Annotated in this window: 53 protein-coding genes and 1 pseudogene (1 of these 54 only partly in view); 30 read left to right on the top strand and 24 right to left on the bottom strand. The window is 71.6% G+C overall.

Translation table 11 applies throughout. The features are described 5' to 3' along the window. On the top strand, positions 1-846 hold the 3' portion of the coding sequence (locus tag ACFO0C_RS27955) for a hypothetical protein (protein WP_378069670.1). The gene continues 303 nt to the left of window position 1, outside the view; the window shows 846 of its 1,149 coding nt (coding positions 304-1,149); its start codon lies beyond the left edge, outside the window; the stop codon is at positions 844-846. 44 nt (positions 847-890) lie between these two features. Here ACFO0C_RS27955 and ACFO0C_RS27950 read toward each other — a convergent pair whose 3' ends face one another. Next, entirely contained in the window at positions 891-2,504 is a 1,614-nt protein-coding gene (locus ACFO0C_RS27950; protein ID WP_378069669.1) for a xylulokinase, read from the bottom strand. Positions 2,505-2,656: 152 nt separating this feature from the next. Then, positions 2,657-3,529, bottom strand: a complete 873-nt coding sequence (locus ACFO0C_RS27945) for an aldo/keto reductase (protein ID WP_378069668.1) — start codon at positions 3,527-3,529, stop codon at positions 2,657-2,659. A gap of 55 nt (positions 3,530-3,584) precedes the next feature. Here ACFO0C_RS27945 and ACFO0C_RS27940 point away from each other — a divergent pair, with 55 nt between their 5' ends. Continuing rightward, positions 3,585-4,400: an SAM-dependent methyltransferase gene (locus ACFO0C_RS27940; RefSeq protein ID WP_378069667.1), complete on the top strand. Its 816-nt coding sequence runs from the start codon at positions 3,585-3,587 to the stop codon at positions 4,398-4,400. Positions 4,401-4,486: 86 nt separating this feature from the next. Here ACFO0C_RS27940 and ACFO0C_RS27935 read toward each other — a convergent pair whose 3' ends face one another. Both ACFO0C_RS27935 and ACFO0C_RS27930 read right to left on the bottom strand, forming a co-directional pair. After that, the gene (locus tag ACFO0C_RS27935; protein WP_378069666.1) at positions 4,487-5,821 is read right to left on the bottom strand and encodes an FUSC family protein; all 1,335 of its coding nucleotides are present in this window, start codon (positions 5,819-5,821) and stop codon (positions 4,487-4,489) included. Positions 5,822-5,978: 157 nt separating this feature from the next. After that, positions 5,979-6,272 carry a chorismate mutase gene (locus ACFO0C_RS27930; RefSeq protein ID WP_378069665.1) on the bottom strand — a complete coding sequence of 98 codons (294 nt, stop codon included), beginning with the start codon at positions 6,270-6,272 and terminating at the stop codon, positions 5,979-5,981. 57 nt (positions 6,273-6,329) lie between these two features. Between ACFO0C_RS27930 and ACFO0C_RS27925 the strand changes: the two genes are divergently transcribed. Continuing rightward, positions 6,330-7,025, top strand: a complete 696-nt coding sequence (locus tag ACFO0C_RS27925; protein ID WP_378069664.1) for a hypothetical protein — start codon at positions 6,330-6,332, stop codon at positions 7,023-7,025. Here ACFO0C_RS27925 and malQ read toward each other — a convergent pair. The 4 genes from malQ to ACFO0C_RS27905 all read right to left on the bottom strand — a co-directional run bounded on the left by malQ (position 7,017) and on the right by ACFO0C_RS27905 (position 13,167). Further along, on the bottom strand, positions 7,017-8,867 hold the full coding sequence (gene malQ / locus ACFO0C_RS27920) for a 4-alpha-glucanotransferase (RefSeq protein ID WP_378069663.1): 1,851 nt from the start codon (positions 8,865-8,867) through the stop codon (positions 7,017-7,019). The genes ACFO0C_RS27925 and malQ overlap by 9 nt on opposite strands. 115 nt (positions 8,868-8,982) lie before the next feature. After that, the gene (locus ACFO0C_RS27915; RefSeq protein ID WP_378069662.1) at positions 8,983-10,560 is read right to left on the bottom strand and encodes a diguanylate cyclase; all 1,578 of its coding nucleotides are present in this window, start codon (positions 10,558-10,560) and stop codon (positions 8,983-8,985) included. Between the two features lie 39 nt (positions 10,561-10,599). Then, complete coding sequence (locus ACFO0C_RS27910; protein WP_378069661.1) at positions 10,600-11,706, bottom strand: hypothetical protein; 1,107 nt, start codon at positions 11,704-11,706, stop codon at positions 10,600-10,602. 117 nt (positions 11,707-11,823) lie between these two features. Continuing rightward, entirely contained in the window at positions 11,824-13,167 is a 1,344-nt protein-coding gene (locus ACFO0C_RS27905; protein WP_378069660.1) for a hypothetical protein, read from the bottom strand. Positions 13,168-13,390: 223 nt separating this feature from the next. On the opposite strand from ACFO0C_RS27905, the gene ACFO0C_RS27900 reads away from it, so the two are divergent. The 6 genes from ACFO0C_RS27900 to ACFO0C_RS27875 all read left to right on the top strand — a co-directional run bounded on the left by ACFO0C_RS27900 (position 13,391) and on the right by ACFO0C_RS27875 (position 21,109). Continuing rightward, positions 13,391-13,687, top strand: a complete 297-nt coding sequence (locus ACFO0C_RS27900) for a WXG100 family type VII secretion target (protein ID WP_317793442.1) — start codon at positions 13,391-13,393, stop codon at positions 13,685-13,687. Between the two features lie 74 nt (positions 13,688-13,761). Then, a complete protein-coding gene (locus ACFO0C_RS27895) occupies positions 13,762-18,147 on the top strand; it encodes an FtsK/SpoIIIE domain-containing protein (protein ID WP_378069659.1) in 4,386 nt (1,461 codons plus the stop codon). After that, the gene (locus ACFO0C_RS27890; RefSeq protein ID WP_378069658.1) at positions 18,147-18,428 is read left to right on the top strand and encodes a hypothetical protein; all 282 of its coding nucleotides are present in this window, start codon (positions 18,147-18,149) and stop codon (positions 18,426-18,428) included. The genes ACFO0C_RS27895 and ACFO0C_RS27890 overlap by 1 nt, the downstream gene beginning before the upstream one ends. Further along, the gene (locus tag ACFO0C_RS27885; RefSeq protein WP_378069657.1) at positions 18,425-19,810 is read left to right on the top strand and encodes a hypothetical protein; all 1,386 of its coding nucleotides are present in this window, start codon (positions 18,425-18,427) and stop codon (positions 19,808-19,810) included. The genes ACFO0C_RS27890 and ACFO0C_RS27885 overlap by 4 nt, the downstream gene beginning before the upstream one ends. Then, positions 19,800-20,459, top strand: coding sequence for a hypothetical protein (locus tag ACFO0C_RS27880; protein WP_378069656.1), 660 nt, complete (start codon positions 19,800-19,802; stop codon positions 20,457-20,459). Before ACFO0C_RS27885 ends, ACFO0C_RS27880 begins: the two co-directional genes overlap by 11 nt. Then, complete coding sequence (locus ACFO0C_RS27875; protein ID WP_378069655.1) at positions 20,456-21,109, top strand: hypothetical protein; 654 nt, start codon at positions 20,456-20,458, stop codon at positions 21,107-21,109. The genes ACFO0C_RS27880 and ACFO0C_RS27875 overlap by 4 nt, the downstream gene beginning before the upstream one ends. On the opposite strand, the gene ACFO0C_RS27870 is transcribed toward ACFO0C_RS27875, so the two are convergent. After that, positions 21,106-22,167, bottom strand: coding sequence for an alanine racemase (locus ACFO0C_RS27870; RefSeq protein ID WP_378069654.1), 1,062 nt, complete (start codon positions 22,165-22,167; stop codon positions 21,106-21,108). The genes ACFO0C_RS27875 and ACFO0C_RS27870 overlap by 4 nt on opposite strands. 49 nt (positions 22,168-22,216) lie before the next feature. Continuing rightward, positions 22,217-23,119, bottom strand: a complete 903-nt coding sequence (locus ACFO0C_RS27865; protein ID WP_378069653.1) for a M56 family metallopeptidase — start codon at positions 23,117-23,119, stop codon at positions 22,217-22,219. Positions 23,120-23,260: 141 nt separating this feature from the next. On the opposite strand from ACFO0C_RS27865, the gene ACFO0C_RS27860 reads away from it, so the two are divergent. Beyond that, the gene (locus ACFO0C_RS27860) at positions 23,261-23,593 is read left to right on the top strand and encodes a hypothetical protein (protein ID WP_378069918.1); all 333 of its coding nucleotides are present in this window, start codon (positions 23,261-23,263) and stop codon (positions 23,591-23,593) included. Between the two features lie 4 nt (positions 23,594-23,597). Here ACFO0C_RS27860 and ACFO0C_RS27855 read toward each other — a convergent pair whose 3' ends face one another. Then, positions 23,598-24,365, bottom strand: coding sequence for a SigB/SigF/SigG family RNA polymerase sigma factor (locus tag ACFO0C_RS27855; protein WP_378069652.1), 768 nt, complete (start codon positions 24,363-24,365; stop codon positions 23,598-23,600). Between the two features lie 96 nt (positions 24,366-24,461). Continuing rightward, positions 24,462-26,492: a GAF domain-containing sensor histidine kinase gene (locus tag ACFO0C_RS27850; RefSeq protein WP_378069651.1), complete on the bottom strand. Its 2,031-nt coding sequence runs from the start codon at positions 26,490-26,492 to the stop codon at positions 24,462-24,464. 209 nt (positions 26,493-26,701) lie between these two features. On the opposite strand from ACFO0C_RS27850, the gene ACFO0C_RS27845 reads away from it, so the two are divergent. After that, complete coding sequence (locus ACFO0C_RS27845; protein ID WP_378069650.1) at positions 26,702-27,397, top strand: DsbA family protein; 696 nt, start codon at positions 26,702-26,704, stop codon at positions 27,395-27,397. Next, a complete protein-coding gene (locus tag ACFO0C_RS27840) occupies positions 27,394-28,014 on the top strand; it encodes a vitamin K epoxide reductase family protein (RefSeq protein WP_378069649.1) in 621 nt (206 codons plus the stop codon). The genes ACFO0C_RS27845 and ACFO0C_RS27840 overlap by 4 nt, the downstream gene beginning before the upstream one ends. Before the next feature lie 35 nt (positions 28,015-28,049). Here ACFO0C_RS27840 and ACFO0C_RS27835 read toward each other — a convergent pair whose 3' ends face one another. From ACFO0C_RS27835 to ACFO0C_RS27825, 3 genes are read right to left on the bottom strand one after another with little or no spacing between them, the layout of a single operon-like run. Continuing rightward, the gene (locus ACFO0C_RS27835) at positions 28,050-29,063 is read right to left on the bottom strand and encodes an NADPH:quinone reductase (protein WP_378069648.1); all 1,014 of its coding nucleotides are present in this window, start codon (positions 29,061-29,063) and stop codon (positions 28,050-28,052) included. 9 nt (positions 29,064-29,072) lie between these two features. Continuing rightward, entirely contained in the window at positions 29,073-29,519 is a 447-nt protein-coding gene (locus tag ACFO0C_RS27830; protein WP_378069647.1) for a hypothetical protein, read from the bottom strand. A gap of 19 nt (positions 29,520-29,538) precedes the next feature. Continuing rightward, complete coding sequence (locus ACFO0C_RS27825; protein WP_378069646.1) at positions 29,539-30,708, bottom strand: MFS transporter; 1,170 nt, start codon at positions 30,706-30,708, stop codon at positions 29,539-29,541. An 83-nt stretch (positions 30,709-30,791) separates the two neighbouring features. Here ACFO0C_RS27825 and ACFO0C_RS27820 point away from each other — a divergent pair, with 83 nt between their 5' ends. The 6 genes from ACFO0C_RS27820 to ACFO0C_RS27795 all read left to right on the top strand — a co-directional run bounded on the left by ACFO0C_RS27820 (position 30,792) and on the right by ACFO0C_RS27795 (position 36,183). Further along, complete coding sequence (locus ACFO0C_RS27820) at positions 30,792-31,667, top strand: LysR family transcriptional regulator (RefSeq protein ID WP_378069645.1); 876 nt, start codon at positions 30,792-30,794, stop codon at positions 31,665-31,667. Between the two features lie 196 nt (positions 31,668-31,863). Next, positions 31,864-32,754 carry an aminoglycoside phosphotransferase family protein gene (locus tag ACFO0C_RS27815; RefSeq protein ID WP_378069644.1) on the top strand — a complete coding sequence of 297 codons (891 nt, stop codon included), beginning with the start codon at positions 31,864-31,866 and terminating at the stop codon, positions 32,752-32,754. 57 nt (positions 32,755-32,811) lie between these two features. Continuing rightward, on the top strand, positions 32,812-33,351 hold the full coding sequence (locus tag ACFO0C_RS27810; RefSeq protein WP_378069643.1) for a hypothetical protein: 540 nt from the start codon (positions 32,812-32,814) through the stop codon (positions 33,349-33,351). Between the two features lie 62 nt (positions 33,352-33,413). Continuing rightward, positions 33,414-34,259, top strand: coding sequence for a DUF4097 family beta strand repeat-containing protein (locus ACFO0C_RS27805; RefSeq protein WP_378069642.1), 846 nt, complete (start codon positions 33,414-33,416; stop codon positions 34,257-34,259). Between the two features lie 179 nt (positions 34,260-34,438). Further along, positions 34,439-35,404, top strand: coding sequence for an ATP-binding cassette domain-containing protein (locus ACFO0C_RS27800; protein WP_378069641.1), 966 nt, complete (start codon positions 34,439-34,441; stop codon positions 35,402-35,404). Then, positions 35,401-36,183 carry an ABC transporter permease gene (locus tag ACFO0C_RS27795; protein ID WP_378069640.1) on the top strand — a complete coding sequence of 261 codons (783 nt, stop codon included), beginning with the start codon at positions 35,401-35,403 and terminating at the stop codon, positions 36,181-36,183. Before ACFO0C_RS27800 ends, ACFO0C_RS27795 begins: the two co-directional genes overlap by 4 nt. A gap of 161 nt (positions 36,184-36,344) precedes the next feature. On the opposite strand, the gene ACFO0C_RS27790 is transcribed toward ACFO0C_RS27795, so the two are convergent. Then, on the bottom strand, positions 36,345-36,707 hold the full coding sequence (locus ACFO0C_RS27790) for a MerR family transcriptional regulator (RefSeq protein WP_378069639.1): 363 nt from the start codon (positions 36,705-36,707) through the stop codon (positions 36,345-36,347). A 186-nt stretch (positions 36,708-36,893) separates the two neighbouring features. Here ACFO0C_RS27790 and ACFO0C_RS27785 point away from each other — a divergent pair, with 186 nt between their 5' ends. From ACFO0C_RS27785 to ACFO0C_RS27760, 6 genes are all read left to right on the top strand, one after another. Further along, positions 36,894-37,784: a hypothetical protein gene (locus tag ACFO0C_RS27785; RefSeq protein WP_378069638.1), complete on the top strand. Its 891-nt coding sequence runs from the start codon at positions 36,894-36,896 to the stop codon at positions 37,782-37,784. Positions 37,785-37,848: 64 nt separating this feature from the next. After that, positions 37,849-38,346 (top strand): DUF6069 family protein, encoded by a 498-nt coding sequence (locus ACFO0C_RS27780; protein WP_378069637.1) that lies wholly within the window; start codon positions 37,849-37,851, stop codon positions 38,344-38,346. A 9-nt stretch (positions 38,347-38,355) separates the two neighbouring features. Further along, on the top strand, positions 38,356-41,028 hold the full coding sequence (locus tag ACFO0C_RS27775) for a cation-translocating P-type ATPase (protein WP_378069636.1): 2,673 nt from the start codon (positions 38,356-38,358) through the stop codon (positions 41,026-41,028). After that, positions 41,025-41,399, top strand: a complete 375-nt coding sequence (locus tag ACFO0C_RS27770) for a hypothetical protein (protein ID WP_378069635.1) — start codon at positions 41,025-41,027, stop codon at positions 41,397-41,399. The genes ACFO0C_RS27775 and ACFO0C_RS27770 overlap by 4 nt, the downstream gene beginning before the upstream one ends. Beyond that, on the top strand, positions 41,396-41,899 hold the full coding sequence (locus tag ACFO0C_RS27765) for an RDD family protein (RefSeq protein ID WP_378069634.1): 504 nt from the start codon (positions 41,396-41,398) through the stop codon (positions 41,897-41,899). Before ACFO0C_RS27770 ends, ACFO0C_RS27765 begins: the two co-directional genes overlap by 4 nt. Further along, the gene (locus ACFO0C_RS27760) at positions 41,868-42,896 is read left to right on the top strand and encodes a carboxylate-amine ligase (RefSeq protein ID WP_378069633.1); all 1,029 of its coding nucleotides are present in this window, start codon (positions 41,868-41,870) and stop codon (positions 42,894-42,896) included. Before ACFO0C_RS27765 ends, ACFO0C_RS27760 begins: the two co-directional genes overlap by 32 nt. 73 nt (positions 42,897-42,969) lie before the next feature. On the opposite strand, the gene ACFO0C_RS27755 is transcribed toward ACFO0C_RS27760, so the two are convergent. Genes ACFO0C_RS27755 through ACFO0C_RS27745 form a run of 3 tightly spaced genes read right to left on the bottom strand, consistent with a single transcriptional unit; the run spans position 42,970 to position 44,154 of the window. Then, complete coding sequence (locus tag ACFO0C_RS27755) at positions 42,970-43,263, bottom strand: SHOCT domain-containing protein (protein ID WP_378069632.1); 294 nt, start codon at positions 43,261-43,263, stop codon at positions 42,970-42,972. A 6-nt stretch (positions 43,264-43,269) separates the two neighbouring features. Beyond that, complete coding sequence (locus ACFO0C_RS27750) at positions 43,270-43,725, bottom strand: DUF6325 family protein (protein ID WP_378069631.1); 456 nt, start codon at positions 43,723-43,725, stop codon at positions 43,270-43,272. 9 nt (positions 43,726-43,734) lie between these two features. Continuing rightward, the gene (locus ACFO0C_RS27745) at positions 43,735-44,154 is read right to left on the bottom strand and encodes a DUF6325 family protein (RefSeq protein WP_378069630.1); all 420 of its coding nucleotides are present in this window, start codon (positions 44,152-44,154) and stop codon (positions 43,735-43,737) included. Between the two features lie 151 nt (positions 44,155-44,305). On the opposite strand from ACFO0C_RS27745, the gene ACFO0C_RS27740 reads away from it, so the two are divergent. Continuing rightward, on the top strand, positions 44,306-45,736 hold the full coding sequence (locus ACFO0C_RS27740; RefSeq protein ID WP_378069629.1) for a hypothetical protein: 1,431 nt from the start codon (positions 44,306-44,308) through the stop codon (positions 45,734-45,736). On the opposite strand, the gene ACFO0C_RS27735 is transcribed toward ACFO0C_RS27740, so the two are convergent. From ACFO0C_RS27735 to ACFO0C_RS27715, 5 genes are read right to left on the bottom strand one after another with little or no spacing between them, the layout of a single operon-like run. After that, on the bottom strand, positions 45,676-47,073 hold the full coding sequence (locus ACFO0C_RS27735) for a DUF2252 domain-containing protein (protein WP_378069628.1): 1,398 nt from the start codon (positions 47,071-47,073) through the stop codon (positions 45,676-45,678). The two genes, ACFO0C_RS27740 and ACFO0C_RS27735, sit on opposite strands and share 61 nt — an antisense overlap. After that, entirely contained in the window at positions 47,070-47,564 is a 495-nt protein-coding gene (locus ACFO0C_RS27730; RefSeq protein WP_378069627.1) for a DUF1269 domain-containing protein, read from the bottom strand. Before ACFO0C_RS27730 ends, ACFO0C_RS27735 begins: the two co-directional genes overlap by 4 nt. Continuing rightward, positions 47,527-48,645, bottom strand: a complete 1,119-nt coding sequence (locus ACFO0C_RS27725) for an AI-2E family transporter (RefSeq protein WP_378069626.1) — start codon at positions 48,643-48,645, stop codon at positions 47,527-47,529. Before ACFO0C_RS27725 ends, ACFO0C_RS27730 begins: the two co-directional genes overlap by 38 nt. 19 nt (positions 48,646-48,664) lie before the next feature. Continuing rightward, positions 48,665-49,108, bottom strand: coding sequence for a DUF7144 family membrane protein (locus tag ACFO0C_RS27720; RefSeq protein ID WP_378069625.1), 444 nt, complete (start codon positions 49,106-49,108; stop codon positions 48,665-48,667). Between the two features lie 39 nt (positions 49,109-49,147). Continuing rightward, positions 49,148-49,375 (bottom strand): hypothetical protein, encoded by a 228-nt coding sequence (locus ACFO0C_RS27715; protein WP_378069624.1) that lies wholly within the window; start codon positions 49,373-49,375, stop codon positions 49,148-49,150. 135 nt (positions 49,376-49,510) lie between these two features. Here ACFO0C_RS27715 and ACFO0C_RS27710 point away from each other — a divergent pair, with 135 nt between their 5' ends. From ACFO0C_RS27710 to ACFO0C_RS27690, 5 genes and pseudogenes are all read left to right on the top strand, one after another. Then, positions 49,511-50,005 (top strand): DUF1269 domain-containing protein, encoded by a 495-nt coding sequence (locus tag ACFO0C_RS27710; RefSeq protein WP_378069623.1) that lies wholly within the window; start codon positions 49,511-49,513, stop codon positions 50,003-50,005. A 68-nt stretch (positions 50,006-50,073) separates the two neighbouring features. Next, the gene (locus ACFO0C_RS27705) at positions 50,074-51,762 is read left to right on the top strand and encodes a SulP family inorganic anion transporter (RefSeq protein ID WP_378069622.1); all 1,689 of its coding nucleotides are present in this window, start codon (positions 50,074-50,076) and stop codon (positions 51,760-51,762) included. 29 nt (positions 51,763-51,791) lie between these two features. Then, positions 51,792-54,467, top strand: a complete 2,676-nt coding sequence (locus ACFO0C_RS27700; protein ID WP_378069621.1) for an MGH1-like glycoside hydrolase domain-containing protein — start codon at positions 51,792-51,794, stop codon at positions 54,465-54,467. Further along, positions 54,464-55,933: an alpha-amylase gene (locus ACFO0C_RS27695; protein ID WP_378069620.1), complete on the top strand. Its 1,470-nt coding sequence runs from the start codon at positions 54,464-54,466 to the stop codon at positions 55,931-55,933. Before ACFO0C_RS27700 ends, ACFO0C_RS27695 begins: the two co-directional genes overlap by 4 nt. Before the next feature lie 124 nt (positions 55,934-56,057). Next, a pseudogene (locus ACFO0C_RS27690) lies at positions 56,058-56,425 on the top strand (LuxR C-terminal-related transcriptional regulator); the annotation flags it as partial.

Raw genomic sequence — 56,425 nt, 5'->3', positions numbered from 1 at the left:
GTGCGCCGGGCCTTCCGCGCCGAGGACGGCAGCACCCTCGCCTTCCAGCTGCTCGCCGTCGGCCCCGATGCGGTCGCCGGCTGGGTCGCCTACACCGCCGATCCGCCGACGAAATGCCCGGTGGTGACCGAGGACGGGTACACGATCCGGAACAGCCGGCTCCCGCTGCCCGGTGTCGCTGAGCCGGCGGCCGGCATGATCAGGATCGGTGGGACCGGACCGACGGCGACCCGGCGGCACTCGGCGTCGGTGGGCTGGGGCGCGGTGGTCCTGACCGTCGAGGAGACGAACACCAGCGAGAGCCGGCAGGACCGGTTCGTGGAGATCGTCGGATCGGCGGCCCGCCAGGTACGCGAGATCGCCGCCGGCCCCTCGGTCGAGGATCTGCGGCGCGGCCTGCTCACCCTCGCGGACCTTCCGGACGGGTTCCGGATCGTCGCCGACGACACCGTCGAGGGCCGCGAGGTCTTCACCGAGCGCGACTGCGACGGCAAGATCGAGGAGTACGGCGACGACCAGCTCGTGGCCCGCCGCACCTACGCCAAGGGGGACGCCACCGTCTCCTTGGCGGTCGGGCCGGGTACCGACGGGTACGGCCTCACCGGCGCGATGAGCCGCCGGGTCAGGGAGTGCGCGGACGGCGTCGCCGAGGCCCCGTCGATCTCCACCGACATGCACGTCGGCGGCATCGTCTACCAGGACCGCCCGCCACGGCTGCGAGGTGTCACCCTCTACCGCGAGGTGATCTCCGACATCCAGGTGACCATGGCCGGCGGCGTCGACCTGGCCGCGGCCGAGGAGATCCGTGAGGCCGCCCTGCGCGCCACCTGGAAGATCTACGACTGAGGGCGGGCGGGGGTGGCCCCCGGTGCGGAGGGCCACCCACCGGCTCAGCTGTTGTCGACCGCCGCCTGCTCGACCGGGAGCGCCGCCACGTACCGCTGCATGAACGCGTTGAAACCGGCCACGTCCTCGGCCTCCGGCTCCGCCGTGTCGAGCTGGGCGCCGGCGAACACCGACGTGTTGAGGAAGTCGGCGAGACTCTGACCCGGCTGCCGCGCGGTCACGAACCCGGCCAGCACCGCGATGCCCCACGCGCCGCCCTCGGCGGCCAGGTTGCCGACCGACACCGGCGTGTTGATCGCGGCTGCCAGCAGCTTCTGCGCCACACCCTCGGTCTTGAACAGGCCGCCGTGCGCGAACATGCTGTCCAGCTGCACCGACTCGGCCTTCTGCAGCACGTCCATGCCGATCCGCAGCGTGGCCAGGGCCGAGTAGAGCTGGGTCCGCATGAAACTGCCGAGCGTGAGCGCGCTGCCCGGCTCCCGCAGGAAGAGCGGGCGGCCCTCGTGCAGCTTGGTGATCGGCTCACCGGACAGGTAGTTGAACGCCATCAGCCCGCCGCCGTCGGGCGCGCCGGTCAGCGCCGCCTTGAACAGCGTCTCGAAGACCTGCCCACTGGAAGCGGGAGCACCGAGCGCCGCCGCGAACTCGGCGAACAGGCCCGCCCACGAGTTGAGCTCGCTGGCGCCGTTGTTGCAGTGCACCATCGCCACCAGGTCACCGGCCGGCGTGGTGACCAGGTCGATCTCGGGGTGCATCCGGCTCAGCGGACCGTCCAGCACGATCATCGCGAAGATGCTGGTGCCGGCGCTGATGTTGCCGGTGCGGCGGGCGATCGAGTTGGTCGCCACCATGCCCGTGCCGGCGTCGCCCTCCGGCGGGCACAGCGTCGCACCCGGCTGGAGCGTGCCACCCGGGTCGAGCAGACGCGCCCCGGCCTCGGTCAGCGTGCCCGCGGCCTCACCGGCCGGCAGCACCGCCGGCAGCAGGTCGGCGAGCTTCAGCGGCACCCGGCCGGCGGCCAGCTCGTCGAACTGGCTCAGCATCCGCGCGTCGTACCCACCGGTGGTCACGTCGATCGGGAACACGCCGCTCGCGTCGCCGACACCGAGGACCTGGCGGCCGCTGAGCTTCCAGTGCACGTAGCCGGCGAGCGTGGTCAGGTGTGCGAGCCGGCCCAGGTGTTCCTCGCCGTTGAGGACGGCCTGGAACAGGTGGGCGATGCTCCAGCGGTGCGGGATGTTGTACCCGAAAAGGTCGCTGAGCTGCTCGGACGCGTCGCCGGTGTTGGTGTTGCGCCAGGTGCGGAACGGGGTGAGCAGCTCGCCCTCGGCGTCGAAGGCGAGATAGCCGTGCATCATCGCGGAGACGCCGAGCGCGCCGACCGACCGCAGCTCCGTGCCGTACCGGCCGCGGACATCGGCGGCCAGGGCGGCGAAACAGCCCTGCAGGCCCTCCCACACCGCTTCGAGGGAGTAGGTCCAGGTCCGGTCGACGAACTGGTTCTCCCAGTCGTGGCTGCCGACCGCGATCGCCTCATGATCCGGTCCGGTCAGCACGGCCTTGATCCGCGTCGACCCCAACTCGATCCCGAGAGCCGTCCGGCCCTCGTCGATCGCTTCGCGCACCCCGGCCGGCGGCCGTGCATCCGTATCAGTCATGGTCATGTCATACCGCACGCCAACAGGTGGAACGTGACCGGCCCGGTGGTTTTTGCAGCGCTGCAAGGTCGGTTGGTCACCGCGGCTGCCGCGCCACCGGGTCCGGCGGCTGCGCAAACCCCGGATCTGATACGGCTACGTGCTCTCCGCCATCAGGTCCACGGCAGGCGCGACCGGGTCGTCCAATAGTCCTGGGCCGGCTCGGCGGCCAGCGGGCTGTCCCGCTCCGAGGCGGCCGCCCGCAGGTTCGACGCCAACTGCTCGCCGGTCGCCGCCCCGGACAGCACGATCGTCGCCCACGGCCGGCGCAGCGCGGTGGCCAGCGCCGCCTCGTCCCGGTCGGCGAGACGACCGTTGGCCAGCGCCTCCTTGACGATCACCACCCGGCCGGACGCGTGTGCCTCGGCCAGGGCCGGTCCGGCGCTCGGTTCGAGGAGGTTCCAGGTGGCCTGCACACTCCGGAACAGCGGCAGCCCGTCGACCTCGATCCCGCACGCGGCCCGGATCGCGTCGGCCTGGCGTGGACCGCTCGTCGACAGGCCGACCACGGCGCCCTGCCCGGCCAGCCGGCGGTGCAGCTCCCGGTCGGTCAGCACCGGACTGTCCGGGGTCACCGAGTGGACCTGGTAGAGCGCCAGCCGGTCGCCGAACAACGCCCTGGTCTCGGCGAGCTGGCGTTCGAACGTACCGACGCTGTGGTCCTTGACCTCGTGCACGTCCGCCGTGACCTGCCAGTCAGCGGTGTAGGTGTAGCCCCACTTGCTGCCCACGATCGCGTCGTCGTGCCCCGGGAGCCAGCCGGCCAGGAACTCCTCCGCCCGGCCGTACGACCTGGCCACGTCGAAATAGCGCACGCCCGCGGCGTACGCCTGATCGAGAAGTTGATGTGCCCTCTCCCGCATCGCCTCGACCGTCCGCAAGGGCAGGTCGCGCTCCCGGCCGAGAGTGATGTAACCGGGGCGGCCCACCGCGGCCAGCCCCAGCCCGATCCGGGCCACACCGCTGAATCCGTCGAACAGTTCCACGATCCCGACCATAGTGGATCTAGCGCGAGGTTCACTGTGCGTGTTGAATAGCGGCGTGGATGACAGGACCGCCGCCGCCCGCGGGATCGACCCCAACCAGCCGCACCCGGCCCGGCGTTACAACTACTGGCTCGGCGGCAAGGACAACTTCGCCGCCGACCGGGCCTCCGGCGACGAGCTGCAAAGGCATTTCCCCAAGGTACGGCTGGGTGCGCTCGCCAACCGGGCGTTGCTGCAGCGGGCCACCCGGTTCCTCGCCGAGGAGGCCGGCATCCGGCAGTTCCTCGACATCGGCACCGGCCTGCCGACCGCCGACAACACCCACGAGGTCGCGCAGCGCTACGCCCCGGACAGCCGGATCGTGTATGTCGACAACGACCCGCTGGTCATGGTGCACGCCCGGGCGCTGCTCAACAGCAGCCCGGCTGGCCGGACCGCCTACATCGAGGCCGACCTCAACGACCCCGACGCGATCCTCGCGAACCCGGTCCTGCACGACACCCTCGACCTGAAGCAGCCGGTCGGGCTGATGCTGATCGCCGTCCTGCACTTCATCCACGGGCACGGCGCCGCCAAGCCGATCGTCGGCCGGCTGCTCGACGCCCTGCCGTCCGGCAGCTTCCTGGTCGCCACGCACGCCACCTCCGATTTCGGCACGCCCGAGCAGCAGGCCCTCTACCAGCAGCTGGTCGAACAGGGGAGGTCCGACGTCTGGACCCGCCCGCACGACGAGTTCGCCGCCCTGTTCAGCGACCTCGACCTGGTCGACCCGGGTGTGGTTCCGGCGAGCGAGTGGCGTCCCGCCCCGGGCGCGGAGATCCCGGACCGCTCCGACATCAACGTGTGGACCGCCGTCGGCCGCAAGCCCTGACACAGCCGGATCTCGACCCGTCAGCCCACCGCTTCCGGTGGTCGATCGATCAAGATCGGCCGGAATCGGCGCCCGGGCCGGGCTGTTCAGCGGCTGAGAGCCTTCTCCCAGATCAGGCGGACGGCGGGCAGGACCTCGGACACCGCCGGGATACCGGGGCCGGGCTCGCGGACGCCGACGGCCAGGGCCGGGGCGGAACGCTCCAGGGAGCCCGCCATCCGGTCGATGTCGGTGATGATCGAACCGGTCAGGACCAGGACGCCGGTGTCGTCGACCTTCGTGCGGACCTCGCGCAGCGTGCGGCGGCGCTCCTCCCGCAGGCCGTTGAGCAGGTCGTGCAGGTTTCCGGTGTCGTGGACGGCATCGGCGCGCGAGTCGGCGACCAGTGCCGCGTGCACCGCGAACGCGTCGGCGGCGGTGGCCAGGACCTGGCCGATCTGTGCCGGGACGCCGGGGGCGCCCGGTGTGGCGGTGGCGTCGAACATCGACCGGGCCACCGAGTTGACCTGGTGCACGCCGTGTTCGAGGGCGCGCAACGTCTCGTCGAGCGGTGTCACCCGGGCCACCGATGTGGTCAGTGACCAGCGGGCCTGCTTCGTCAGCTCGGCGACGGCGGCGACCGCGTCCTGCAGGTCCTCGTCCAGCTCGCGGGACCGGGCCAGCCAGCCGGTGGCCTGGTCACGGTCGTAGCCGTCGCGGACCCCGGCACCCAGCCGCCCCAGCAGAGTGGCGATCTCGGTGGACAGGTGGGCCAGCTTGCGGCGCGCCCGCTCCAGCGGGGTCATGCCACTGACCAGTGGGGACAGGATCACGCCGACGACGATGCCGAGGACCGTGGCGGCCACCCGCTGCCAGACGAACGCCTCGGTGACGGCCGTGCCGCCGACCAGGATGCCCAGTGACGTGAGCGGCACCGTGGCCGAGCCCTCACCCAGCCGCAGCAGCCGGCCCAGTGCCAGACCACAGCCGGCGATGACCGCGATCGCCCACTCGCTCACGCCGAACGCGCCCCACACGACGACCGCCACCGCGATGCCGGCGAGCGTGCCGACCAGCCGCTGCGCGCCCTCACGGACCGAGGCGTGCGAGCTCATCTGCACCGACAGCGTCGCCGAGATCGCCGCCAGCACCGGGGCGACCAGGTGCAGGGTGTCCGCCGCCAGCCAGGCGATGCCCGCGGCCGCCGCAGTGACCAGGACCGCTCGTGCGGTCTCCCCCTCGATGCGGTTGCGGCAGCGGCGGGCGGATCGGCGCAGCGGCCCGGGCAGGTGCGGTACGAGCCGGGCGATCAGAGCACGGCAGGTGATCTCGACGGCGGGCTTGACCTTGCGGCGCAGAACCGCGGCGACGACCGCGCAGAGGGTCAGGCCGACAGCGACGACGGTGAGCGGATCGGTGGACTGGAGGAGCGACTGGAACAACGGGACGACTTTCTCTTTCCTGAACGGCTTCCGGACACCAAATCTATCGGCGGCTCTTGCTTCAAAATGGACCAAAAACGGCAAATGTGATCGCCGTCGCTCTCGTCCGAGTGAGACCCGCGCAAGGAGGTCCGGTGGCCGGGACGGGCCGCGGGGATCAGAGCGGCCCGGCGGTACGGCTGTGGTGCTCGGCCAGTTCCAGGTCGATGAAGGCGGCGATCATCGCCCGGTACACGCGCTCCACCACCTCCGGCGAGGCGTCGTGCTCGGCGGCCAGGGCGCGCACCTTGGCGATCACCTGTTCCACGCGCGCGGGTGCTCGTACCCCCTGGTCGTCCTTCTTGAAGGTCGCGGCCGTGCGGACGAGCCGCTCGCGGGCGGCGAGCAGGCCGACCACCTGGGCGTCGAGGGTGTCGATCTGGCGGCGGACGTCATCGAGGGAAGCGGCCATCGGCTCATCCTGCCAGGCCGGGGTGTGACGGCGCGTCCCAGCGGGCAGTGATCGGGCATGGAGAACAAATCGATACGGATCGCCGCAACCGCCGGCCTGCTGTGCGCCTCGCTGACCGCGTGCACGGCGGCTGACCCGGTGGTCACGACCAGCCCGGCCGCGGACACCGTGCCGGAGCCGGCGTCGAGCAGCGTGTCCACGTCGACTGCCGACGGCATCCCGGCGGCCGCGCTGCTGCAGCCGGCCGACGTCGGCGGCGTGCGGGCCGAACCGCTGGAGCAGGGCGACTTCGCGCACGTCCGCCCGTTGCGCCCGTGCGGTGACGAGCGGTATCCCAGTGACGCCTCCCGCACCGACGCGGTGGCCGTGCGGTTCGCGGTGCCCGGTGCCGAGCAGGGCAGCACGCCGAGCGTCGTGGTGCAGTTCGTCGGCCGGCACGAGGCCGGGGGAGCGGCGGAGCAGTTCAAGGATGTCGGAGCCGCGCTGGATCGCTGTCCGGGTGGTCTCGGTGAGGGGCAGCGTAAGTGGGAGGTCGTCGAGGAGGACGCGGATTCGGTGCTGGTCCGGATCGGTCAGCGGTTCGCCTACGCGGACGAGGAGCCGGCGACCGTCAACCACTACGCGGCGCTGTCGCGGGTGAACGACGCGGTCGTCGTGGTCGCGGACCTGGGCTGGGAGAACAGCGACGGTTCGGAGTCCCTGGTCCGCGACCTGATGACGAAGGCGGAGGAACGCGCCGCGACCCTAGGCTGACGGGCGGTCGGCGAGGGTGGCCAGCACGTCCCGGGCCAGCGGCGCGGCCAGCAGCTCCTCGACGGGTGCGGGCAGGCCGATGCGCCAGTTCGGGTATTCGTCGACGGTGCCGGGCATGTTGGGCCGCTCGCTGACGCCGGCCGCGTCGTCGAGCGTGGCCACCACGACCCGGGACGGGCTGGCGGCCAGTTCCCGGTATTCGGCGAGGACCGCGGCTCGCACCTGGCCGGGACCGACCGGCCCGGCCGGGTCGACGCCGGCCTGTTCGCACAGCTCGCGCCGGGTACCGGCGACGAACACCGCGTCGAACGCCTTGCCGATCCGCTGCATGTCGGACTCGTCGGAGCCGGTGACGATGCCGGCGATGGTGGCCTGGTCGTGGGTGCTCGCGGCGCCCATCGAGTTCTCCGGGTTGAGCCGGGACCGCACGCCCATCTCGGTGCGGTAGCCGAGCATCCCGATCGCGGCCATCGTCTCCCGGACCTCCGGCGCGACCGTCCCGATGTCCTCGCCGACGATCCACGCACCGGCCCGGCACGCCTCGATGCGGAGCACGGCCAGCAGGGCGTCGACGGGGTAGCGCACGTAGGCGCCGTCGGCCACGGTGCCGTCGACCGGGATCCAGAACAGCTGCCACAGCTGCATCACGTGGTCGATCCGCAGGGCGCCGGCGTGCCGCAGCCCGGCCCGGACCAGTGCCACGAACGGCGCGAAGCCGGCGCCGGTGAGACGGAACGGGTCGAACGGGGGCAGCGACCAGCGCTGGCCCTCCCGGTTCCACGGGTCGGCCGGGCAGCCCACCTCGAAGTCGAAGGCCAGCAGGTCCTGGTGCTGCCAGGCATCGGCGGACCCGAAGTCGAAGCCGACGGCGACGTCCACGCAGACGGTGACGCCGCTGCGGCAGGCGACAGCGAACTGCCGGTCGGCCACCCACTGGCACCACATGTGGAAGCGGATCCGGTCGGCGTGCGCGGCGGTGAAGACGGTGACCGCCTGGCTCTGCGGGTGCCGGTAGCGGTCCGGCCACTTGCGCCAGTCGCCGCCGTACAGTTCGGCCAGCACCGACCAGGTGGCGAAGGCGAGCAGGTCGGTGCCCTGCTCGTCGGCCCATGCCTGGAACTCGGCCGGCTCGTCGCGCCGGGTCACCGTCCAGACCCGCTCCAGCGCCGCGACCTTGATCCTGGCGACGGCGTCCCGGTCGATGTGGCGCTGTGCGTTCAGGGCCCGGCCGGCGGTGGCCAGGTCGGACAGGTCGATCCGCTCGGCGCCGGGCGCGTCACCCGGTGCCACGTGCAGGACGTTCAGCCACTGGCGGCTGGCCGGGCTGTAGGGCGAGTTCATCGCCGGGGTGACCGGGGCCATCGCGTGCACCGGGCTCACCATCAGCACACCGGCCTCCCGGGCGGCGGTGGTCCGGGCGATCAGCGCCAGATCGCGGAAGTCGCCGATGCCCCACGAGTCGCGGCTGCGGGCGGCGTAGAGCTGCACGGCCAGGCCACCGGTGCGGGCGGGCTGGGGGAGCTGCTCCGGCGCGGCCAGCAGCAGGTGCGTGGAGCCGTCGTCGGTGGTCAGGCGGTGGTAGCCGGGACGGTCGACGACACCGTCGGCGCGGATCACGCCGCCGTCCTCGAGTTCGACCTTGCCGTACAGCCGGGGATGCCATCGGCCGGGTGTCGCGATCACGACCTCGGTATCCGTGGCGTCGCGCCGGAAACGCTCGGCGAGCGCCTCACCGGTCCGGTCCGCGACCCCGCGGTCGATCCCGAAGGCGTCGGTCCAGCGCGGAACGACCCCCAGCGCGGCGTAGTCGCTGTCATTGCTGGCATGCGGCGTCACGGTCATACCGAAGACGGTCCCGACAACGCGGTGCGAGACGTTTCCGGCGGGGTTGCGGCCGCGTTGCTAGTTTTCGGCGGTACGGGCGAACGTGCCCTCCGGCAGCGGAAGAGGGGCTCTCTCAGCCGGCGAGGGTCGCCTCGGCCATCACCCGGTCGCGGCCGGCGTGCTTGGCCGCGTAGAGGCTCCGGTCGGCACGGGCGATCAACGTGTCCGGGGTGACCGTCCCGTCGACGTGGGTGGCGACACCCACGCTCACCGTCACCGGCAGCGTGCCGGTCAGCGGGCTCCAGTCCGTGGTCCGGACCATCGTCACCAGCGTCTCGCACCGATGCTGGGCCGCGGTCACCCCGACGCCCGGCAGGAGCAGCAGGAACTCCTCACCACCGAGCCGCGCGGCGATCTCCGACCCGGTGACGAACCGGTTGAGCAGCGCACCCAGCTCCCGCAGCACCGCGTCCCCGGCGGCGTGGGTGAGCTGGTCGTTGATCCGTTTGAAGTGGTCCGCGTCGATCACCGCCACGGACAGCGGCTCACCGCTGCGGCGGGCGGCGGCGACCGCGGCGGCCAGGCGCTCGTCGGCGTACCTGCGGTTGAAGAGGCCGGTCAGCGCGTCCTGGTAGGCGAGCGCCTCGAACCGTTCGGACTCCCGGCGCGCCTCCTCCGCCTCGAAGACGGCCTGCATGGCGTAGGCGCGGGCCTCCCGTTCCGCCGAGTGCAGAGCCTCGGACCGGGCGTGGAACAGCCGATACTCCTCGTACGCCTCCTGGAACCGCCCGGCCCCCGCGTACCACTCGGCGCGGGCCCGGTGCACCCGTGCCGCGATCCCGGCGAGGCCCCGCTGGTCGCAGACCTCACCGGCCCAGTCGAGGGTCTGCCCGGCCAGGTCGGGTCGGCCGGTGCCCTGATAGACCTCGACCAGCGTGAGCAGGCACTCGGGCAGACTGTCGCCCTCGCTCAGCAGCGGCCCCTCCGGGTCGTCGAGCACCGGCTGCAAGGTGGCCTCGGCGTCCGCGTACCGCTCCTGCATGATCGCGATCCGGGCCAGCGTGTCCAGGTAGAGGCCGTCCAGGCGGATGCCGTGGTCGGCGGCGATGGTCCGCATCTGCCGGGCCAGGTCGTTGGCGGTGCCGACGTCCTCGTTCTCGTAGGCGGTGAACGCCATGTTGTTGATGACCGTCAGTGCCTGGTCGGGGTCGTCGTTCTTCTCGGCGATCAGCAGCGCCTCACCGAACCGGCGTTCGGCCTCCTGGTACTGCCCGTTGAGGTCGAGCAGCAGCGCCAGCGTGATCAGCTGGCTGCACCGGAGCCGTTCGGGCAGGTGCTCGGCGTGCTGGAACCCGGTGACCGCGTGGGCGAGGGCCTGCGCGCCGTCACCCAGCCGGCGGTAGAAGATCGCCTGGAGCCGGTGACCGCGTGCCAGCAGGACGTCGTCGCCGTGCTGCTCGGCCCAGAGGGTGACCGCCTTGGCGACCCGGCCCTGCTCGGCGATGTCCCCGCGCCGTCCGGCCACGTCGGCGAGGATCAGCTGCGCCCGCTGGACCAGATCGTCGAACCCGTGGTGGCGGGCTTGCAGCTCCACGACCGCGGCCGGAGCCGACACCGCCTCGAAGTTCTTCGGTGTGAGCAGCTCCAGCTCCTGGAGATGCGTGATCAGTTGGTCACGTATCGCCGGCTGGCCCGGGGGTGTCGCGGTCACGGCTCTCGTTTCGGCCTGGGTTCCCAGCGGTTGAGATCTCTACCGCGATGTCCGCGGATACATCAACTTATCGCCAACCGCGACCATCCAGGCCATGACCGGGACCGGAACAGCCGGGTTGCGGACCGCATGGCCGGCACTCCCCGAGTCGAGAAGCAGTGTCACCAGGTCGTCGGCGTGGATCGAGGGGTTGGTGCAGGCGAGCCGGCGGATCCTCGGCCTGGGGTCGGCCGCCAGCCGCCGGATCGACGCGGGCGACAGCCGGGGGTCCCCGGCGGCGGCCTGACGCACGTGCCAGTGCGGGTCGAGGCCGAGCTGCTCGGCGATCGCGGCGGTGGCGGCCGGGTCGTCGAGGGCGAGGGCCCGCAGCAGCGGGTTCGGGTCCGTCGCGTACCGCACGAGTCCGTCGCGGGGAAAGTTCGGGTGGTTCCGGGGCCGGCCAGGGAAGGAGAGACTCCCGTGCCACCAGGAGGCCACCTCGAGCAGCATCTCGGGCGGGGCGTCGTCGCAGGACTCGGCGAGGAAGAGGCGTACGACGCGGTCCGGGGCGCCGGCGAGTACCGCGACCACGTCGGCGGGCAGGTGCTGTGCGCGGGCGACGCTGCGCCGGATCAGTAGGTTCGATGAGGTGGCCAACAGGCGCATGGCCTCGGCGTCGTCGTGCAGGGCGCCGATCCACCAGAGCGCCGTCGTCCGGTCGCGCGGGTCGATGTCCGGTGCCGCGGCTGCCATCGCCGCGATCTCCTCCGGCGTTGCGGGCGGTGTCGCGCCGGGGTGCGGGGGCCTGCCGACGCCCCGGCGACCGGGGACCCGTTGGCGGGTGTCCCGCTGTTCTTCCGTGAAGAGTTCCCGGTGTCGGCTATCCGACGTGGCGGCGATGAGCCTGTCCCACTGTGCGTCGGTGAGGAGGCCGGACTCGGCGGCGGCGGCGCGGACCTCGCTGTCCTCGTGGACGACCGCGGTGTCCAGGATCGCGGGCGGCAGGTCACCGCGCGCGAGGAAGCCGGTCTGGCCGATGTCCAGGAGGCTGAGCAGGACGTTCGCTGGCGCCGCCCGGTTGAACCCGAGGCCGGCGAGCCAGGAGGAGGCCGCCTTCGGGTCGAGATCATTCGCGGTCAGCCGGTCCCAGGGCGGGGTGTCGATCACCCGACACAGGGTATCGGTCAGACGGGCCGGGGCCGGGCGCGGTCAGGGCCCGGGGCCGGGCGCGGTCAGGGGCCGGGACCGGGCGCCCGGAGGGTTCCTCCGGGCGCCCGGAGGGGGTCAGACCCGCAGGCTGGCCCGCTCGGGGAGCAGGCCGGTCTGGACGGCGCCCTTCGCGTCGACGGTGATCCGCCACTGGGCGTCGTCGGCCTTTACCACGACCGCCGACCACAGCCGCCGCGGCTCGTTGAGCAGCACGTTGACGTAGACGAGGTCGTGCCCGCGCGGCGGCGTGGCCAGGAACAGCACACCGCCCGGTGCGGCCTCGGCGATCCGGGCCACGTCGGTGACGGCCGGGGCGTCCACCCCGGCGAACCGCTCGGCCGGTTCGTGGTCGAAACCGACCCGGATGACCTGCAGGCCGGACGCCCACGGGCTGCGCAGCAGCCGGACCGACCAGGCGCGGGCCAGTTCGGCGGCCCGGTCGGCGTCGCCGTCGAGGCTGATCACGCCACCGGACTGGGCCAGGTTGAGCAGCACCTGACCGGAGGCGGTCAGACCGACCGGCACGAGCCGCGGGTACGGCGCCGGCAGGCTGTTGTCGACGACCGACCGCTGGACCTGGGCCACCGTCGACGACCAGGTACGCCCGGCGTCACCGACGGACCAGCCGGCCGGGGCCGCCTCGTCGGGGGTGGACAGCCGGACCGTGACGATCTCCGGGCCGAGGACCACGGCGATCGCGTCCGGCACCCCGCGGCCCTGCTCGGCGCAGGCCGTGGCCAGGGCGCGCACGGCCCGGTCGACGGCCCACGCGTCGGAGTCACCCATCACCGCGAGCGCGGCCGGGGCCGGCTTCCGCGCCTTGCGCCGCTTGAGCAGGAACAGCACCAGCCAGACGAGACCGGCCACGACGAGCACCCCGGCCACCCCGAGGAGCACCGGGACCAGCCAGGTCGTGCCCTCGCCGGTGGGTGCGGCCTGCTGGGCCGGCTGCGGGGCCGGCGCCGCCGAGGTGACGGCCGGCTTCTCCGGAGCCGGGGTCGGGGCGGCCGCCGACGGGACCACGGCGCCGGGGGCGTCGTAGAACGGCAGGACACCGACCTTGATCTCCTTGCCCTTGGCGTCGGCCGGCAGGCGCAGCACCCACCCGGGCGACAGCACCTCGGGCTTGGTGACCTGGAGGCCGCCGGGCTGCCAGCGGCCCTTGTTCAGTGTGAAGATCTCCATTGCACGGTCGCCGGTTCCGAGGAAGCGCTCGGCGATCTCGTACAGATATTCAGGTTCGCCTTGGTAACCGTCAGTGACAATGTAATACGGCGCGGACTGACCTTTGTCGGTCGGCGCCGGCAATGGCTCCGCGAGGGCGGGCCCGGTCAGAAGGACGGCCGCGGCTGCGGCCGCGGTGAGCCCGGTCATCGCGTAGCGCAGGGCGGCGCGAGCCGATCGGCCCAGCCAGTTCATCGTTTCTCCTCGAGCCTAGGCGCGTCATTCATCGATGAGAGCCACTTTATTCGCCATGACGGTGGCCCATGATCGCCGAATCTTAGGGCGTCGAGGTAAAGGGGGTACGTCCGGAGTGTCCAAACCTACATAGACATGAAAGCCTTATCGCCCTACTTTGGTCGCGTTACTGATCGTCGGGATGGTGCGCGCCATCACCCGGCACCACTCGAAGGGACCTCCGATGGCGAACCTCAACATCACGTACACCGAGATGTCGGACAGCGCGACCCGCATGCGCAACAACAAGAACGACATCGACGCGCGGCTGACCGAGTGCAAGTCCATCGTCGACAACCTGACCGCGTCCGGTTTCGTCACCGACCAGGCGTCCGGCAAGTTCGACGAAGTGCACACCGAGTTCGTCACCTCGGCCAACCAGGTGATGGAGACCCTCGAGCAGCTCTCCTCCTGGCTGGACAAGGCCGTCGACGCGATGCGCGACATGGACACCCAGCTCGCGCAGTCGCTCAACAAGTGATCCCGCGCCGCGCCGGCCCGCCCGGGCCGGCGCGGCCGTGTGTCGTCCCCTCTGTCGAAAGGTGAGCGAGAAACGTGCGGGCGCTGATCACCCTGGTGTATCCGTCGGCGTGGTCAGTCGACGTGCTGGTGGACGCCGAACCCACCACACCGGTGCGCGACGTCGTCAAGGCGCTGCTGGACGGGCTCGATCCGTCCTATCTGGCCCAGACCCCGGCCCTGGACAACGACCGGGTCTACCGCGACGGCAGTCAGCTGGACCTCGACCTGCCGCTGGCGCAGAGCGGGATCCACGACGGCACCGTCCTCTCGCTGCACCGCCCGGCCCCCGGCCCGGCCGTCATCGGCGGCCTCGTCACCCTCCGGGCGGTCGCCGGCTCCGGCGCGGGCCGCATCTGGAGCCTCGGCGCCGGTGAGCATCGCATCGGTTCCGCGCCCGGCTGCACCGTCGGGCTGGGCCCCGACCAGCCACCGGTGGTCGCCACAGTCTGGATCGCCTTCGACGCGACGGTCCGCATCCGCGGCGCCGCCGACGGGGTGCGCCTGGACGGCGAGCCGCTGCCCGACGGCGAGTCGGCGTGGCGCGAGACCGTCCAGCTCTTCGTGGGTGACACCGTCTTCGAGGCGCACCCGGTGCTGCGCCCCGACGCCATGGTCGAGCCGTCCCCGGACAGCGAGTACCTGGACTACAACCGCCCGCCCCGCCTGCTGCCCCCGCAGCGGCCCGGCAAGTTCCGGATCCCGGCCGAGCCGAAGACCCCGGACGTCAACCCGATGCCGTGGCTGGCTGCCGCACTGCCCGCCGTCTTCGGCGTGGTCATGGCCGTCGCGATGAGCAACGCGCTGTACCTGATGATGGCCGCGATGTCGCCGGTGATGGTCGTCGCCAACTGGTTCACCGGCCGCCGCCAGGGCAAACGCAGCCACCGCAGCAAGGTCGGCGACTACAAGGTGATCCGCGACCGGATCGACGCCGACATCGAGGCCGCCCTGGAGCTGGAGCGCCGGGACCGCCGCGTGGCCAGCCCCGACCCGGCCGAACTGCTGGTCATCGCGGCCGGCCCCCGCTCGCGTCTGTGGGAACGCCGCCGGACCGACCCCGACCACCTGATGGTCCGCGTCGGCACCGCCGACCTGCGCAGCGACATCCAGATCGAACTCGACGGCGAGGCCACCCCGCGCCTGGACGTCCGCACCGTCACCGACGTACCCGTCGCCTTCTCGATCGCGCAGGCCGGTGTCGTCGGCGTCGCCGGCCGCGACGACTGGCCCCGCCGGATCGCCCGCTGGATGACCGGCCAGCTCGCCGTCCTGCAGAGCCCCCGCGACGTGCAGCTCTACATCCTCACCGACCCGGCCGGCGGCAAACTCTGGGACTGGGCGGCCTGGCTCCCGCACACCCGCCCGCTGCTCGGCCAGAGCACCCTGACCCTGCTCGGTACCGACGCGGAGACCATCGCCCGCCGCGTCGCCGAGCTGATCGAGCTGATCGAGGGCCGCCGCCAGGCCCGCCTCAACGCCGGCTCCAACGCGGTGATCACCGACCCGGACATCGTCGTCGTCCTCGACGGCGCCCGCCGGCTGCGCTCGCTGCCCGGCGTGGTGAACATCCTGCTCACCGGCCCGGCCGTCGGCGTCTACAGCATCTGTGTGGACAGTGATCAGCGCACCCTGCCCGAGGAGTGCACCACGGTCGTGGCCGGCGGCGCGGGCCTGCCGACCACGCTGGACCAGCAGCGCGCCGCCCGGATCGAGGGCGTCCGCGTCGACGAGGTCGTCGACGACTGGTTCAGCACCACCGGCCGCCGGCTCGCCCCGATCCGCGACGTCAGCGACAACCAGAGCGAGTCGGCACTGCCCGCCTCGGCGCGGCTGCTCGAGGTCATCAAGCTGGAGGACCCGTCGCCGGCCGCGATCAACGCCCGTTGGACGGCGTCCGGCCGCAACACCCGCGCGATCATCGGCTACACCCTGGACGGGCCGTTCGCGCTGGACCTGGTGCACCACGGACCGCACGGCCTGGTCGCCGGCACCACCGGCTCCGGCAAGTCCGAGTTCCTGCAGACCGTGGTCGCGTCGCTCGCCGTGGCCAACACCCCGGACGCGATGAACTTCGTGCTCGTCGACTACAAGGGCGGCGCGGCCTTCAAGGACTGCGTGGACCTGCCGCACACCGTCGGCATGGTCACCGACCTCGACACCCACCTGGTCGAGCGGGCCCTCACGTCGCTCGGCGCCGAACTGACCCACCGGGAGCACCAGCTCGCCGCGGCCGGCGCCAAGGACATCGAGGACTACATCGACTACGCCGAGCGGCGCGGCGGGCTGCCCCCGATCCCGCGGCTGCTCATCGTCATCGACGAGTTCGCGTCGATGGCCCGGGAACTGCCCGACTTCGTCACCGGCCTGGTCAACATCGCCCAGCGGGGCCGGTCGCTCGGCATCCACCTGATCCTGGCCACCCAGCGCCCGTCCGGTGTGGTGTCGGCCGAGATCCGCGCCAACACCAACCTGCGGGTCGCGCTGCGCGTCACCGACGCCGGGGAGAGCACCGACGTCATCGACGCCCGGGAGGCGGCCACCATCGCCGCGTCCAGTCCGGGGCGCGGCTACGCCCGGCTCGGCCACAGCTCGCTCATCCCGTTCCAGACCGGACGCGTCGGCGGACGCCGCCCCGGCCGGCAGAGCCAGGCCACCGTGGTCGCCCCGTTCCTCTACCCGGTCGACTGGCAGCACCTGGGCCGCCCGGTCCCGCAGCGGCCGCGCGGCGTGACCGAGTCCGAGGAGGCGACCGACCTGTCGGTGCTGGTCTCGGCGATCCGGCTGGCCAACGACATGGCAGGCTTCCCCGAGCAGCGCCGTCCGTGGCTGCCCGCCCTGCCGACCCTGCACGTCGCGGACCTGCCCCACCAGCCCGAACGCGACGAGCGCGGCGAGCCCACGTTCGCCTGGGCGCTCCAGGACCTGCCCCGCAACCAGCAGCAGAAACCGATGCGGATCGACCTGTCGACCTTCGGGCACCTGCACCTCGCCGGGGCGCCCCGCTCCGGCCGCTCGCAGGCGCTCCGGACCATCGCGGCGGCCGCGGCCAGCGCCTCGTCCGTCACCGACCTGCACCTCTACGGCCTGGACTGCGGCAACGGCGCGCTGCTGCCGATGACCAAGCTCCCGCACTGCGGCGCGGTGGTGCAGCGGTCCGACACCGAACGGGCGGTACGCCTGCTCAACCGCCTGCAGCAGGAGGTGCAGCGCCGCCAGCGGATCCTCGGCGAGGGCGGTTTCGCCGACCTCACCGAGCAGCGCTCGACCAGTGCCCCGCAGGACCGGCTGCCGCACATCATCCTGCTGCTGGACCGCTGGGAGGGCTTCATGGGCACCCTGAGCGAGCACGACGGCGGCGCGCTGACCGACCTGATCTACACGCTGCTGCGCGAGGGCGCCAGCGCCGGTGTGCACCTGATCATCACGGGTGACCACTCGCTGCTCAGCGGGCGGATCAGCTCGCTCACCGAGGAGAAGGTGGTGCTGCGGCTGTCGGACCGGACCGACGCGAGCATGGCCGGCCTCAACCCCCGCAAGATCCCCGAGCACATGCCGGCGGGCCGCGGCTACCGGGCCGGCAGCGCCATCGAGATGCAGGTCGCGCTGATCGCACCGGACCCGTCCGGCCCCGCGCAGGTCGCCGCGATGAACGCGCTGGCCACCCGGCTCACCGAGCGGGAGGCGGGCGTCGACCGGGCGCTGCGCCCGAGCCGGATCGCGGTGATGCCCACCCAGCTCACCTTCGAGCAGGTGTGGGAGACCATCCCGAACCCGGCGCCGGGCTGGGCCCTGGTCGGTGTCGGCGGCGACGAGCTGGAGCCGATCGGCATGGACCTGGTCAACGACCTGCCGACGTTCCTGATCGCCGGCCCGGCCCGGTCCGGGCGCAGCACGGCCCTCGGCGTGATGGCCGAGTCGCTGCTGCGCGGTGGCGCGGAGATCGTCATCGGCGCCCCGCTGCGGTCACCGTTGCGCGACCTGGCCGGCCGGCCCGGCGTGCGCGGGGTGATCACCGACGAGAACCCGCGCGACCCGGACTTCGCCGACCTGATGGAACCCGGCGACGGCCCGGTGGTGCTGCTCATCGACGACGCCGAGAGCTGGCGCGACATGCTGGCCCGCGACTACGTGCGCCAGCTGATCCGGCAGGCGTCCGGCACCAACCGGGCGGTCGTCATCGCCGGCGAGATCTCGTCGGTGGCGATGGGTTTCTCCGGCTGGCAGGTCGAGGTGAAGAAGAACCGGCGCGGCATCCTGCTGTCGCCGCCCACCCTCAGCGCCGGCGACCTGGTCGGCGTCCGGCTGTCGCGGGCGCACCTGGCCGAGCGGGTGGTCGCCGGCGCGGCCAAGGCCCACCTCGGTGACGGCTCGCTGCAGAACCTCCAGATCCCGCTGCTCAACCCGAAACCGGAGATGTGATGGCCGACCTCGTAGTCCAGGACCTGGGCGAACTGGTCAACGACCTGAACTCGTTGATCAGCGCCTTCGAGGGTGCCGGGCACCTGCAGGACACCGACGGCGGCAACTGGGGACAGCAGAACGCCAACTCGTCCATGGGCGACTTCGCCGACAACTGGAAGATCCACCGCGAGAAGATGGTCGAGGAGATGAAGAAGTTCGTGAAGCGGGTCGAGCAGGTCAACCAGGCCTGGACCGACGCCGACCGCCAGCTGCACGAGACGCTCGGGGAGAAGAAGTGAGCGACGACTCCCGCCTCAGCACCCTGAACCGGGCCTCCGTGGACCGGATCCACCAGGCCAAACGCGACTACGAGAACATCGCGACCACGCTCTCGGACACGATCGCGAAACTCGCCCGGATCGTCGACACCGGTAGTGAGGGTCTCAAGGGCCAGTACGTCGAGCCGCTCAAGAAGGACGCCCAGTCCATCAAGGACGACCTGGACAAGGCGTCGGTCCGCTACCACGACGCGGCCACCGAGATCGGCATCTACATCCCCGAGCTGGAGGAGGCGAAGACCGAGACGGCCGCCGCCAAGTCCGCCGAGGAGACCGCCAACGGTGAGGTCAGCTCGGCCAAGGGCAAGCCGGACGGGGTGAAGGGCGCCGACGGCCTGCTCACCCCCGAGGAGCAGCAGAAGGACACCGACAAGCAGCGGGCCGTCGAGGAGGCCAACGCGAAGCTGACCGCGGCGAAGAACAAGCTGACCGCCGCACTGGACGCCCTGGACGTGGCCGGCAAGCGGCTGGGTGACAACGTGAGCGCCCGCCGGTACGACGACGGCCTCACCGACACCTGGAAGGACAAGGTCAACGCGTTCTTCAAGCAGATCAGCAAGATCTTCGCGATCATCGGCATGGTGCTGGCCGTACTCTGCCTGATCTTCCCGGGTGTCAATCTCCTGATCCTCGGAACGGTGGTCGCCGGCGTCATCACGCTGGTCGCGGACAGCGTGCTGTTAGCCAACGGCGAGGGCAGCGTGGTGGACGTCGTGCTCGGCGCCGTCGGACTGGGCCTGGCCGGTGTCGGCGCGGCGATCTCACTGATCGGCAAGGGCATGGCCAACTCGGCGCGCACCCTGAACAACATCACCGGCGGGATGAACCGGATCCCCGGCCGCCCGCCGCGGCTGGAGCTCAACAACAACTGGAACGGCAACAACATCCCGCTGAACAATCTCGGTCCCGGTGCGCACGGGCCGAACGTGTCGGTCGTGCAGCAGCTCAGCCCGGCTGACTTCCGCATCCCGACCAACGCGGTCAGCGGCTGGCAGAACACCTCCGACTGGTTCAACCTGCCGGGCATCAACGGGCTGCTCGGCCGGATGGGGCAGATCACCCCGGAGATCGGATTCTGGCAGTCGTTCATGATCCAGGGCCGGGGCGCGCTCGGCATGTGGGGCAACCTGTTCCGCAACCCGGCGCAGTTCGCCCGCGACTGGTCCGGGGTCATCGGCGGCCTCGACGGCTTCCGGAACCTGAACAACGTGATGAGCGCCATCGGTGGCACCCTGTCGCCGGCGTGGTTCGTGTTCGGCGGGTTCAACGCCGTGTTCACCTTCGGCTCCGGGCTGATCTACACCGGTGGGCGCCTCGAGGAATGGATCCCCGATGTCAACTGACGCCGACCTGAGCACTCTCACCGACATCCCGTTCCACTGGGAGTTCGTGCCGCCCGCCGACGGCGGCGCCGAGCAGCGTGAGTACTGGACCGCCCACATGGTCGAGTTCTTCGGCAAGTGGGCGGGCCGTCACCTGGCCGCCGCGGAGTCGGCGTGGACGGCCGGTGAGTTCCCGTTCACCGCGGAGAACGTCGGCCGGGAGACCGCCGCGCTGCTGATGGCCAAGGCCGACGAACTGCCCGACTACGCCCGGCTCGCCTGGGGCACCGCGTTCCACGAGGAGCAGGTGCTGTGGTCGCCGATCCCGCTGGTGGTCGAGTACCACCGGCCGATGGGTGACGACCCCGGCTATCTGATGGAGACCGTCGGGGCCTCGGGGCTGCCGGAGGACGCCCGGGAGCCGGTGCTGCACTACGTGAGCGTGCCAGGAGCGGACGGCGTACGCATCTTCGCGATCTGCCGCAGCCCGCAGGGCACCGCCTACGGCCGGCTCGACGCGGCGATGCGGCTGGACTCCGGCATCGACGTGGTGCTGCGGACCCGGGTGTTCCAGATGGACCAGATGGCGGTGATCGGCGCCGGTGTCGAGCAGCTGATGACCACCATCGCCGACAACGGTGTCAACGTGACCGGGGAGCCCGTCCAGTGATCGACTTCGAACTGATCATGCCCGACGGCTGGGTGCACATCCCGACCACGCCGGAGTCCGCCCGACTGCGGGCCCGGACCATCGACGCGCTGGTCAAGGCCCGCCTGCCCGACTCACTGCCGCGCGACAAGGCGGCCCCGTTCCGCAAGATGCTGCGCGCCCAGCTGACCGAGGCCACCGACGACGCGGCCCGCAACGGCGCCCGTGCCGTGGTGCTGCCGCTGACCGAGTACCGGGACGGCTGGCGGGTGCCCGGCTCGCTCCTCATCACCGTGCTCGAGGAACCGGACGAGGACGCCCCCGACCCGAAGGCGCTGATCGGGGCCCTGCTGCAGGAGGCCGGCCCGGACGGCGCCCGCCTGGAGCTCGGTGGCGGCCCGGCCGCCCGGATCACCGAGGTCATCGGTGGCGACCCGGTCGGGCGGAAGGCGCCGTCGCTGAAGGTCAGCTACTACGTGGCGCACCCGGAGGTGGCCGGGGTGTGGGCGCTGCTCACCTACACCGTGCTGACCGACGGTGACCTGGAGAGCGACGTGCTGACCGCGGTGTGCCTGCTCTTCGACACGGTGGTCGGCACACTGCGCTGGGCCGACCGCATCGACGTGCCCACCGAGGACGAGCTGATCTCCATCCTGGAGAGCTCGGTCTAGGTGTTCGCTCCCCGGGCGGCGACCGGCCAGACGTCCACCTGGTCGCCGCCGGAGAGCACGATCAGCTCGTCGGCCAGGTTGACCGCCGCGCACACGTGGTTCGGCACGATCCGCAGCGTGTCACCGAGGGACGGCAGGGGTGCGCCGTCGGGCATCGTGACGGTGGCGTGGTGCTCGGAGAGGGCGACGATCCGGGCCTCCGGGTGGTCGAGCAGCCGGCCGTGGCCGGTGGCCCACGGCTGCCGGTCGGCGCCGAGCGCCTTGCCCCCGGCGTCGACGAGGACCCGTGACCCCTGACGGCTGACGACCGTGGCCGTGACGGTCAGGGCGATGTCCGTCCAGTCGCAGGTGCCCAGTTCGAGCTGCTGGGCGTCGCCGAAGGCGTAGACGCCGGGACGCATCTCGGTCATCGGGCCGGCGGTCGTCAGCGCGGCCGTCGGTGTGGAACCGCCGCTGACCACCCCGGCGTCCAGGCCCGCGGCGGTCACCGACGTGGCCGCCACGGCCAGGGCGGCCACCTCCTCCTCTTGCGCGGACCGTTGTCGCGATGGCCCGTACCCATGCCCGGGGAACGTGAAGACACCGCGGACCCGCAGCCTGGCCGCATCGGCCGCCACCGCGATCGCGCCGGCGCAGCCGGGCGTCACACCGCTGCGCCGATGCCCGCTGTCGATCTCGACCAGCACCTCCAGGCCGGGGATCGCCGTGCCGAGCGCCTCGGCGCTCTCCGCCGAGTCGACACCGACCCGCAGCGACACCCGGCCGGCCAGCTCCCGCAGCCGGGTCGCCCGGTGCGGCGACGGCCAGACCGGGTAGGCGATGAACAGGTCGTCGAGACCACCGTCGGCGAACACCTCGGCCTCACGCACGGTCGCCACCGACAGACCGCTCGCGCCCAGACCGACCTGGCGACGGCCGATCTCCAGGCACTTGTGGGTCTTGGCGTGCGGGCGCAGCGCCAGGCCCCGCTCGGCCGCGGTCGCGGCCATGGCCCGCAGGTTGCGGTCGAGCACGTCGGCGTCCACGGTCACGAACGGTGTGGGCAGGTCGACCGGCATGGCGTCCTCCGTGACGGTGGGTGGTCCATGGCCGGACCGCCCGGCACTTTCAGCGGGCCAGACCGGCCACGAGCAGCTCGCCCAGGTCCCAGGCCGCCTCCGCGGTCCAGGCCAGGGAGAACGCCGTCAGCGCCAGCGGCACCAGGCCGACCACCGCGGCGACCCTGGCCCGCGGTTTCAGCAGGCTCGCCACCCGCCGCGGCACGACACCGCCCGGCGACGCCGCGTGCAACCCGGCCGGCGCCATCGGGACCGCCGCGGCCAGCGCCGCCGCCCCGATCGCCTGCGCCACCGTCCGCCGCGAACCCACCTCGGTCGCCGCCAGCTCGTCGGCGGCCCGCTCGACCAGATAGTCGACGTGCCGGGACACCCACCACAGTGCCGGGTGAGCGGCCGCGGCGAGCTCACTGACCCGGATCAGGCGATGGTGCCGCGCCGCCAGATGGGCCCGCTCGTGCGCCAGCAGCGCGACGAACTGCGCGGGCGACAGGGCGTCCCGCATGCCGGTGGTCACGACCACATGACCAGGCCTTCCCGGTACGGCGAAGGCGTGCGGCGCCGGGTCGGCCACCACCACGAGAGGCCCCGCCTGTGTCGTGCCGGCCGCCGCCAGACGGAGCAGTCGCCGCTGCCGCCGCCACGTCACCGCCATCGACACCGCCGCCCCGGTCAGCAGCAGCGCACTCACCGACGACACCCATGGGTAGTGCGCCGTGTCGTCCACCACGAACTGCGCCGACCAGCCGAACAGGTGCGCCACCACGGGCAGCTCGGCAGCCGCCTTCAGCGCGAACACCAGCAGGTTGATCAGGCTGGCCGCCGCCGCTCCGGCCGCCGACCAGGCCACCACGGGCGCCGCCACCCGGGGCGACAGCCGGTCGGCGAGCAGCCTGACCAGCACCAGCAGCACGGGCGGCACCACGACGACCGAGACGAGAAAGTGGTCGAACATGAAGGCAGGCTATCCCCGCCGGGCCAAGGTCGGTCGAACTGGTTGCGAGGCCTGCGTCACGGCCCGTGGAGGTGGCCGGAAGGCACGGCGGCCGTCCGCATAGGGTGGGCGGGACGGAGGGGGAGCGGGTTGGGCTGCACGGTGACGGTGTGCCGGGACTGCTGCTGCGGCAGCATCGGCAAACATCCGTCGGTCGATCACGATGCCCAGCTCACCGCACTGCGGGCGACCCTGGAGCCCGATCACCGGGTGCGGACCAGCCTCTGCCTGGACGTCTGCGACCAGTCCAACGTCGTCGTGGTCCAGCCGGCGCCGGCGGCCCGGCGTGACGGCGCGCGGCCGGTCTGGTTCGGTCTTGTCCTCGACGACGCGGTGCTCGGCGACCTGACCGCCTGGGTGCACGCCGGCGGCCCCGGTGTCGCACCGGTGCCGCCGATCCTTGAACTGTCGGTGATCAGCCCGCCCGCGAGCTGACGGGTCAGGCCGCGCAGCCGTCGAGCCGGGTGCGCAGCTTGGCCAGCGCCCGGGCCAGCAGCCGGGACACGTGCATCTGGGAGACCCCGACCTGCTCGGCGATCTCCGACTGGGTGAGGTTGCCGTAGAAGCGCAGGCTGATGATCTTCTGCTCGCGCTCGTCGAGGGCGGCCATCGCCGGGCCCAGGGCGATCCGCAGCTCGGCCAGCTCGAAACCGGTGTCCTCGCCGCCGAGAGTGTCGCCCAGCGACATGGTGCCCTCGGCGTTGGCCGGAGTGGACAGGCTCGTCGAGTTGTAGGCACGGGCACCTTCGAGGCCCTCGAGGACCTCCTCCTCGCTGAGGTTCAGGTGCGCGGCGATGTCGGCGACCGTGGGGGAGCGGCCCAGCGTGTGCGTCAGGTCGTTGTTGGCGCCCGTGATGGCCAGCCGCAGCTCCTGGAGGCGCCGCGGCACCCGGATCGACCAGGTGCGGTCCCGGAAGTGCCGCTTCAGCTCGCCGACGATCGTCGGGATGGCGAACCCGGCGAACTCGATGCCCCGCTCGGCGTCGAACCGGTCGACCGCCTTGATCAACCCCATCACGGCCACCTGGTGCAGGTCGTCGACCGGCTCGCCGCGGCCGGCGTAGCGACCGGCCAGGTGCTTGGCCAGCGGCATCCACGCCTCGATCACCCGGTCCCGCAGCATCGGCCGCGACGGGTGATCGGCGGGCATCGCCGCGAAATCGTTGATCAGTTCGCCGGCCCGGTCGGTGGTGGCTACGGCAGTCATGTCGTCCTCGCCTTCGGAGGTCGCGTACGGGGGCGGCAGCCGCTGCTTGACTGCTGGTCCCACCCGTTGCCCGCCGGAAAGGCTTTCAAACCCGTGTCACCCGCGAGAATGGCGGGGCAGCCGGACCACGATCCGGGTGCCCGGATGGTGTGCCGGGTCGAGGTGGACGGTCCCGCCGTGCGCCTCGACAAGCCCGCGGACCAGCGGCAGGCCCAGCCCGTTTCCGGGGATGGCGGTGTGCCGGGCGTTGGTGGCGCGGTGGAACCGGGTGAACAACAGTTCCCGGTCACCATCAGGTATGCCGATGCCACGGTCGGTGACGGCCAGTTCCACCACGTCCGGGCCGTCCTCGGCCGCGCTGATCCGCACGTCGCCGCCGTCCGGGCAGTATTTGACCGCATTGGACAGCAGCTGGTCGACGATCTGGCGCAGCCGCTCCTTGTCGGCGTCGAGGACCAGCGTCTCCGGCAGCGCGGTGTGGATCCGGACGGCGGCGGGTGGCCGCAGTTCCCCGACCGCCGCCTCGACGACGCGGGTCAGGTCGACGGGCCGGGCCCGGATCCGGTGGTGGCCGGATTCCAGGGCGGTGAGTTCGATCAGTTCGTCGATGATGCGCTGGAGGTGGCCGACGTTGCGGCGGACCGCGCCGATCATCTGCTGCTGCTCCGGGTCGTCCAGCTCTTCGGTGAGCAGTGTGGTGTAGCTGATGATCGACGTGAGCGGGGTCCGCAACTCGTGCCCGGCCAGGGTCAGGAAGTCGTCGCGGGCCCGGTTCAGCTGCATGGTCAGCTCGCGGCTGTGCATCCGGGTGAGGAACTGTCCGAGCTGACCGGCCACACCGTCCAGCAGGCCGGTGAGCAGGAACTCGTCGTACTCGGTGGTCGAGCAGAGCGCCACCAGCACCCCGAGGACCTCGTCACCGTCGCAGACCGGCACGGTGAGGCTGGCCCGCAGCCCGCGGTCGGCGGCGGCCCGGGCGAATGCGTGCGCCTCCGGCGTGGCGGTGTACGGGGGATCGGTCAGGTCCGGGATCCACAGCGGCTGTCCGGTCGTCCACACCAGGCCGGGGCCGGCGTCGCCGCGCGGGATCCGGTCCGGCACCAGATCGTCGACGTAGACGCCGGGCGCGCTCCAGTAGCCGGCCGATCGCAGCACGTCGGCCACGTCGTCGACCACGAACAGCGCCACGTGCGGCCAGTCGAGGGCCTCACCGATCGCCTTCAGCAGCGGCGGCGCGGCCTGCTCCAGCCCGTCCGAGGCGGCGAGCAGACGGGTCATCTCCAGCTCGCAGTCCCGGAAGTGTTCTCGGCGCCGCCGCTCGGTGACGTCCCGGACCGTCGACACCGCCCCGAGCAGCTCACCGGCGGCGCCGTAGACCGGTTCGGCGTTGGTCAGCGCGTACCGGTCGGGGGCGCCCGGGGTCCGCAGCACCGCCTCCACGTCGCGGACGCTGTGCCCGTCGAGCGCGCAGACGACGGCCATCTCCTCCGGCCGGTACGGGCGCCCGTCCAGATGGTGCAGCCGCGCGCCGACGGTGGTCATCGCCTCCATCGGCGGCATCGTCTCGTCCAGTCCGCAGAACCGGCGCAACATCCGGTTGAACAGCACCGGCCGCCGGTCGATCCCCACCGCCAGGACACCCACCTGCAGGCTGTCGAGCAGGGCACTGATGAAACCCCGCTGGGCGTACGCCACCCGCGTCTCGTCACCGGCCGGGCCGACCAGCCCGGCCAGCGGCGAGTCGGTGACCCCGTCGCCGGAGCCGAGCATCGCGGCCACCTCGGCGAGCGCGGCCAGATCGTGGTCGACCCAGGTGCGGGCGGACGTGTCCAGCACCGTGACCGTCCGCCGGGGACGGTCGGGCCCGGCCGGCACCGGAACGGCGGCCATCGACCGTACCCCCAGATCTGTTATCAAGGGGTGTCCGGCGAAGCCGGGCTCGGTGAGCAGGTCGCCGACCGAGACCGGGCCGCCCGACCCGAACCGCCGCACCGGGCAGGCCGCCGGAAACCCGAACGTGCCCAGCAACGCCTCGCCCGCGCTGATCACCGCCATGGGCGTGCCGACCAGGCGTGCCGCCAGGCGGGCGGCGGCATCCCACGGCACCGGCACATGAGAGGCCGTCACACCCACCACCTCGCCCCGCTCGCCGCTGAGGGAAACGACATCCTGCGCATCGGCACGGGTCATCCGGGCATGAGCCTTTCCGGCAACTTCGTTCGACGGGACCAACGGCCTGCGCGCATCCGGGCCGGAGGGCCCGAGTCCGCCCGCCGCCGGTCCTGACCTGGCTCTCACCGCTGCCGGATACCCGGATTTCGCGCGACCTTGTTGGCATGAGCACGAAAACCAGGAACGCCGTCGCCGCCGCACGAAGCGGACAGGACGCCAACCGGATCGTCATGGGCATCGGCGGGGCGGTCATCGTCGCGCTGGTCGTGGCCATCGCCGTCGCGGTGATCACCGCGTCCCGCTCGACCGGCGGGCCGATCGTCGCACCGGCCGCGGCCACCGCCGACGGTGCGATCCGGGTCGGCTCCGGGGGCACCACCGTCGCCGTCTACCTGGACTACATGTGCCCCTACTGCGGGCGGTTCGAGCGAGCCAACAGCACCGACCTCGGTGACCTGGTCGCCGCCGGGGACATCACGCTGGAGCTGCACCCGATGTCGTTCCTCGACCGGGCGTCCAACGGCGCCGGGTACTCCACCCGCGCCGCGAACGCGATCGTCACCGTCGCCGACCGCGACGCCGCGCACCTGCTCGCCTTCAACAGCGCGCTGTTCGAGAACCAGCCCGCCGAGGGCACCACCGGCCTCGACGACGCCAGGATCGCCGCACTCGCCGCCGGAGCCGGGGTGCCGGAGTCGGTGATCAGCACGTTCGCCGACCGGACCTTCGTCCCGTGGATCGAGCAGGCCACGCAGACCGCGTTCGACGACGGCGTCACCGGCACACCCACCGTCAAGATCAACGGCGTCAAGACCGATGCCGACCTCTACACCGCTGGCTCCTTGCGGGCCGCGTTGTGACCACCCTCCTTCTCCGGGTACGCCGCATCCGTCACGGCGACAAGTGGATCTACGGCACGATGCTCGTCTCGGCGCTGATCAGCCTGACCGCGTCCCTCGTGCTCTCGATCGACGCGGTGGAACTCGCCCGGAACCCGGCCGCCGACCTGTCCTGCAACATCAACTCGGTGGTCAGCTGCGGCGTGGTCGGGGTCTCCTGGCAGGCCCAGCTGTTCGGCTTCCCCAACGCGTTCCTCGGCCTGATCGCCGAACCGGTCGTCATCACCCTCGCGGTGGCGGCGCTCGGCGGGGTCCGCTTCCCGCGCTGGTTCATGATCGCGGCGCAGTCCGTCTACACCCTGGGCCTGATCTTCGCGTACTGGCTGTTCCACCAGGCCCTGATCGACATCGGCGCGCTGTGCCCGTGGTGCCTGCTCGTCACCGTCTCGACCACGCTGGTGTGGGTGTCACTGACCCACGTCAACATCCGTGACGGCCACCTGCCCCTGCCCTCGCCGTGGCGCACCTTCGCCCGGCGGGCGATCGAGGCGGACTGGGATGCGATGGCCGTCACGGTGTGGCTGCTGCTCCTGGCCCTGATCGTCGTCAGCCGCTACGGCCCGGCGCTCTTCGCCTGACCGGTTCATTTCGCCTGACCTCGGCCTCCGGACGCTCAGATGTCGACCAGGACCTTGCCGACGGCGCCGTTCTCGACCGCCTTGTGGGCGTCGGCGGTCTGCGCGAGCGGGAACCGGACCAGTGGCAGACCGTGTTCCTCACCGACCGGCATCGCTCCGGCCGAGACTGCGGCGGCGACGTCCTCGGCACCGGCGGTCAGGGCGGCCTCGCCGACCGTGTACAGCACCAGGAACTGGAACCGCGTGTTCAACATCATGTTCTGCCGCACGTCCAGCTCGACCGGCTTCGCGCCGTCGTTGGCGTAGATCGCGATCGTGCCCCGGGTCCGCAGGACAGCCAGGTCGAGGGCGAGGTTCGTACCGAGCGCCACCTCGACGACGATGTCGACACCGTCCGGGGCGATCGCGCGGATCCGCTCGGCGGCACCGTCCTCGCGGTAGTTGACCGTGTGGTGGGCGCCGGCCGCGGTGGCCAGGCGGGCCTTCTCCGGGCCGCTGATCGTGCTGATCACCGTGGCACCGGCCCAGCGGGCGAGCTGGATCGCCGCGTGCCCGACCGCCCCGGCACCACCCGCGACCAGCACGACCCTGCCGTCCAGCGCGCCCGGGCCCAGCCGCGCCGGGCCGTCCTCGCCCACGGTCAGCGCCCGGTGGGCGGTGAGAGCGGGCACACCGAGCGCCGCCCCGAGGTCGAACCCGGCCCCGTCGGGCAGCGGCACGGCCTGCGCGGCCGGGACGACGGTGAACTCGGCGGCCGTCCCGGTGGGCCGTCCGGCTGTCGCCATGAACAGCCAGACCCGCTGGCCGACCCGCCCCGGATCGACGCCGTCACCGACCGCGTCGATCCGGCCGGCGCCGTCGAGGTGGGGGATCACCTCGGCGAACTGCTTCGGGTTGGTCGCGCCGGACCGGGTCTTCCAGTCCGTCGGGTTGACGCCCGACACGGCGACCCGGACCCGCACCTCGCCCGGGCCGGGTGCGGGCACCTCCCGGTCGACGAGTTCCAGAACATCGGTGCCGCCGTTGTCGCGGTAGATGATGGCCTTCATTCCCGAACGCTATCCCGGCCGGCCGATCTGTAGGCGCCCGTCGACGTGGTGCAGCAGGTCGGGCACCGGCTCCTGGCCGTAGTGCAGGAAGCCGACCCAGCCGGTCGTCTCCGCCTTCGACACGATCCAGCCGGCCACGTCCATGGCCCAGCCGATCTCGTCCTCGTGCACGCTCTGCCGCAGGGTGAGCAGCCAGCGCTGCTGCCCGTCGGCGTAGCGGTCCGGCGACGGCATCATCTCCGCCATGTCGACGCCGTCGTCCGCGTAGTTCGGCGCCAGACGCCCGAACAGCGGCACCGGCTCGCCGTGGAACCACTCCTCGTCGTCGGGCAGCGACTCGAACCGGGCGGGCGGCTCGTCCTCCACCCCGAGGTGCCATCGGATCTCGTACATCACCTCGTCGGACAGCCCTGGCTGGAGTCTGACGGACAGGAACAGGTCGTAGTGATCACCCACGTCGTGCAGGGTAGGTGCCTCAGGGCGCCGGAACCAGCGACGGGACCCGGCGCAGCGAGGTCGCCAGCAGGCCGCTCACCACCAGGCAGGCCGACGCCAGCAGGACCACGGCCGGCCAGGCGCCGTAGGACCAGGCGGTGCCGGCCAGATTGCCGAAGACCGACGAGCCGGCGTAATAGGCGAACAGGTAGAGCGACGCCGCCTGACCGGCCGGGATCCCGCCGGCGTGGGCCCGCACCGGCACCCAACCGCTGGCCACGCCGTGCACGCAGAAGAATCCGGCGGTCATCACGGCGAGTCCGGCGACGGTGAGCGGCAGGTCGTCGGGCACGGTGAGCAGCAGACCGGCGGCGGTGAGCAGGCATCCGAACGGCATGACGGCGCGACGGCCGTACCGGTCGGCGAGCCGCCCGGAGATCGCCGAGCTGAGCGTGCCCGCCGGGTAGACCAGGAACACCGCTCCGGCGGCGGCCGCCCCGAGCGCGAAAGGCGCGCTGGTCAGCCGGAAGCCCATCGCGTTGTAGACGGCCACGAACGCGCCCATCGCCACCGCCCCGATGCCGTAGAGGGCGAGCAGTGCCGGGTCGGTGAACGCCCGCCGGGACAGCGCCACGTGCGGTCCGGCGGCGAAGTTCCGCGACGCGGGCAGCAGCGACGCGACGATCACGGCGCACACCAGGCCGACGAGGGCCACGGCCGCGAGCGACAATCTCCAGCCGTACGCCTCCCCGACCGCCGAACTGATCAGCCGTCCGGCCATCCCGCCCAGCGCTGTGCCCCCGATGTACAGCCCGGCGGCGCGCCCCTGCCGGTCGGCGGGAAGTTCCTCGCGCAGGTAGGCGGTGGCGACGGCGGGCAGCCCGGCGAGCGTGACGCCCTGTGCCAGCCGCAGGCCGAGCAGCGTGTGCCAGGTCGGTGCGAACGCGCAGGCCAGCCCGACGAGCGCGGACAGGGTGAGCGACAGGTGGATCAGCGGGGTCCGGCCGATCTTCTCCGACAGCGGGCCGGTGATCAGCAGCGCCACCCCGAGCCCGAACGTCGCCAGCGACAGCGACCAGGAGCTCTGCGCCGGTGTCACACCGAATGCCGCGGACAGTTCCGGCAGCAGCGCCTGCGTGCTGTACAGCAGGGCGAACGTGGCCACGCCGGCGGCGAACAGGGCGAGGCAGGCCCGGTGATATCTGCTCACGATCTCACTGTTGGGCACCCCCACCGCATACGTCCAATGCATGAAAATCATCAACCTCATGCGTACGGCGTATGCTGAGCGCGATGCAGCTGGAAGATCTCCGCGCCCTGCTCGCACTCGGTGATCATCAACACGTGACCGAGGCGGCCGCCGCTCTCGGCACCACCCAGCCCAGCCTGTCCCGCCTGCTCGCCCGGGTCGAGGCCGAGCTGGGGGTGCGCCTGTTCGAGCGGGACGCCCGCGGGGTGCACCCCAACCCGCTCGGCGACCTCACCCTGGCGGCGGCCCGTGATCTGGTCGGCCGCTATGACCGGCTGCGCCGTGACCTGGCCGGGCTGCTCGACCCCGACTCGGGCACGGTGCGGCTGGCGTTCCTCGACTCGATGGCCACGTCACTGGTGCCGCGGATCCTGCACGACGTGCGCGAGCAGGCGCCGGGTCTGCGGGTGGAGCTGCGCCAGGAGCCGGGCCACGTGATCCTGCCGGACCTTTCGTCGGGAGCAGCCGAGCTGGCACTGATCTCACCGGAGCCGCGGGGACCGTACGGCTGGCTGGCTCTCCAGACGCAGAACCTGGCCCTGATCGTGCCGCCCGGCCACCGCCTCGCCTCTCGCCGCCGGGCCCGGCTGGCCGACGCCGCCGGCGAGGATTTCGTCACCGTGCCGCCCGGTTTCGGGTTCCGCGCCCTGGTCGACGGGCTGTTCGCGGCGGCCGGCGTCGCCCCGCGCATCGCCCTCGAGATCGGCGACCTGGCCACCATCGAGGGCCTGGTCGGCGCGGGCCTCGGCGTCGCCCTGGTACCGGAGGCCTTCGCCGGCGCAACCGGTACCGTCGGCCTCCCTCTGACGGCCCCCGGAGCCGAGCGCGTCGTCGGCCTGACCTGGCGCACCGACCGCCCCTTGAGCCCGGCCGCCGACCACTTCCGAGCCATCGTCACAGCCGCTGCCCCCTACCCCTGACACCCCACCGCAAGCTCCCGCGCAGCTGGTCCTCACCGCACCCCGCCGCACCCCGCCGCACCCCGCCGCGCTCCGCCGCGCTCCGCCCCGCCGCGCCGCGCCCCGCCGCACGCTGCCGCGCAGCTGTATCGCGGGAGTGCGAGGGAGCGGTGGGAATGAGATGTCCTTGATCGGCCGGGGTGCGTAGGTTCGCGGGATGGATGGGGGAGCGGGCGTCACGATTCCGCGGGCGTTCCTGGAGTCGCCTCGGTGGTGGCGTGGTGGTGCCGAGTGGCTGGCCGGGCTACCCGAACTGGTGGCGGAGCAGTGCGCGCGCCGGCGTCTGACCATTGACGGCGAGCCCATGCACGGGTCGAACGCCCTGGTGGTGCCGGTGATCCGGGATGGTGAACAACTCGTTCTGCGGCTTGCCCCGCCGGGTGGCGATGTCGGGGGACAGATCGGTGCGCTGCGGTTCTGGGGCGGCCGGGGCACCGTGCGACTGGTCGACGGCGACGCCGAGGCCGGTGTCATGCTGCTGGAACGCCTTGGGACGACGTCGTTGCGTGACGTGCCGGTCGACGAGGCGATGCATGTGCTGGGCGGGCTGATGCGCCGGCTGGCGGTTCCCGTTCCGGTTCACGTGCCGGGGACCGGCGCTGCCGTCGCCGCGCGGATGGCCACGTTGGGGGAGGAGTGGCATCGCCACCGGCGGCCCTTCGACGAGGGGGTCCTGCATCAGGCTTTGACGATCGGCGATCGTCTGGCCCGGAGTACCGCGGCCACGGCCGTCAACGGTGATCTGCACTCGGAGCAGGTGCTGCGGGCGGACCGGGAGCCGTGGCTGGTGGTCGATCCGGTGCTGATGCGTGGTGACATGGCCTTCGATCTCGGCCGGGTGCTGTGGACGCGGCTCGACGAGATGGCCGTACCCGGTGAAGTCATGCGCTGTTTCGACATCGTGGTGCGTGCCGCTGGTGTGGATCGGGACCATGGCCGGGACTGGGTGCTGTTCAGGGCGGTCGACTACTGGCTGTGGGGTCTCGGTGCGGGACTGACCGAGGATCCGCTGCGATGCCACCGTCTGGTGTCACTTCTCCGATCCTGATGCCACCGTGATGCCATGGGGTTGCGCATGGCATCACGGTGATGCCATAGTGGTGCCATGGAATTGCGCCCCTACATCGACGCGCTGCGCCACGAGCTCGCGCTCGCGGCCGCCGCCGGCGGTGACGATGCCCGTGAGCTGGCCGAGCGGCTCACCGCGCCGCTCGAGTCGGCGACCCGCCTGGCCCTGCTCGACGCCCTGTCCGAGGCGGCCGCGGAGATCACCCGCGATCTGGCGCCCGGCTCGGTCGACCTGCGGTTGCGCAACCGGGAGCCGAGTTTCGTCGTGACGCCGGCACCGGCCGACCAGTGGACCGACAGCACCCCGGCGCCACCGCCGGCCGACCCCGTCCCGGCTCCGCCGCCGGCCCCGGTGCCCGCGCCCGGCGAGGACGAGGCGACCGTCCGGATCAGTCTGCGCCTCCCCGAGCACCTGAAGAACCGGATCGAGCAGGCCGCCGCCCGCGACGGGGTCTCGATCAACACGTGGCTGATCCGCGCCGCGGCCGCCGTGGCCGACGGCGAGAAGCCGCCCGTCACCACCACGACCGTGACCGCGACCAGCAGCGGCCAGCGATTCACCGGCTGGGTCCGATGAACCCGCCGGCCGCGGCGAGCCGCCCAGACCCGGTCAACCCCTCGACCGAACGGAGACTTCGCATGCCCACCTTCGACACCCCCGGCCCGATCACCGCGAACATCGACATCCTCGCCGGCGAGCTGCGCCTCGTGGCGACCGACCGGTCCGACACGATCGTGCACGTGCGCCCGGCCGAGGAGAGCGAGGACCGCGACCGGCGCGCCGCCGAGCAGACCCGCGTCGAGCTGGTCTCCGGCACCCTGACGATCCGCGGCCCACGCCACCCGACGTTCGGCGTCTTCGGCAAGGTCGGCGTCATCGACGTGCTCGTCGAGCTGCCGATCGGCTCGGAGGTCGAGGCCAAGGCCGGCGCCGGCGGCATCCGCGCCTCCGGCGAGCTCGGTGACTGCCGGCTGCGCAGTGGCGCCGGCGACGTGCAGGCCGAGCACGTCGGCAGTGCCGACCTGACCACCGGCTACGGCCTGGTCGCCGTGGAGAACGTGACCGGCGACGCCAAGTTGACCACCGGCTCCGGCAAACTGCGGGTGCGTTCGGTCACCGGCCCGGCGGTCCTGAAGAACGGCAACGGCGAGAGCTGGGTCGGTCACGCCGGCAGCGAGCTGCGGATCCACTCGGCCAACGGTGACATCGTCGCCGACCACGCGGCCGGTCCGCTGACCGCCAACACTGCCAACGGTGACATCCGCGTGCGTGAGCTGGTGCGCGGCACGACGACGCTGCGGACCGCGGCCGGCCGCATCGAGATCGGCATCCGGCAGGGCACCGCCGCGCGCCTCGACGTGCACACCCACTACGGCCGGGTCCGCAACGAGATGACCGCCACCGACGGCCCGGTCGAGACCGACGAGCAGGCCGAGGTGCGCGCCCGCACCGCCTTCGGCGACATCGTGATCCGCCGGTCCTGATCCACCCCTGACGACCCCGGCCGTGCCGCAACGGGCACCGCCGGCGGTGACCCCTACCCATCAACCCCGGCCGTGCCGCAACGGGCACCGCCGGCGGTGACCCCTACCCAACAACCCCGGCCGTGCCGCAACGGGCACCGCCGGCGATGACCCCTGCCCGGAAACGCCTGGAGGCACAGATGTCCACGACCGTCACCACCCGGCCCGCCGTCTCGGTGGCCGGCCTGCGCAAGACCTTCGGCACCAAGACCGTCCTCGACGGCATCGATCTGAGCGTCACCGAGGGCACCGTGTTCGCGCTGCTCGGACCGAACGGCGCCGGCAAGACCACCATGGTCCGGATCCTCGCGACCCTCCTCGACGCGGACGGCGGATCGGTCCGGGTCGCCGGGCACGACCTGGTCCGCGAGGCGGAGGCGGTGCGTGCGGCGATCGGCCTCACCGGCCAGTTCGCGGCGGTCGACAAGCTTCTGACGGTACGGGAGAACCTGCGCCTGATGGCCGACCTGAACAGGCTGGGCCGTACCGAGGGCAGACGAAGGGTCGACCGGCTGATCGAGCGGTTCGACCTCACCGAGTCGGCGTCGAAGCCGGTGTCCCTGCTCTCCGGCGGTCAGCAGCGCCGCGTCGACCTGGCGATGACCCTGGTCGGCAACCCGCGGCTGATCTTCCTGGACGAGCCGACCACCGGGCTCGACCCGCGCAGCCGCTACGAGATGTGGCAGATCGTCCGGGAACTCGTCGCCGAGGGGGTGACCGTCTTCCTCACCACCCAGTACCTGGAGGAGGCCGACCAGCTCGCCGACCGGATCGCCGTTCTCGACCACGGCCGGATCGTCGCCGAGGGCACACCCGACGAGCTCAAACGTCAGATCCCGGGCGGCCACCTGGTGCTCCGGTTCGCCGAGCCGGGCGCTCTGCGTACCGCCGCCGCGGTCTTGAATGTCACCAGCCGTGACGACAGCGCCCTGACCCTCCAGGTGCCGAGCGACGGCGACATCGCCTCGCTGCGGGCCGTGCTGTCCACACTCGACGGCGTCCACGTGGCGCCCGACCACCTGACCATCCACACGCCCGACCTGGACGACGTGTTCTTCGCCTTCACCGGCAACCCGGCCGGCAGCGCCCTCGAGGAGACCCGATGACCACCCTGGCACACACGCTGACCGACTCCGGGACCATGTTCCGGCGGCAGTTGCTGCACCTGCGGCGCTACCCGTCGCTGACCGTCATGCTGATCGGCCTGCCGGTGATCTTCCTGCTGCTGTTCGTCTACGTGTTCGGTGGCGCGGTCGGTGCCGGGCTCGGCGGTGGCCGGGACGCCTACGTCGACTACCTGACCCCCGGCATCCTGCTGTTCACGGTGGCCGGTGCGGTCGCCGGAACCGCGATCTCGGTGGCCATGGACATGACCGAGGGCATCGTCGACCGGTTCCGCAGCATGGCCATCGCCCGGGCGTCGGTGCTGACCGGGCACGTGCTCGGCAGCATGGTGCAGATCTTCATCGCCCTGTTCGCGGTGCTGGGCGTGGCCCTGCTGATCGGCTTCCGCCCGAACGCCACCCCGCTCGAATGGCTCGCCGTAGCCGGGATGCTGACCGCCACGGCGTTCGCGCTGACCTGGTTCGCGGTGGCGCTGGGCATCGTCGCCGACAGTGTGGAGACGGCCAGCAACACCCCGATGTTCCTGAGCCTGCTGCCGTTCCTGGGCAGCGGTTTCGTCCCCACCGAGACGATGCCGAGCGGCCTGCGGGTGTTCGCCGAGTACCAGCCGTTCACCCCGATCATCGAGACGCTCCGTGGTCTGCTGCTCGGTACCGGGATCGGGGCCAGCGCGGTGATCGCCCTGGGCTGGTGCGCCGCGATCTCGCTGCTGTCCTACCTGTGGGCCAAGCGCAAGTACAACAAGCGAGCCGCCCGCTGACGCTCCACACCCGCGCGAGCGCTCACCCGGGCCGTCCTGCCGGATCTTGACCGTTTCACCACCGTCTCCGGTGGTGAAACGGTCGAGATCGGCCGGGGCGGCCCGGCGGAGGCTGGGGCGGGGGAGGCGGGGCGGGGCGGGGCGGGGCGGCGGGGCGGGGGTCAGCGGGTGCGGGCGGCCAGCTGGTTGCGGAGGGCGGTCAGGCGGCCGATCTCGGCGTCGAGGGCGGCTATCCGGCGGGACGCGACTCCGGCCGGTCGGGGGCGGGGGCCCGTCTGCCCGTACGCGGAAGGGGGTGTGCTCTCCAGGAGGTGCAGGCGGTCGGCGCGCTCGCGCAGATCGGCGACGGTCAGGCCCAGGCCGAGCAGCTGGCGGATGATCCGCACCCGGGTCACGTCGCGCGGGCCGTAGACACGTTGCCCGGTGACAGTGCGCTGCGGCGGCGGGAGCAGCCCGTTCGCCTCGTAGAAACGCAGCGCCCGCGGTGTGGTCCCGGCCGCCGCAGCGGCGTCGCCGATCCGCATGTGCCCTCCTCGGACGGCCACTGACGTTGTGGCCGGGTGGCGGCCACCATGGTGGCCGGATGACGTCCGCTCACGACATCGTGCAACGCCGGCGCCGATTCCGCGATCCCCCGGAGCCGTTCGATACAAACGGTATGACCCCGAATCTCGGTTGTCGGGGGCGGGCGGACCGCCGACCATGGGCGGATGCAGGGCGGCCTGGCACCGATCGGCACTCCGGCCGGTGTGGTCGTGGAGATCGCCTGCGACGAGTCCGGATTCTCCGGCGCGAACCTGTTGCACTCCACCGAACCGGTGATCACGCACGCGAGTGTGGACCTGTCGGTGGCCGAGGCCGTCGAGTTGATCGCGGAGTTGCGGCTGTCGCCGTTCGAGCTGAAGTCGGGCCAGTTCCTGCGCCGGCCGGACGCACCCGAGGCCCTGGCCCCGCTGCTGGCGGCGTTGCGCGGCCGGTGCCACGTGCACCGGATCGACAAGGAGTTCTTCCTGGTCGAGCGGGTCGTCGAGTTGCTGCTGGGCGATCCGTCCTACCGGTCGCTGACGCGGGAGCCGCGGCCGGAGGCCCACGACCTGTTCGTGGCACGGTCGGCGGGCGGCGACTGGGATGAGTTCCTGGGTGCGTTCGCCGAGATGGTGCGGACCCGGCGCCGCGGTCCCGGGCATCCGGGCGCGGCCCGGTTCCTGCGGGCCCGCGACGCCCTGGCGGGTGTCGGTGGCCCGGCCGCCGGGGTGCTGGGCCGGATCTCCGATGCCCGGGTGGCGGCGATCGTGGCACGGCTCGACGACGGTGACCGCGGCATTCCGCCGCCGCTGGAGCCGATGATCCCGGCGCTGGCCGCGACGGTCCGGCACTGGAGCGGCGGGCGCCGTCAGGTCCTGGTGATCCACGACGAGCAGAGCGCTCTGACCGCCGCCCGGCTGCTTCGCCTGCAGCGGGCGCTGACCATCGGTGACGGCCTGTCGGCGCTGGCCGGGCTGGTGGTGGCGGACTCCCGTGACGACCCGCGGATCCAGATCGCCGATCTTCTCGCGGGTGTGGCCCGGCGACGGCCGGATGGGTTCATCCACGCCGGATGAGGCGCTGTGACCCCGGGCGCGGCGACGCTCGGGACCGGCAAACCGTGTCTCCCGAGGAGGACTCATGTCCGGTATGAACACGCCCGGTGATCCCCGGCCGAGCCCGACCATCAACGGCGGGAAACTGTGGGCCGGCGGCGCGGCGACCGCGGCCGTCGCGGCACTGATCGCGATCGCCGGCATCCTGCTCGGCCGCGGCCTGTTCGGCATCGAGGTGCTGGCGCCGAAGGGGCAGGGTGTCTGGGGTGACGCCTCGACCGGCTGGTACGCCCTCGGTGCCGCCCTGTCCGCGCTGGCCGCCACCGGGCTGATCCACGTGCTGATCCTGACGACACCGCGCCCGATGCGGTTCTTCGGCTGGGTGATGGCGCTGGCCACGGTGGTGGCGATGCTGGCGCCGTTCGTGACCGAGGCCGCCCTGGGCGTGCGGATGTACACGGCCGGCCTGAACTTCGTGCTCGGCGTCGCGATCGGCTCGCTGGTCGCGGGCACGGCGAAGACCTCGATCGTCCCGGTGGCCCCGCGTCCCGCGCCGCGGCCCTACCCCCGCCCGTACCGGTAAGGAGAACCGATGGCCACGATGACCGAGCCGCCGGAGGCGCCCGCTTTCCATGTGCTGTCCGTCCCGGAGGCGCTCGAGGCCGAGAACGTCGACCGGCATCGCGGCCTCAGCCAGGAGGAGGTCGGCAGACGCCGGGAGAAGTTCGGCCCGAACCGCTTCGCCGAGGCGAAGAAGGAGCCCTGGTGGCGGTCCTTCGTCCGGCAGTACGCCGACCCGATGCAGATCGTGCTGCTGGCCGCCGGTATCGGCAGCCTGTACCCGCTCAAGCAGTACGGCACCGGCATCCTGCTGATCGCGTTGACCCTGCTCAACGCGGCCCTGGGCCTGCACCAGGAGGGCAAGGCCGCCGCGGCGATCGACGCACTTCAAAAGATGATGATCATCAAGGCGAGGGTACGGCGTGACGGCACCCTGATCGAGATCCCCGCCGAGGAGCTGGTGCCCGGCGACGTGGTCACGATGGAGGCCGGCGACGTGGTCCCGGCCGACGGGCGGCTGCTGCGCGCGGCCACCCTGGAGATCGACGAGTCGGCGCTGACCGGTGAGAGCCTGCCGGTGGCCAAGGACGTGGCCGCCGTCGCCTCGGCCGACACCGCGCTCGGTGACCGCTCCGACATGGCCTACATGAACACCAACGTGACCCGCGGCGCGGGAGAGCTGCTGGTCACCGCGACCGGTATGAACACCGAGGTGGGCCGGATCTCCGGCATGCTGCAGACGGAGAAGGACGCCGACACCCCGCTGACCCGGCAGCTCAGCAAGCTCACCAACCAGATCCTGCTGATCGCCGGGTTCGCCCTGCTCGCCTCGGTGATCATCAACCTGGCCCGGGGCAACGAGTTCGGCGTGGTCTTCACCGCCGCCGTCGCGTTCGCGGTGTCGGCGATCCCGACCGGTCTGCCGGCCGTGGTCACCACGATCCTGTCGCTGGGCACCCAGATGCTGGCGAAGTCGAACGCGATCGTGAAGCGGCTGCGGTCGACCGAGACCCTCGGTTCCACGTCGGCGATCAACTCCGACAAGACCGGCACGCTGACGCTCAACCAGATGACCGCGGTCGAGCTGACGATCCCGGGACGGCGGTACACGATCTCCGGCGGCGGCTACTCGACCGACGGCGTGATCAAGAAGGTCGCCGGTGATCCCGAGGTACCGCTGGAGGAGTACCTGCTGCCGATGATCCTCTGCTCGGACGCGGTGGTCCGGGACGGGACGATGATCGGCGACCCGACCGAGGGCGCGCTGGTCGTTCTCGCCGAGAAGGGCGGCCTGGACTCCGAGGCGTCCCGGGAACGCTTCCCGCGCCTGGCGGAACTGCCGTTCGACGCCGCCTACAAGCTGATGGCGACGTTCCACCGGATGACCACCGACGACGGACGCGAGGTGGTCCGCTGTTTCGTCAAGGGCGCCCCGGACCAGCTGCTGGCCCGCTGCGACGTCGCCGACGAGGACGCGGTGAAGTACCTGGCCGAGAACACCCGGCTCGCCCAGCAGGGCCTCCGGGTGCTGGCGACGGCCCGCAAGGACTTCGACCCGGACGACTTCGACCCGGGAGCCGATCTGCTGCCCCTGCTGGCCGGTCTGGAGCCGCTGGCCCTGGTCGGGATCGTCGACCCGCCCCGCCCGCAGGCACTGAAGGCGATCAAGGAGGCGCACTCCGCCGGCATCGAGGTCCGCATGATCACCGGTGACCACGCGGTCACCGCCGCGGCGATCGCCGGCAAGCTCGGCATCCGCGGGCGGGCGATCACCGGTGCCGAGTTCGGCGCGATGAGCGACGAGGAGGCCGACCGGGAGATCGACGGCATCGGTGTCATCGCCCGGGTCACCCCGGAGCACAAGGTACGCCTCGTCGAGGTCCTCAAACGCAAGGGCCACATCGTCGCGATGACCGGCGACGGCGTGAACGACGCGCCCGCCCTGAAGAAGGCCGACATCGGCATCGCGATGGGGATCACCGGAACCGAGGTGAGCAAAGAGGCCGCCGCGATGATCCTGACCGACGACGACTTCGCCACCATCGTCAAGGCCGTCGAGCTGGGCCGGGGCCTCTACGCGAACCTGAAGAAGTACATCTTCTTCCAGATGGGCGTGCTGGTCGGCATGATCATCACGTTCCTGGGGTCGAGTGTCTTCAACATCGCCGCGGGCGTGCCGTTCCTGCCGCTGCAGAGCCTGTGGCTGAACTTCACCACCCAGGTCTTCCAGTCCGTCGGTATCGGCTACGGCAAGGCCGAGTCGGACATCATGTCGCACAAGCCCCGCAAGTCCGACGAGCCGCTGCTGACCCGGGGCGCACTCGGCTGGCTCGGCTTCCTCGGCCTGGTGATGGGCGTGATCACACTGGTGGTCATCTGGTGGGCCGACGGCGAGTACGACCTGGACACCGGCCGCACCATGGGCCTGACCGCGTTCTCCATCGCCAACCTGGCCTTCTCCCTGACCGTGCGCAGCGACATCCGCTCGGTGTTCAGTCTGGAGACCTTCGGCGACAAGCGGTTCCTGATCACCACCGGCATGTCGGCGGCCGCGATCGTGCTGGCCACCGAGTTCGGGCTGTTCCAGAAGATCCTGGCGACCGTCAGCCTGGACACCGGCCAGTGGCTGATCTGCCTGCTCGCCGGCACCCTCGTGGTGGTGCCCACGGAGATCCGCAAGATCATGCTGCGGGGGCGGAAATGAGCTTCCCCGGTCTGCTCCAGTGGGGGGACGTGGCGATCGGAGCGCTGTCCCGCGCCGCCGAGGCGCTGGCCGACCAGAAGGAACTGGCCGAGCGTGGCGCCGCCCGCCGCAACCGCATGATGGACTCGCTGATCACCGCGATCGCGACGTCACCGCTGGTCGAAAGGGTCGTCGAGATCCAGCTCGACCGGGTGCTGGAACTGCTGGAACGCGAACCGGAGCGGATCCGCGCCCTGGTTCGCGGCCAGCGCGACAACATGGTCGGCGAGGTCGTCGGCCGGGTCCGGGCCGGTGCCGCCGCGGGCGACGACGCCGTGGACCGGCTGACCCTGCGCTGGACCCGCAACGGGAACACCGAGACACCGACGTGAACCCGTACGCCGGACTGGTCAGCCGGTCGGCGGCGTACGTGCTCGACGGCCTGATCGTGGCCGTGGTGGCCGGGGTGGCGACGCTGACCTTCGCGCTCGTCGCCTCGGTCCTCGGCAGTGAGGGCCGGGAGCTGGCTCGCATCGTGCTCTCGACCTATGTGGTGTTCCTGCCCACGTTCATGGCGCTGTACTGCGCGGGCTTCTGGATCCTGGCCGGCCGCACCCCGGGCCAGCTGGTGTTCGGGCTGCGGGTGGTGAACCGTGACGGCCGGCCGCCACGCCTGATCGCCGGGCTGATCCGGGCGCTGCTGCTGGCGTACCTGCCGGTCGTCGCGTTGTGGCTGCTCTTCGACCGCAGGCATCAGGGACTGCACGACAAGCTGGCCCGCACCACCGTCGTCCGGAGCTCACCCCGCGGGGATGACGCCTCCGGAACCTCTCTCGTCGCACCGTCAGAGGGTGCTGACCATGGGAGTCGAGGAAGAGTTCCTACTACTTGATCCGGACGGGGCGGTCGCACCGGCCGCCCCGGACGTCATGCGCCGCATCGGCCACGACGACCGCATCAAACCCGAGTACATGGCCTACCAGCTGGAGACGGCCACCTCCGTCTGCACCGGGCTCGACGAACTGCGCCAGGAGCTGACCCGGCTGCGGCTGACGGCTGCCGAAGCCGCCGAGAACGCCGGGGTCTACCTGGTCGCCAGCGGTGCCCCGCCGTTCCGGGCCGGCCCGCTGGACGCGCTCAGCAGCGAGGACCGTTACCGCGAACTCGCCGCCCGTTTCCCCGCGGCGACGGCGGCCGGCGGCACCTGCGGCTGCCACGTCCACATCGGCATCCCCGACCGGGAACTCGCCACCGCCGTCCTCTCCCGGATCCGGCCGTGGCTGCCCACCCTGCTCGCCCTCACCGTGAACTCGCCGGTGTCCGACGGCGACACCGGCTGGGCCAGTTTCCGCTATCAGAACCAGCTGTACTGGCCGACCTTCCGGCCGCCGGGGGTGTGGCCCAGCGCCGAGAGCTACGACCGGGAGGTCCGCTCCCTCGTCGACGCGGGCACCGCCGTCGACGTCTCCGGCATCTACTTCCTGGCCCGGCTGTCGGCCCGGTACCCGACGATCGAGGTCCGGGTCGCCGACACCGGTCTCAGCGTCGAGGACACCGTGCTGTTCGCCGGCGTCACCCGGGCCCTGGTCGCGACCCTGATCGACGACATCCGCCAGCGGGCCAAGGTGATGCCCGCGCCCGGCCACCGGGTCAGCGAGCAACTACTCGCGGCGGCCCGCAGCGGCACCGGACAGACCGCCCGGCTCCTCCAGAAGATCATCCCGCGGCTCGACGCGGCCGGCGACACCGGTGCGGTGCTCGCCGGCATCGAACGGCTCCGCCGCGAGGGAACCGGCGCGCAACGTCAGCGCCAGCTCTGGCAGAAGTACGGCCCGACCAGCGGATTCATCGGCGCGCTCGCCGCCGAGACGGTTCCCGCCCGGATCTGACCCCGGACACGGCGCACCGGCCACCGTGGCGGGCATGCACAACGGTGACCGGCGCGGGTCGGGGGAGTCCGGGTCAGGAGGCCAGGATCTTCGCCTTCTGCTGCTCGAACTCGGCTTCGGTGAGAACACCCTGTGCCTTCAGCTCACCCAGCTGCTTCAGCTGGTCGAGTTTCGCCGTCGTCGGATCGGGCTGCGGCACCGCCTCCTGCTCCGCGCCCTCCGGCCCGGCGTAGTACTGCTGTTCGGCGTACTGCTGCTCGGCCTGCCGCGACCAGCGGCCCGCCTGCCGGCGCGACACCCGGTTGGACACCGCGGTCGCCGTGCCGGCGATCACCGCGGTGCGGGCCACCCCACGAAGAAGTCCCATCCCCGATCACCTCCCACCCGCGGCCGAGGCGATCTCGGCCTCGGTCTCGGTCTCGTCCAGAGCCTGAATCAGCGCTTGTACGGGAATCCGCCCGCCCGCCACCAGATGGGCGCCGTTGCGCCGCAACCGGATGGCCAGCGGCGCCGCCCACGCGTTCTCGTAGACCATCACCACCGCCGCCGACCCGGTCTCCAGCACCGTCCCGGCCTGGCGCACGTCGTCACCGCCGAGGATCCCCGACGCCGCGCCGTGGAAGACCCCGAGCCCGGCCAGCTCGACGTCGCGCGCATCCAGCACCGTCACCGTCCCGTCGCGCTCCTTCCGCACGAACAGGATGTCCAGGATCCGGATGATCCCCCGATCGACGAGATCGACCAGCAGCGGGAACGCGCTCCCGTTGAGGCTCCCGTCGGGGAACTCCACGCACAGGTAGTCGACCGGCCCCATCTCTTGCAGTTCCATGCGATCTCCCTAGGTCAGCGAAGTCGCCATGACACGGCTGTGCCACGGCGCTCCCGGGATGTGGGTGAGGGCCAGGATGCTTCCGCTGGAGGCGGCCACCGGCCCGGCCAGGTCCTGGACCCAGCGGTGCTCCAGCAGAACGGCGAGGGCGTCGGTCTGTTCGTCGACCATCCCCGCCACCTCGTCGATGTCCGATTCGGTGATGAGCCCGCTGGCCAGCCGGGCCATCTGCCGGTCGCCGCGCAGGCAGGGGAGCTCGGTCAGCTCCACCGTGCACGCACCACCGGCCGCATCGGTGCGGATCACCAGCGCGTCGACGACGCGCATCTCGCCCGCTGTGGCCAGCAGGGCGAGCGTCGCGCGGACACCCTCACCGAGCCGGTCCGCGGGAAACGACAACACCATCAGTTCGAGCGGCCCCAATGCCATGCGACCAGCCTGCTGGGCGGCGGCGGCCGGAACGTCATCCGCCGCGGATGAGTCTCGGCGGGCGCCGGCGGGCGTTCATCCGCACCGGATGAGGCTGCCACCGGCCGGTTCCGGGAGCGTCGACGAGGAATCCGCCCAGCTAGGAGGATCGATGACGAGTCAGTCGACCGCCGGGCCCGGAGCGCCCTTGGAGACGGCCCCCGGCCCCGTGGAGGAGACCGCGCCGCCGGTGGACACGACGTCCGTACCCGATGGGTCCGTCCCTGATGAGGAGGTGGAGCGGCTGCGAGCGGAAGTGGCCGCATTGCGGGAGCAGCTGGAAGTGCGGCGCCGGAGGCGGCCGGGAAGTGTCGCGGTCCGGAGCGCGCTGGCCGCCGTGCTCGCCGCCCTGGCCGCGTTCGCCCTGGTCACCAGTGTGGTGGGGCTGTGGGCGGCGCGGACGACGCTGAACACCGACCGGTGGGTGGCGACCGTCGCGCCGCTGCCGCAGGATCCGCGGGTGAACGCGGCGGTGGCGCAGTACGCGACGGCCGAGGTGTTCCGCGTGCTGAACGTGGAGCAGCGGCTGCGCGACGTGCTGCCGCAGCAGGCGGCGTTCGCCGCCGGGCCGATCGCCGGGCAGCTACGTGAGCAGGTCCGCGCCACCGTCGTGAAGATCATGGACAGTGACCGTTTCCAGGCCATCTGGGTGGAGGTCAACCGGCGGGTCCACCAGCGGGTCCTGGCCGTCATCGAGGGCACCAGCACGGTCGTCATCGCCGGTGAGGACCACATCCGGATCGACCTGCTGCCGCTGATCAACCAGGTGTTGCGGGAGCTGAGCGACCAGTTGCCGACGCTGTTCGGCAAGCAGGTGTCGCTGCCCGACCTGAGCAGTGGCGCCATCCCGGAGAACCTGCGGCTGCGGGTCGAGGAGGCCGTCGGGGTCAGCCTGCCGGCGAATTTCGCGCAGTTCACCGTCTACGACTCGGGGCAGCTGTGGCAGGCTCAGCAGGCGGTCGCCGCGGCCAAACGCAATCTGCTGCTGTTCACCGGCGGCACGATCCTGTTGCTGATCGCCGCGTTCGTGGTGTCGCCGCGCCGGCGCAGAACAGCCGTGCAGTTCGGGATCTGGCTGGTGGTGGCATCGGTGGCGATCACCGCGCTGCTGCGGGCGGTGCGCGGGCAGATCCTCGCCGAGGTGCCGGCCGGTACCTATCGCGACGGGGTGGACGCGGCGATGACCACGGTGTTCAGTCTGCTGCGTACCCGGGGAGAGCAGTTGATCTGGATCGGCGCGGCGATCGCGGCGCTGGCCTGGCTGGTCGGGCCGGGACGGTTCCCGGTGTGGTTGCGCGGCGCGGTCCGGCGGGGTGCGGTGTACCTGTGGGGCAGGGCCGCGGTGGGGGTGCGGCGGGCGCCCGGCTTCATCACCGGGCACCTCGACGCGGTCCGGATCGGCGGGCTGGTCGTCGCGGCGGTCCTCGCCCTGATCCTGTCGTCCTGGATCTCACTGCTGGTGATCGCGGTGCTGCTGGCGGCCTACGAGGTCGCGGTGACGCTGATCGCGCGTCCGGGCGACGCGGCGGCGAAGGCGGCGTGATCGGCCTCGGTCTGATCGGCGTACGCCTCGGCGAACGGCACCAGAGCCTTCTCGAACCGTTCACCGGACCCCAGATAGGCGGCGATCGCGATGCGGTCGCCGCCTCGGGCGTGGGCCCGGGCGAGCGTCCACCCGCACAGCCGGCCGTAGGTGTCCAGCCCTTCCGGATCCATCGAGGCGATGTCGGCGCCGCCCTTCCAGTCGCGCAGCTGGCGTACGTAGAAGTCGCGGTGCTGCCCGTCGATGCCCTCGGCGCTGTGCCAGCCCAGGAAGATGTCGCTGGCCGCCTGGAGGATCCGCTGGCCGGAGACGACCCGGCGGCCGTCGCTGTCCCAGTCCGGTACCGGCACCGGGCCGACCCGGCCCGCCAGGACCGACGGCCCGGCCTCCTTGACCTGCAGCAGCAGCGGGTCGCCGTCGTCGCGGCCGGTCAGCAGGACCACCCAGCAGCGGGTGCCGACACTGCCGACGCCGACGACCTTGCGGGCCAGGTCGACGAACTCGAACGCGTCGAACAGGTGCCGCCGGTCGTCGGCGAGGCTCTGCCGGTACCCGGCCAGCAGCTCACGGATCTGGTCCTCCAGCAGCTTGCGGGCGACCCCGGGCATCAGTTCGGCGATCGGCACCAGTAGCGGCGGGTCGCTGGCCAGCCGCCGGCGGTCGCCGTCGAGGACGGTCAGCTTGTGGTACGCCTGCAGGCTGTCACGGGTGCGTGCCTTCGCCCCGGCCGCGTCGAAACGCCGGCCGCGCTGCCCGGTCAGTCGTCCCCGCAGTTCGTCGACGTCGGCGCGGGCGTACCAGACGTCCAGCTCGCGCATGGCGGCGAACTCGCGCATCGCCTCCCGGTATCGGCGGGCCGCGGCCTGCACGACCACCGCCCGCTGACGTCGTTTGAAGCCGTTCTCCCGCCCGGCCAGCGCCAGGCTGGCGACGAGGCGTTTGAGGTCCCACTCCCACGGGCCCGGATAGGACTCGTCGAAGTCGTTGAGGTCGAAGACCAGCCGGCGTTCCGGTGACGCGTACACCCCGAAGTTGAGCAGGTGGGCGTCACCGCAGAGGCGGCTGAGCAGTCCGGTCGACGGTGCGGCCGCCAGGTCGGCGGCCATCGTCACGGCGGCGGCGCGGTAGAACGTGAACGGTGAGACGGACATCCGTTCGTGCCGCAGCGGCAGCAGTTCCGGCACCCGGCCCTGCTCCTGCTCGCGGAGCAGGGCGACCGGGTCGGGCCGGTCGACGGCCGGGGTGAACTCGGCGTGCCCGTCCAGGGGCATCCGGTCGCGGGCCGCCTTCCCGGCCGCGGCGCGCGCGGCCGGGTCGCGCGGGGTCGCGCTCGTCACGGGTTGCCGCCACTGAACGTGTCGAGCAGGATCTCCCGCTCCCCGTCGGTCAGGTTGGTGGCGATCAGTTTCTTGTGCAGCCCGTGGAACCGTTCACCGAGGCGGTCCAGGTTGCCGTGGTCGGTGACCAGGAACAGCGCGGAGGTGCCCTCGGTGACCTCGGCCCGGATCGTCTCCAGCTGGTCGCGGTCGATGCCGGTGCCCTCGGTCGCCTTGACCAGGGCGCCGATGCCGGCACCGACCGCGGCACCGGCGACCGGCACCAGGAACAGTCCACCGATGACGATGCCCCAGAAGGCACCCCAGCCGGTGTACCGGTGTCCCGCTTCGTGCTCGTGGTGGGTCTCGGGCTTCGCGGCGCCGTGCGGCCAGGTGACCACCGCGTAGTCCACGACCTTCACCAGGCCCTCGGCCTCGGCCTGCTTGATGATGTAGGCGGCACGTTCCGCCCGCTCAACTTCGTCGAACTTCCATACCGTGAACGTGGTCATGGCCGTCATCGTCGGCCGGGGGCGAGGGCGGCGCCTCATCCCCGGCGGGCGAGGGCGGCTCCGGCGCGGCACCGCCCAGCAGGCTGTTCACCCACCGGGTCGACGGGTCGATGTCGATGAGCAGGCCCTTGGCGAACAGGGTCAGCGGGATCGCCAGCAGCGCGCCGAGCGCGCCCAGCACCCAGCCCCAGAAGATCAGGGAGAGGAAGGTGACCGTCGCCGACAGGCCCACCTCGTCGCCGACGATCTTCGGCTGGATCACCGACTGGATGATGAAGTTGACGACACAGTAGAGGGCGATCACCCACAGCATCAGTTCCGGTCCGCCCTCCAGCAGGCCGAGCAGGGCCGGCGGGATCACGCCGATGATGAAGCCGATGTTCGGGATGTAGTTGGTGATGAACGACAGCAGCCCCCACAACAGCGGCAACGGGATGCCCAGCCACCACAGCAGCGCCGTGTCGAACGCCGCGACGATCAGCCCGAACACGGTCGTGATCAGCAGGTAGCGGCGGGTGCCGGCGGCGAACGTGTGCAGAGCGGTGACGACCTGCGGCCGGTCGGTCACCGCGGCCGCCATCCGGGCCGGGAAATCGACAGCGTCCAGGCACATGAACAGCAGGACCGCGAGCAGGAACAGCGAGTTGCCGACGGCGCCGGCCAGCCCGCCGAAGAGGGCCTCGACGAACCGGGCGAACGTGCCCGGCTCCAGCCCGGACATCGCCGACCGCATCTGCTCCACGTCGACGCCGAGCCCGCCGAGACCGGTGGCCAGGTCGTCGCGCAGGTTCGCGAACTTGTCCTGGTACTCCGGCAGCAGGTCGATCAGCCGGCCCAGCGACACCGCCAACGCGCCGCCGAGCGCGAACAGACCCAGGTAGACGGTGACGATGGTGACCGTCGCGGCCAGCCAGACCGGCGCGCCGCGACGGCGCAGCCAGCCCGTGAGCGGGCTGACCGTCACCGTCAGCATCAGCGCAAGGAACACCGGCCCGACCAGCTCCGCGACGGCGCGCATCCCGCCCACGACCACGACCAGGCAGGCCGTGCCGAGCAGGACCAGCACACCGCGTGGCAGCATGGCCGGGCCGGTTCCTTCGTCAGGCCTTGACCTCACGGCCGTGGGCGGTGAGGGCGTAGATGATCAGGACGTCCATGGCGATCACGATGACGGACCAGATCGGGTACGCCGGCAGGAACGCCAGGTTCACCAGCGCGCTGAAGACGGCGACGATGATGCCGACCACCCGGGCCCACATCTGGCCGGCCAGGATGCCGAGGCCGGTGGCGATCGCGATCAGGCCGATGGTCAGGTGCGTCCAGCCGTAGGTGTCGAAGTCGACCGGAACCACCAGACCGCTCTTCGTGGTCAGGTAGAACTCGTCGCGGAACAGGGCGATCACTCCCTCGACCGCCTGGAACGAGCCGAGCATCAGCAGCATGACGCCGGCGAACACCACCATCCCCACCCAGCCGGAGGGCTGACGAGGGCTCGGCGGCACGTACGGGTCCTCGTAGGACTTCCGCGCCTCGGTGTCGGTCATGGTTTTCTCCCTAGTCAGGGGTCGGTCGTTGCGGGTCGATCATGTGGCCGGGCGGTGGGCGGGCACGCCATCCGTGACGGATGAAACGCACACCACCTCGACTCCGGACCGGTCCAGCCGGGTCAGCAACCGCTCCAGATCGGCGTCGGAGAGCCGTCCGCGGATGGTGCTCTGCAGTGGTAGTGCCCGGCAGCGCAGGTCGCCGAGCGCCCGGCGGAGCAGTGGCCCGAGAAACCCCCGGATCCGGATCTCGTAGCGCTCGTACATGGCGGCTCTCCTCTCGTCTGCGTCGAGACTCGCGGGCGGCCGGTCCGTATACCTCCTCCCACAGGGATGAGGACCACCGATGCTCTCCCGTGGCTGACTGATCGGGACTTCGAAGGGCACGGAAGGAGATGTGACATGGCAACACTGGTCGCCATCGGGTACCCCGACGAGACCACGGCCACGGCCGCCTCACTGGAGGCGAACCGCCTGGCCAAGGACCTGATCATCCAGCCGGACGCGATCGCTGTGATCATCCGGGACCGCGAGGGCAAGTTCCACGTCACCACGAACCATCACGCCGTGGCCGGCGGCACGACGTGGGGCATGTTCTGGGGCCTGCTGTTCGGGATGTTGTTCTTCATCCCGATCCTCGGCATGGCGGTCGGTGCGGGTCTCGGCGCGCTCACCGGCAAGCTGGCCAAGGGCGCGATCAACAAGGAGTTCCAGGAGCGGATCCGGGACGAGCTGCAGCCCGGTACGTCGGCGCTGTTCCTGGTCGTCGAAGCGGTCACGCCGGACAAGGCCGTCGCGGCGCTCGCGCAGTTCGGCGGCACCGTCCTGAAGTCGTCGCTGCCGAAGGAGACCGAGGCGGAGCTGCAGGACGCGCTGCACGGCGGCGAGCAGAAGTAACGTCCGCGGTACGTTCTGGACGCCGCCCGGGAGCCCCGGGCGGCGTCCCTCGTCTGGTGGAGGTGAACATGGCGGTCGCCGACCTGATCCCGGGGGTACGGGTGCTCGCCGGTTACCGGCGCGAGTGGCTCCCGAAGGACGTGGTGGCCGGTGTCGTGCTGACCACGTTGCTGGTGCCGCAGGGGATGGCGTACGCGGAGCTGGCCGGGCTGCCGGCGATCACCGGCCTGTACACGTCGGTGCTGTGCCTGCTGGCGTACGCGGTCTTCGGCCCGTCCCGGATCCTGGTGCTCGGCCCGGACTCGTCGCTGGGCCCGATGATCGCGGCGGTGCTGCTGCCGCTGGTCGTGGCCGACGGTGATCCGGCCAAGGCGGTGGCGCTGGCGTCGGTGCTGGCGCTGATGGTCGGGGCGATGCTGACCGTCGCGGCGGTGGCGAAGCTGGGTTTCGTGGCCGATCTGCTGTCACGGCCGACCCAGCTCGGCTATGTCAACGGGCTGGCGCTGACGATCCTGATCGGGCAGTTGCCCAAGCTGTTCGGGTTCTCCACCGACGGCGAGGGCCTGATCGGTGAGACCGTGGCGTTCGTGCGCGGGGTGGCCGCCGGCGAGACCGTCCCGGCGGCGCTGGCGATCGGCGTGAGCGGGCTGGTGGTGATCCTGGCGCTGCGCAGGTGGGCGCCGAAGGTGCCGGGCATCCTGGTGGCGGTGCTGGGCGCGATCGCGGCGACGGTGTGGCTGGGCCTGGAGGGCCGGGGCGTGAGTGTGGTCGGGCCGCTGCCGCAGGGGTTCCCGCCGTTCACCGTCCCGAGCGTCGAGTGGTCGGAGCTGGGGCTGCTGGCGGCCGGGGCGCTGGGTATCACGCTGGTCTCGGTGACCGACACGATCTCGACGGCGTCGACGTTCGCCGCCCGGACCGGGCAGGAGGTGCGGGGCAACCAGGAGATGATCGGTATCGGGGCGGCGAACCTGGCGGCGGGCCTGTTCCAGGGCTTCCCGGTCAGCACCAGCGGGTCGCGGACCGCGGTGGCCGAGAGCGCGGGGGCGCGTAGCCAGGTGACCGGGGTGGTCGGGGCGGCGGCGATCACGCTGCTGCTGGTCCTGGTGCCGGGGCTGTTGAAGGATCTGCCGCAGCCGATGCTGGCCGCGGTGGTGATCGCGGCGTCGCTGTCGCTGGCCGACGCGGCCGGGATGCGGCGGTTGTGGCGGCAGCGGCGGGTGGAGTTCGCACTCGCGACGGCGGCGTTCCTCGGGGTGGCGCTGTTCGGTGTGCTGCCGGGCATCGCGGTGGCGGTGGGTCTGTCGGTGCTGAACGTGTTCCGCCGGGCGTGGTGGCCTTACCACACGGTGCTCGGGCGGGCCGACGGTGTCGCCGGCTTCCATGACGTGCGGTCCTATCCGGATGCCGCGCTGACGCCGGGGCTGGTGCTGTTCCGGTTCGACGCGCCGCTCATCTTCGCGAACGCACGGACGTTCCGGGACGAGATCCGGCACCTGGCCCGCACCGAGCCGGCGCCGGAGTGGATCGTGGTGGCGGCCGAGCCGATCACCGACATCGACACCACGGCCGCAGACATGCTGGAGGATCTCGACGAGGAGCTGAACGCGAAGGGGATCTCGCTGGTCTTCGCGGAGATGAAGACGCCGGTGCGGACGAAGATCGACCGGTACAAGCTGACCCGCACCATCGATCCGGCACACTTCTATCCCACGATCGAGGACGCGGTAGCCGCTTTTCATCCGCGCCGGAGGACGTAGCCGGAGGGCGCCGGGCCGAGCCTGACCGCATGGCCATCAACGAAGCGAGCGCCGAGCAGAGGCGTCTGCGTGACGCCGACAGTGCCGCCGTGCCCTGGCGGCGCTGGGGACCGTACCTCAGTGAACGGCAGTGGGGGACGGTCCGTGAGGACTACAGCCCGGGCGGGGACGCCTGGGACCACCTGAGTCACGATGCCGCCCGCTCCCGGGCGTACCGGTGGGGTGAGGACGGCATCGGCGGGTTCAGCGACGACCAGCAGGCGCTGTGCCTGGCGGTGGCGCTGTGGAACGGCCGGGACCCGATCCTCAAGGAGCGGTTCTTCGGCCTGACCAATCAGGAGGGCAACCACGGCGAGGACGCCAAGGAGTACTGGTTCTACGTCGACGCCACGCCCACCCATTCCTACCAGCGGATGGTCTACAAGTACCCGCACGCCGCGTTCCCGTACGAGGACCTGGTCGCTACCAACCGGTCCCGGGGGCGGGAGGACTTCGAGTACGAGCTGCTCGACACCGGGATCTTCGCCGGGGACCGGTACTTCGACGTGGAGATCGAGTACGCGAAGGCGGGGCCGGAGAACCTGCTGGGCCGGATCACCGTGCACAACCGCGGGCCGGAGGCGGCGTCGCTGCGGCTGCTGCCGACGATGTGGTTCCGCAACACGTGGTCGTGGGACCGGCCCGAGCCGAAACCGGTGATCCGGGCCCGGCCCGAGGGCGTCGAGGCCGTCCATCATCGTCTCGGCGCGCGCTGGTTCACCGTGCTGAACGACGGGCCGCTGCTGTTCACCGAGAACGAGTCGGCCGGGACCGGCCGGTACGTCAAGGATGCCTTCGACCGGTACGTGGTGCAGGGCGACACCGCGGCGGTGAACCCGGACGGCGTGGGCACGAAGGCCGCCGCGCTGGTGACGCTGGACATCCCGGCCGGCGGATCGGCGGTGGTCCGGTTCCGGCTGGCCGAGGCGCCGCCCGCGGACACCGATCCGGAGGCTTTCGACCGGGTGGTGGACCAGCGGCGGGCCGAGGCCGACGACTTCTACCGGGAGCTGCTGGCCCCGCAGCTGGGCGACGACGAGCGTCAGGTGGTACGGCAGGCGCTGGCCGGGATGCTGTGGAGCAAGCAGTACTTCGGTTACGACGTGGAGCGCTGGCTGACCGGGCACGGCCGGGATCCGCTGGCCTCGCGGGGCACCCGTAACGGCGAGTGGTTCCACATGATCTGCAACGACGTCATCTCGATGCCGGACAAGTGGGAGTACCCCTGGTTCGCCGCGTGGGATCTGGCGTTCCAGTCGATCGCGCTGGCGCTGGTCGACGTGGGGTTCGCCAAGGACCAGCTGAACCTGCTGCTGGGCCGGCGCTATCTGCATCCCAGCGGGCAGATCCCGGCGTACGAGTGGAACTTCTCCGACGTGAACCCGCCGGTGCACGCCTGGGCCACCTATCTGGTCTACGAGCTCGACAAGTCCCGCAACGGCGCCGGTGACCAGGCCTGGCTGGAGTCGATCTTCCACAAGCTGGCGAAGAACTTCACCTGGTGGGTCAACCGCAAGGACCACGACGGCAACAACGTGTTCCAGGGCGGGTTCCTCGGGCTGGACAACATCGGCGTCTTCGACCGGAGCGCGCCGCTGCCCACCGGCGGTTACCTGGATCAGGCCGACGGGACGGCGTGGATGGCGCTGTACTGCCAGAGCATGCTGTCGATCGCGCTGGAACTGTCCCAGCAGGACCCGGTCTATCTGGAGCAGGCGCAGGCGTACTTCGAGCATTTCGCCTGGATCGCGGTGGCGGTCAACCGGGAGGCCGGCGGGGCGGCTATGTGGGACGAGGAGGACGGCTTCTTCTACGACCTGCTGCGGCTGCCGGACGGCAGCGCGCAACGACTTCCGGTCCGGTCCCTGGTGGGCCTGCTGCCGCTGGCGGCGGTGACGGTGTACGAGACCGCGCTGACCTCCCGCCATCCGCAGTTGATCGAGGGCGTCCAGGATTTCGTGAACCGGCACCCGAGCGTCAGTTCGGTGCTGTCGCGCGGCCGTGTCACCGGGCGGCACGGTGAGCACCTGCTGGCGCTCTTCGACGAGACCCGGTTGCGGCGCATCCTGACCCGGCTGCTGGACGAGGAGGAGTTCCTCAGCCCGTACGGCATCCGCTCGCTGTCCCGGTACCACCGGGACCATCCGTTCGAGTTCCGGGTCGGCGGGAGCACGTTCTCGGTCGGCTACCAGCCGGCCGAGTCGGACAGTGCGATGTTCGGTGGCAACTCCAACTGGCGCGGGCCCGTCTGGTTCCCGGCGAACGTGCTGGTCATCCGGGCCCTGATGAATCTGTACGTGGGATACGGCGACGATTTCACGGTGGAGTGCCCGACCGGCTCCGGGGTGAAGATGACGCTCTTCGAGGTGGCCCGGGAGATCTCCGACCGGCTCACCCGGATCTTCCTGCCCGGCCCGGGTGGTGGCCGCCCGGTCCACGGCGGCCAGGACGTCTTCGCCTCCGAGCACTGGCGTGACCTGATCACGTTCAGTGAGTACTTCCACGGCGACAACGGGGCCGGCCTGGGTGCCGCCCACCAGACCGGCTGGACCGGCCTGGTCGCCGTCTTCCCCAACGTGTTCGCCGGCCTGACCGGCATGCACCTGCTCGACCACGGCATGACCGGGGTCCTGCGGGCGACCGTGACCGAGGAGGAGCAGGGATGAGCAGTGGCTGGCCGTCGGCGCCGTCGGTCTACGAGATCTTCGCCTGGCCGTGGCTGACCGGTCTGGGCGCGCGGTTCGGCCGGGACGTGACGCTCGGCGACGTGCCCGCGGAGGTGTGGGACGAGATCGCCGTACCGGGGGTGGACGCGGTCTGGTTGATGGGTGTCTGGGAACGCAGCCCGGCCGGTCTGGCGCTGGCCCGGACGAACGAGGAGCTGCAGCGGTCGTTCCGCCAGGCGCTGCCGGACGTGCGGCACGCCGACGTGGTGGGTTCGCCGTACTGTGTGCGCCGCTACCGGGTGGACGCCCGGCTGGGCGGCCCGTCCGGGCTGGCCGAGGCCCGCTCCCAGTTGCGGGCCCGTGGGGTGCGGCTGGTCCTCGACTATGTGCCCAACCACGTGGCCCCGGACCATCCGGCGACCGCCGATCACCCGGAGTGGTTCGTCCAGGGGACCGAGGAGGATCTGCGGCGTGATCCGCGGGGCTGGTTCACCGTCGGCGGGCGGGTGCTGGCGCACGGCCGTGACCCGTACTTCCCGCCGTGGCCGGACGTGGCCCAGCTCAACGCGTTCGATCCGGGGCTGCGCGAGGTGACGGCGGCGGTGCTGGCCGACATCGGCGACCAGTGCGACGGTGTCCGCTGCGACATGGCGATGCTGCTGACCAACGAGGTGTTCGCCCGGACCTGGGGCCCGCACGCGGGTCCGGCGCCGGCCGAGGAGTTCTGGCCCCTCGTGCTGGGGAAGGTGCGGGAACGGCACCCGGATCTGGTGATGATCGCCGAGGCCTACTGGGACATGGAGTGGACGCTGCAGCGGCAGGGGTTCGACTTCTGCTACGACAAGCGGCTCTACGACCGGCTGGCCGGTGAGGACGCCGAGGCGCTGCGCAAGCACCTGGCCGCCGACCGGGACTATCAGGACGGGCTGATCCGGTTCCTGGAGAACCACGACGAGCCGAGGGCGGCGGCGACCCTGCCGGGCGGGCGGGGCCGGGCCGCGGCGGTGGCGATCGCCACGCTGCCGGGGGCCACGCTGTGGCACGACGGGCAGTTCTCCGGGCGGCGTACGCGTCTGCCGGTCTTCCTGGCCCGTTTCCCGGACGAGCCGGTCGACGAGGATCTGGTGTCCTTCCACCACCGGCTGCTGTCGGTGGCCGACGGGCTCCGCGCGGGGGAGTGGCGGATGCTGGAGACCCGGGGCTGGCCGGACAACCAGAGCCATCGGGAGCTGCTGGCCTGGGCGTGGCACGACGAGACGCCCGGCAGCCTGGTGGTGGTCAACTTCAGTGACCGCCCGGCGCAGGCCCGGATCGAGCTGCCCTGGCCGGGGCTGGCGGGCCGGTCGTGGCGGCTCACCGATCAGCTGGACGGGCAGGTCTTCGAGCGGGACGGAGACGAGCTGGCGGGCAGTGGTCTCTACATCGATCTTTCGCCCTGGGGGACGCATGTAGTGACGTTCCGTTAACACCAAAGACACTCAGGGTCATCGGACTATCCGATCCGGACGATGTGCGGCCCCGATGGCACGACGAGTCTGAACGAGGAGATCGAACAGGCGGCCATCGGAGGTAGCCAACGTGTCCATCGACATGATCACTGACTCGGACAGTTCCCTTCTCACCTCCAAGTTCGCCGTCCCGGAGGCGCCGCCCTTCATGGTCACCCGGCCGGGCCTGCTCGACCGGGTGACCGAGGGGGTGCGCGGGCCGGTGACCGTGATCACCGGGCTGGCCGGCAGCGGCAAGACGCAGCTGCTGGCCTCCTGGGCCCGGGCCGCCGCGGTGGACTGGCCGGTGGCCTGGATCACCCTGGAGAACGGCGACGAACAGCTCCCCACCTTCTGGGGGTACGTGGTGGAGGGGTTGCGCCGGTCCGGAGTGGAGGTGCCGGCGGTCACCGGGGGCGTCGTGACCCGCGGCTTCCTCGGCCGGCTGGCCGGCGCCGTCGAGGAGCACCC

This window comes from Actinoplanes subglobosus (genome assembly GCF_042650585.1).
Classification (GTDB): domain Bacteria; phylum Actinomycetota; class Actinomycetes; order Mycobacteriales; family Micromonosporaceae; genus Actinoplanes; species Actinoplanes subglobosus.
This window is presented reverse-complemented; position numbering and strand designations above follow the sequence as displayed.

Coding starts and splice junctions, on each gene's coding strand:
- malQ (WP_378069663.1), bottom strand. CDS start 8,867: ATGACCGTGACGCCGCATGCCAGCAATGACAGCGACTACGCCGCGCTG.
- ACFO0C_RS27710 (WP_378069623.1), top strand. CDS start 49,511: ATGGCAACACTGGTCGCCATCGGGTACCCCGACGAGACCACGGCCACG.
- ACFO0C_RS27855 (WP_378069652.1), bottom strand. CDS start 24,365: ATGACTGCCGTAGCCACCACCGACCGGGCCGGCGAACTGATCAACGAT.
- ACFO0C_RS27890 (WP_378069658.1), top strand. CDS start 18,147: ATGGCCGACCTCGTAGTCCAGGACCTGGGCGAACTGGTCAACGACCTG.
- ACFO0C_RS27795 (WP_378069640.1), top strand. CDS start 35,401: ATGACCACCCTGGCACACACGCTGACCGACTCCGGGACCATGTTCCGG.
- ACFO0C_RS27810 (WP_378069643.1), top strand. CDS start 32,812: ATGGAATTGCGCCCCTACATCGACGCGCTGCGCCACGAGCTCGCGCTC.
- ACFO0C_RS27805 (WP_378069642.1), top strand. CDS start 33,414: ATGCCCACCTTCGACACCCCCGGCCCGATCACCGCGAACATCGACATC.
- ACFO0C_RS27725 (WP_378069626.1), bottom strand. CDS start 48,645: ATGCTGCCACGCGGTGTGCTGGTCCTGCTCGGCACGGCCTGCCTGGTC.
- ACFO0C_RS27760 (WP_378069633.1), top strand. CDS start 41,868: ATGGGAGTCGAGGAAGAGTTCCTACTACTTGATCCGGACGGGGCGGTC.
- ACFO0C_RS27695 (WP_378069620.1), top strand. CDS start 54,464: ATGAGCAGTGGCTGGCCGTCGGCGCCGTCGGTCTACGAGATCTTCGCC.
- ACFO0C_RS27880 (WP_378069656.1), top strand. CDS start 19,800: ATGTCAACTGACGCCGACCTGAGCACTCTCACCGACATCCCGTTCCAC.
- ACFO0C_RS27785 (WP_378069638.1), top strand. CDS start 36,894: ATGCAGGGCGGCCTGGCACCGATCGGCACTCCGGCCGGTGTGGTCGTG.
- ACFO0C_RS27800 (WP_378069641.1), top strand. CDS start 34,439: ATGTCCACGACCGTCACCACCCGGCCCGCCGTCTCGGTGGCCGGCCTG.
- ACFO0C_RS27705 (WP_378069622.1), top strand. CDS start 50,074: ATGGCGGTCGCCGACCTGATCCCGGGGGTACGGGTGCTCGCCGGTTAC.
- ACFO0C_RS27900 (WP_317793442.1), top strand. CDS start 13,391: ATGGCGAACCTCAACATCACGTACACCGAGATGTCGGACAGCGCGACC.
- ACFO0C_RS27780 (WP_378069637.1), top strand. CDS start 37,849: ATGTCCGGTATGAACACGCCCGGTGATCCCCGGCCGAGCCCGACCATC.
- ACFO0C_RS27815 (WP_378069644.1), top strand. CDS start 31,864: ATGGATGGGGGAGCGGGCGTCACGATTCCGCGGGCGTTCCTGGAGTCG.
- ACFO0C_RS27740 (WP_378069629.1), top strand. CDS start 44,306: ATGACGAGTCAGTCGACCGCCGGGCCCGGAGCGCCCTTGGAGACGGCC.
- ACFO0C_RS27865 (WP_378069653.1), bottom strand. CDS start 23,119: ATGTTCGACCACTTTCTCGTCTCGGTCGTCGTGGTGCCGCCCGTGCTG.
- ACFO0C_RS27790 (WP_378069639.1), bottom strand. CDS start 36,707: ATGCGGATCGGCGACGCCGCTGCGGCGGCCGGGACCACACCGCGGGCG.
- ACFO0C_RS27745 (WP_378069630.1), bottom strand. CDS start 44,154: ATGGCATTGGGGCCGCTCGAACTGATGGTGTTGTCGTTTCCCGCGGAC.
- ACFO0C_RS27845 (WP_378069650.1), top strand. CDS start 26,702: ATGAGCACGAAAACCAGGAACGCCGTCGCCGCCGCACGAAGCGGACAG.
- ACFO0C_RS27950 (WP_378069669.1), bottom strand. CDS start 2,504: ATGACTGATACGGATGCACGGCCGCCGGCCGGGGTGCGCGAAGCGATC.
- ACFO0C_RS27755 (WP_378069632.1), bottom strand. CDS start 43,263: ATGGGACTTCTTCGTGGGGTGGCCCGCACCGCGGTGATCGCCGGCACG.
- ACFO0C_RS27700 (WP_378069621.1), top strand. CDS start 51,792: ATGGCCATCAACGAAGCGAGCGCCGAGCAGAGGCGTCTGCGTGACGCC.
- ACFO0C_RS27770 (WP_378069635.1), top strand. CDS start 41,025: ATGAGCTTCCCCGGTCTGCTCCAGTGGGGGGACGTGGCGATCGGAGCG.
- ACFO0C_RS27905 (WP_378069660.1), bottom strand. CDS start 13,167: ATGAACTGGCTGGGCCGATCGGCTCGCGCCGCCCTGCGCTACGCGATG.
- ACFO0C_RS27775 (WP_378069636.1), top strand. CDS start 38,356: ATGGCCACGATGACCGAGCCGCCGGAGGCGCCCGCTTTCCATGTGCTG.
- ACFO0C_RS27870 (WP_378069654.1), bottom strand. CDS start 22,167: ATGCCGGTCGACCTGCCCACACCGTTCGTGACCGTGGACGCCGACGTG.
- ACFO0C_RS27820 (WP_378069645.1), top strand. CDS start 30,792: ATGCAGCTGGAAGATCTCCGCGCCCTGCTCGCACTCGGTGATCATCAA.
- ACFO0C_RS27715 (WP_378069624.1), bottom strand. CDS start 49,375: ATGTACGAGCGCTACGAGATCCGGATCCGGGGGTTTCTCGGGCCACTG.
- ACFO0C_RS27720 (WP_378069625.1), bottom strand. CDS start 49,108: ATGACCGACACCGAGGCGCGGAAGTCCTACGAGGACCCGTACGTGCCG.
- ACFO0C_RS27750 (WP_378069631.1), bottom strand. CDS start 43,725: ATGGAACTGCAAGAGATGGGGCCGGTCGACTACCTGTGCGTGGAGTTC.
- ACFO0C_RS27730 (WP_378069627.1), bottom strand. CDS start 47,564: ATGACCACGTTCACGGTATGGAAGTTCGACGAAGTTGAGCGGGCGGAA.
- ACFO0C_RS27835 (WP_378069648.1), bottom strand. CDS start 29,063: ATGAAGGCCATCATCTACCGCGACAACGGCGGCACCGATGTTCTGGAA.
- ACFO0C_RS27930 (WP_378069665.1), bottom strand. CDS start 6,272: ATGGCCGCTTCCCTCGATGACGTCCGCCGCCAGATCGACACCCTCGAC.
- ACFO0C_RS27925 (WP_378069664.1), top strand. CDS start 6,330: ATGGAGAACAAATCGATACGGATCGCCGCAACCGCCGGCCTGCTGTGC.